Origin of the sequence: Roseburia sp. CLA-AA-H209, from assembly GCF_020687575.1 — a bacterium.
In the GTDB taxonomy this organism is placed as follows: Bacteria; Bacillota; Clostridia; order Lachnospirales; family Lachnospiraceae; genus Roseburia_C; species Roseburia_C amylophila.
This window is the reverse complement of the sequence record NZ_JAJEQU010000016.1, coordinates 1-57266: the sequence shown is the minus strand read 5'-3', so window position 1 is coordinate 57266 and position 57266 is coordinate 1. Positions and strand designations below refer to the sequence as shown.

60 protein-coding genes are annotated in these 57266 nt (G+C 38.9%); 4 read left to right on the top strand and 56 right to left on the bottom strand.

The window, feature by feature from the left end:
* Positions 1 to 317: 317 nt before the first annotated feature.
* From LKD41_RS12960 to LKD41_RS12945, 4 genes are all read right to left on the bottom strand, one after another.
* On the bottom strand, positions 318 to 704 hold the full coding sequence (locus LKD41_RS12960) for a hypothetical protein (protein WP_006859322.1): 387 nt from the start codon (positions 702 to 704) through the stop codon (positions 318 to 320).
* 8 nt (positions 705 to 712) lie between these two features.
* Positions 713 to 1135, bottom strand: coding sequence for a hypothetical protein (locus tag LKD41_RS12955; protein WP_006859323.1), 423 nt, complete (start codon positions 1133 to 1135; stop codon positions 713 to 715).
* Between the two features lie 651 nt (positions 1136 to 1786).
* A complete protein-coding gene (locus tag LKD41_RS12950) occupies positions 1787 to 2110 on the bottom strand; it encodes a helix-turn-helix domain-containing protein (RefSeq protein ID WP_006859334.1) in 324 nt (107 codons plus the stop codon).
* 193 nt (positions 2111 to 2303) lie between these two features.
* A complete protein-coding gene (locus LKD41_RS12945) occupies positions 2304 to 2516 on the bottom strand; it encodes a helix-turn-helix domain-containing protein (protein WP_014081251.1) in 213 nt (70 codons plus the stop codon).
* A gap of 248 nt (positions 2517 to 2764) precedes the next feature.
* Between LKD41_RS12945 and LKD41_RS12940 the strand changes: the two genes are divergently transcribed.
* Positions 2765 to 2998, top strand: a complete 234-nt coding sequence (locus tag LKD41_RS12940; RefSeq protein ID WP_044999568.1) for a hypothetical protein — start codon at positions 2765 to 2767, stop codon at positions 2996 to 2998.
* Positions 2999 to 3022: 24 nt separating this feature from the next.
* Here LKD41_RS12940 and LKD41_RS12935 read toward each other — a convergent pair whose 3' ends face one another.
* The 14 genes from LKD41_RS12935 to LKD41_RS12870 form a co-directional block, all read right to left on the bottom strand.
* Positions 3023 to 3367: a helix-turn-helix domain-containing protein gene (locus tag LKD41_RS12935; RefSeq protein WP_006859583.1), complete on the bottom strand. Its 345-nt coding sequence runs from the start codon at positions 3365 to 3367 to the stop codon at positions 3023 to 3025.
* Positions 3368 to 3471: 104 nt separating this feature from the next.
* On the bottom strand, positions 3472 to 3669 hold the full coding sequence (locus LKD41_RS12930; protein WP_226947687.1) for a hypothetical protein: 198 nt from the start codon (positions 3667 to 3669) through the stop codon (positions 3472 to 3474).
* A gap of 19 nt (positions 3670 to 3688) precedes the next feature.
* A complete protein-coding gene (locus LKD41_RS12925; RefSeq protein ID WP_006859581.1) occupies positions 3689 to 4621 on the bottom strand; it encodes a hypothetical protein in 933 nt (310 codons plus the stop codon).
* Positions 4622 to 4709: 88 nt separating this feature from the next.
* A complete protein-coding gene (locus tag LKD41_RS12920; RefSeq protein WP_006859580.1) occupies positions 4710 to 6155 on the bottom strand; it encodes a hypothetical protein in 1446 nt (481 codons plus the stop codon).
* A gap of 63 nt (positions 6156 to 6218) precedes the next feature.
* Complete coding sequence (locus LKD41_RS12915; RefSeq protein ID WP_006859579.1) at positions 6219 to 6359, bottom strand: cyclic lactone autoinducer peptide; 141 nt, start codon at positions 6357 to 6359, stop codon at positions 6219 to 6221.
* On the bottom strand, positions 6346 to 6939 hold the full coding sequence (locus LKD41_RS12910; RefSeq protein ID WP_117996888.1) for an accessory gene regulator B family protein: 594 nt from the start codon (positions 6937 to 6939) through the stop codon (positions 6346 to 6348). Before LKD41_RS12910 ends, LKD41_RS12915 begins: the two co-directional genes overlap by 14 nt.
* Before the next feature lie 135 nt (positions 6940 to 7074).
* A complete protein-coding gene (locus LKD41_RS12905) occupies positions 7075 to 8379 on the bottom strand; it encodes a sensor histidine kinase (protein ID WP_195288133.1) in 1305 nt (434 codons plus the stop codon).
* Positions 8380 to 9105, bottom strand: a complete 726-nt coding sequence (locus LKD41_RS12900) for a LytTR family DNA-binding domain-containing protein (RefSeq protein ID WP_330419461.1) — start codon at positions 9103 to 9105, stop codon at positions 8380 to 8382. It abuts the gene before it with no gap.
* Positions 9106 to 9294: 189 nt separating this feature from the next.
* A complete protein-coding gene (locus tag LKD41_RS12895; RefSeq protein WP_117686863.1) occupies positions 9295 to 9879 on the bottom strand; it encodes an accessory gene regulator B family protein in 585 nt (194 codons plus the stop codon).
* Positions 9880 to 9893: 14 nt separating this feature from the next.
* Positions 9894 to 10058 (bottom strand): cyclic lactone autoinducer peptide, encoded by a 165-nt coding sequence (locus LKD41_RS12890; protein WP_005602854.1) that lies wholly within the window; start codon positions 10056 to 10058, stop codon positions 9894 to 9896.
* 103 nt (positions 10059 to 10161) lie between these two features.
* Positions 10162 to 11448 (bottom strand): sensor histidine kinase, encoded by a 1287-nt coding sequence (locus tag LKD41_RS12885; protein WP_227701400.1) that lies wholly within the window; start codon positions 11446 to 11448, stop codon positions 10162 to 10164.
* A 2-nt stretch (positions 11449 to 11450) separates the two neighbouring features.
* Complete coding sequence (locus tag LKD41_RS12880) at positions 11451 to 12158, bottom strand: LytR/AlgR family response regulator transcription factor (protein WP_015567858.1); 708 nt, start codon at positions 12156 to 12158, stop codon at positions 11451 to 11453.
* A 44-nt stretch (positions 12159 to 12202) separates the two neighbouring features.
* Positions 12203 to 12535, bottom strand: coding sequence for a helix-turn-helix domain-containing protein (locus tag LKD41_RS12875; RefSeq protein ID WP_227701399.1), 333 nt, complete (start codon positions 12533 to 12535; stop codon positions 12203 to 12205).
* A 307-nt stretch (positions 12536 to 12842) separates the two neighbouring features.
* Entirely contained in the window at positions 12843 to 13145 is a 303-nt protein-coding gene (locus LKD41_RS12870; protein WP_227701398.1) for an MmcQ/YjbR family DNA-binding protein, read from the bottom strand.
* A 165-nt stretch (positions 13146 to 13310) separates the two neighbouring features.
* Between LKD41_RS12870 and LKD41_RS12865 the strand changes: the two genes are divergently transcribed.
* Positions 13311 to 13925, top strand: a complete 615-nt coding sequence (locus tag LKD41_RS12865) for a hypothetical protein (RefSeq protein ID WP_227701397.1) — start codon at positions 13311 to 13313, stop codon at positions 13923 to 13925.
* A 2-nt stretch (positions 13926 to 13927) separates the two neighbouring features.
* Here LKD41_RS12865 and LKD41_RS12860 read toward each other — a convergent pair whose 3' ends face one another.
* The 10 genes from LKD41_RS12860 to LKD41_RS12815 form a co-directional block, all read right to left on the bottom strand.
* Entirely contained in the window at positions 13928 to 14431 is a 504-nt protein-coding gene (locus tag LKD41_RS12860; protein WP_207734401.1) for a hypothetical protein, read from the bottom strand.
* Positions 14432 to 14489: 58 nt separating this feature from the next.
* Positions 14490 to 15077, bottom strand: coding sequence for a hypothetical protein (locus LKD41_RS12855; protein WP_195287306.1), 588 nt, complete (start codon positions 15075 to 15077; stop codon positions 14490 to 14492).
* A gap of 218 nt (positions 15078 to 15295) precedes the next feature.
* Positions 15296 to 15550 (bottom strand): hypothetical protein, encoded by a 255-nt coding sequence (locus LKD41_RS12850; protein ID WP_195287307.1) that lies wholly within the window; start codon positions 15548 to 15550, stop codon positions 15296 to 15298.
* Positions 15551 to 15561: 11 nt separating this feature from the next.
* Positions 15562 to 16662, bottom strand: a complete 1101-nt coding sequence (locus LKD41_RS12845) for a TIGR04066 family peptide maturation system protein (protein ID WP_195287308.1) — start codon at positions 16660 to 16662, stop codon at positions 15562 to 15564.
* The gene (gene ccpM / locus LKD41_RS12840; RefSeq protein ID WP_195287309.1) at positions 16655 to 18061 is read right to left on the bottom strand and encodes a Cys-rich peptide radical SAM maturase CcpM; all 1407 of its coding nucleotides are present in this window, start codon (positions 18059 to 18061) and stop codon (positions 16655 to 16657) included. The genes LKD41_RS12845 and ccpM overlap by 8 nt, the downstream gene beginning before the upstream one ends.
* 79 nt (positions 18062 to 18140) lie before the next feature.
* The gene (locus LKD41_RS12835; protein WP_195287310.1) at positions 18141 to 18335 is read right to left on the bottom strand and encodes a CLI_3235 family bacteriocin precursor; all 195 of its coding nucleotides are present in this window, start codon (positions 18333 to 18335) and stop codon (positions 18141 to 18143) included.
* Positions 18336 to 18402: 67 nt separating this feature from the next.
* Positions 18403 to 18993, bottom strand: coding sequence for a hypothetical protein (locus LKD41_RS12830; RefSeq protein ID WP_195287311.1), 591 nt, complete (start codon positions 18991 to 18993; stop codon positions 18403 to 18405).
* 189 nt (positions 18994 to 19182) lie between these two features.
* Positions 19183 to 20889, bottom strand: coding sequence for an ABC transporter ATP-binding protein (locus LKD41_RS12825; protein WP_195287312.1), 1707 nt, complete (start codon positions 20887 to 20889; stop codon positions 19183 to 19185).
* Positions 20882 to 22315: a S8 family serine peptidase gene (locus tag LKD41_RS12820; protein WP_330616537.1), complete on the bottom strand. Its 1434-nt coding sequence runs from the start codon at positions 22313 to 22315 to the stop codon at positions 20882 to 20884. Before LKD41_RS12820 ends, LKD41_RS12825 begins: the two co-directional genes overlap by 8 nt.
* Positions 22316 to 22758: 443 nt before the next feature.
* Positions 22759 to 24063: an IS30 family transposase gene (locus LKD41_RS12815; RefSeq protein WP_069432380.1), complete on the bottom strand. Its 1305-nt coding sequence runs from the start codon at positions 24061 to 24063 to the stop codon at positions 22759 to 22761.
* Between the two features lie 280 nt (positions 24064 to 24343).
* Between LKD41_RS12815 and LKD41_RS12810 the strand changes: the two genes are divergently transcribed.
* Positions 24344 to 25099, top strand: a complete 756-nt coding sequence (locus tag LKD41_RS12810; RefSeq protein ID WP_022155153.1) for a DNA-directed RNA polymerase subunit alpha C-terminal domain-containing protein — start codon at positions 24344 to 24346, stop codon at positions 25097 to 25099.
* A 75-nt stretch (positions 25100 to 25174) separates the two neighbouring features.
* Here LKD41_RS12810 and LKD41_RS12805 read toward each other — a convergent pair whose 3' ends face one another.
* The 3 genes from LKD41_RS12805 to LKD41_RS12795 form a co-directional block, all read right to left on the bottom strand.
* Positions 25175 to 25408, bottom strand: a complete 234-nt coding sequence (locus LKD41_RS12805) for a helix-turn-helix domain-containing protein (RefSeq protein ID WP_118548248.1) — start codon at positions 25406 to 25408, stop codon at positions 25175 to 25177.
* 219 nt (positions 25409 to 25627) lie between these two features.
* Positions 25628 to 26500, bottom strand: a complete 873-nt coding sequence (locus tag LKD41_RS12800; protein ID WP_118504585.1) for a hypothetical protein — start codon at positions 26498 to 26500, stop codon at positions 25628 to 25630.
* Between the two features lie 19 nt (positions 26501 to 26519).
* Positions 26520 to 27371, bottom strand: coding sequence for a hypothetical protein (locus LKD41_RS12795; RefSeq protein ID WP_022155156.1), 852 nt, complete (start codon positions 27369 to 27371; stop codon positions 26520 to 26522).
* Between the two features lie 362 nt (positions 27372 to 27733).
* Between LKD41_RS12795 and LKD41_RS12790 the strand changes: the two genes are divergently transcribed.
* Positions 27734 to 27988, top strand: a complete 255-nt coding sequence (locus tag LKD41_RS12790) for a tyrosine-type recombinase/integrase (protein ID WP_416386090.1) — start codon at positions 27734 to 27736, stop codon at positions 27986 to 27988.
* Positions 27989 to 28026: 38 nt separating this feature from the next.
* Here LKD41_RS12790 and LKD41_RS12785 read toward each other — a convergent pair whose 3' ends face one another.
* From LKD41_RS12785 to LKD41_RS12660, 25 genes are all read right to left on the bottom strand, one after another.
* On the bottom strand, positions 28027 to 28284 hold the full coding sequence (locus tag LKD41_RS12785) for a site-specific integrase (RefSeq protein ID WP_227701396.1): 258 nt from the start codon (positions 28282 to 28284) through the stop codon (positions 28027 to 28029).
* Positions 28285 to 28439: 155 nt separating this feature from the next.
* The gene (locus tag LKD41_RS12780; protein WP_117690986.1) at positions 28440 to 29363 is read right to left on the bottom strand and encodes a DUF6674 family protein; all 924 of its coding nucleotides are present in this window, start codon (positions 29361 to 29363) and stop codon (positions 28440 to 28442) included.
* 60 nt (positions 29364 to 29423) lie between these two features.
* Positions 29424 to 30113 (bottom strand): SpoVG family protein, encoded by a 690-nt coding sequence (locus LKD41_RS12775; RefSeq protein WP_008395320.1) that lies wholly within the window; start codon positions 30111 to 30113, stop codon positions 29424 to 29426.
* 3 nt (positions 30114 to 30116) lie between these two features.
* Positions 30117 to 30515: a hypothetical protein gene (locus LKD41_RS12770; protein WP_117690985.1), complete on the bottom strand. Its 399-nt coding sequence runs from the start codon at positions 30513 to 30515 to the stop codon at positions 30117 to 30119.
* Complete coding sequence (locus LKD41_RS12765) at positions 30508 to 31125, bottom strand: class D sortase (RefSeq protein ID WP_227701395.1); 618 nt, start codon at positions 31123 to 31125, stop codon at positions 30508 to 30510. Before LKD41_RS12765 ends, LKD41_RS12770 begins: the two co-directional genes overlap by 8 nt.
* Before the next feature lie 13 nt (positions 31126 to 31138).
* Positions 31139 to 38791: a helicase-related protein gene (locus tag LKD41_RS16080; protein ID WP_331470926.1), complete on the bottom strand. Its 7653-nt coding sequence runs from the start codon at positions 38789 to 38791 to the stop codon at positions 31139 to 31141.
* A 14-nt stretch (positions 38792 to 38805) separates the two neighbouring features.
* On the bottom strand, positions 38806 to 39174 hold the full coding sequence (locus LKD41_RS12750) for a hypothetical protein (RefSeq protein ID WP_055062784.1): 369 nt from the start codon (positions 39172 to 39174) through the stop codon (positions 38806 to 38808).
* Positions 39171 to 39389, bottom strand: a complete 219-nt coding sequence (locus LKD41_RS12745) for a DpnD/PcfM family protein (protein ID WP_008120660.1) — start codon at positions 39387 to 39389, stop codon at positions 39171 to 39173. The genes LKD41_RS12750 and LKD41_RS12745 overlap by 4 nt, the downstream gene beginning before the upstream one ends.
* A gap of 27 nt (positions 39390 to 39416) precedes the next feature.
* Complete coding sequence (locus tag LKD41_RS12740) at positions 39417 to 40313, bottom strand: hypothetical protein (RefSeq protein WP_055262773.1); 897 nt, start codon at positions 40311 to 40313, stop codon at positions 39417 to 39419.
* A 50-nt stretch (positions 40314 to 40363) separates the two neighbouring features.
* The gene (locus LKD41_RS12735) at positions 40364 to 42301 is read right to left on the bottom strand and encodes a C40 family peptidase (RefSeq protein ID WP_227701402.1); all 1938 of its coding nucleotides are present in this window, start codon (positions 42299 to 42301) and stop codon (positions 40364 to 40366) included.
* 119 nt (positions 42302 to 42420) lie between these two features.
* Positions 42421 to 42990: a PBECR4 domain-containing protein gene (locus LKD41_RS12730; protein ID WP_006859616.1), complete on the bottom strand. Its 570-nt coding sequence runs from the start codon at positions 42988 to 42990 to the stop codon at positions 42421 to 42423.
* Positions 42991 to 43242: 252 nt separating this feature from the next.
* Positions 43243 to 45615 (bottom strand): VirB4-like conjugal transfer ATPase, CD1110 family, encoded by a 2373-nt coding sequence (locus LKD41_RS12725; protein ID WP_227701394.1) that lies wholly within the window; start codon positions 45613 to 45615, stop codon positions 43243 to 43245.
* 92 nt (positions 45616 to 45707) lie between these two features.
* The gene (locus tag LKD41_RS12720; RefSeq protein WP_008120650.1) at positions 45708 to 46220 is read right to left on the bottom strand and encodes a PrgI family protein; all 513 of its coding nucleotides are present in this window, start codon (positions 46218 to 46220) and stop codon (positions 45708 to 45710) included.
* A 12-nt stretch (positions 46221 to 46232) separates the two neighbouring features.
* Complete coding sequence (locus LKD41_RS12715) at positions 46233 to 46643, bottom strand: DUF4313 domain-containing protein (protein ID WP_117690979.1); 411 nt, start codon at positions 46641 to 46643, stop codon at positions 46233 to 46235.
* Positions 46644 to 46655: 12 nt separating this feature from the next.
* Positions 46656 to 47498 (bottom strand): hypothetical protein, encoded by an 843-nt coding sequence (locus LKD41_RS12710; protein WP_006858870.1) that lies wholly within the window; start codon positions 47496 to 47498, stop codon positions 46656 to 46658.
* 54 nt (positions 47499 to 47552) lie between these two features.
* Positions 47553 to 47930: a hypothetical protein gene (locus LKD41_RS12705; RefSeq protein WP_006858869.1), complete on the bottom strand. Its 378-nt coding sequence runs from the start codon at positions 47928 to 47930 to the stop codon at positions 47553 to 47555.
* 213 nt (positions 47931 to 48143) lie between these two features.
* Positions 48144 to 48683 carry a helix-turn-helix domain-containing protein gene (locus LKD41_RS12700; protein ID WP_227701393.1) on the bottom strand — a complete coding sequence of 180 codons (540 nt, stop codon included), beginning with the start codon at positions 48681 to 48683 and terminating at the stop codon, positions 48144 to 48146.
* A gap of 123 nt (positions 48684 to 48806) precedes the next feature.
* Complete coding sequence (locus LKD41_RS12695; protein WP_227701392.1) at positions 48807 to 51002, bottom strand: VirD4-like conjugal transfer protein, CD1115 family; 2196 nt, start codon at positions 51000 to 51002, stop codon at positions 48807 to 48809.
* Between the two features lie 6 nt (positions 51003 to 51008).
* A complete protein-coding gene (locus LKD41_RS12690; protein ID WP_004611534.1) occupies positions 51009 to 52127 on the bottom strand; it encodes a PcfB family protein in 1119 nt (372 codons plus the stop codon).
* Positions 52127 to 52531: a hypothetical protein gene (locus LKD41_RS12685; protein ID WP_006858865.1), complete on the bottom strand. Its 405-nt coding sequence runs from the start codon at positions 52529 to 52531 to the stop codon at positions 52127 to 52129. Before LKD41_RS12685 ends, LKD41_RS12690 begins: the two co-directional genes overlap by 1 nt.
* A 9-nt stretch (positions 52532 to 52540) precedes the next feature.
* Positions 52541 to 53725 carry a hypothetical protein gene (locus LKD41_RS12680; protein ID WP_155177460.1) on the bottom strand — a complete coding sequence of 395 codons (1185 nt, stop codon included), beginning with the start codon at positions 53723 to 53725 and terminating at the stop codon, positions 52541 to 52543.
* Positions 53726 to 53754: 29 nt separating this feature from the next.
* Positions 53755 to 55197 (bottom strand): relaxase/mobilization nuclease domain-containing protein, encoded by a 1443-nt coding sequence (locus LKD41_RS12675; RefSeq protein WP_331470924.1) that lies wholly within the window; start codon positions 55195 to 55197, stop codon positions 53755 to 53757.
* Complete coding sequence (locus tag LKD41_RS12670; protein ID WP_008395341.1) at positions 55184 to 55516, bottom strand: plasmid mobilization protein; 333 nt, start codon at positions 55514 to 55516, stop codon at positions 55184 to 55186. The genes LKD41_RS12675 and LKD41_RS12670 overlap by 14 nt, the downstream gene beginning before the upstream one ends.
* 4 nt (positions 55517 to 55520) lie before the next feature.
* Complete coding sequence (locus LKD41_RS12665) at positions 55521 to 56042, bottom strand: multidrug transporter (protein ID WP_227250063.1); 522 nt, start codon at positions 56040 to 56042, stop codon at positions 55521 to 55523.
* 393 nt (positions 56043 to 56435) lie between these two features.
* A partial coding sequence (locus LKD41_RS12660) for a DUF3991 and TOPRIM domain-containing protein (protein WP_227701391.1) occupies positions 56436 to 57266 on the bottom strand: 831 nt, incomplete at its 5' end.

Sequence of the window (57266 nt, the reverse complement as noted above, 5' to 3'; positions counted from 1 at the left end):
ATTGTTCGCCCCTTCGCTCCATCCCCATTACAGAGACTTCTTCACTACTATGGGCTCGGCTGACTTCTCACAGTTCGTTGTTACTAGGCTAATGAAACCTCTGTGAGACCTCCACGCTTAAGGTGCACGCTCTTTCTCTCCATATATCCGCCGCATTTACTCTGCTTCTACAAACGTGGTAGTTATTAGACTTCACTGTTCTTTGCCAGCTTATCACTCGAAGCCTAGCCTTATATGCGATTTCTGTCCGTCGGACCAGAGATTCGCTTACAGCTTCCTTCAGATTCCACCTCACAGTAGACACCCTTGCTGTTCGGCTATACATTTCCCACTACCTGGGCATGTTCGGGACTTACACCCGTTAGAGCGCGCCCATGGCGCGCAAACAAAGAAATGAGAGCAGGTTCATAGCCCCTGCTCTCTGCATTAATACTGATTCCATGTTCCGCTGCAAGTGTCATTACAGCTTTAATCTCATTAAGTTCCATTGAAATGTCTACCACATCTCTTACTAGCACACATATAATGGCATCTCTTTCAATATAATATCTTAATCGTTCAACCGCTTTTTTATCTGTATTGAAAATTGTCTCAACAACTTCCATGCCGGACTTTTTTGCATATGCCTCGATACGGTCAGCTGTATCATTTGCATTATTCCTTGCAAATATCAGACACCGCTTTTTTTCTCTGGAATCCTGCATATTGCCTCCTATCTGCCGTTCCTGATGTTATGATAGAACTTTGATACCGTATCAAGCACCAGCCCTCTTATATCACTTTCCTGAACAGGCTCTTTGTACATCATCTCATAACACTCTTCAAGTTCTCCATTAATATCCTCCACATAGATATCATATTCGCTGAGTTTTCCAAGTGTATCAATAACGTTCTCATCTGTTGCACCAATCATATCCTTTGAAAGTGTTATGATTGTATTAACATCTTCTTCCATATTTAAACCGATAATGGCATATTTCATCGGAAATGAAACTCCTTCTGTAGAAGCAGGCTCTGAAAGCATAGCTACAATTTCATAGCCATTATCCTGACAATACTTTTCAAGCAACTTCGGCACAAAATGATCTGTAGCCTCTAATCCTGTTTTTGCATAATATATAATTGCTCTTTCCATCTTAAAATCTCCTTATAAATAATATTGATTTGATACTGTGCGCACTTTATCTCCTCACATAAGCTGACTTATCTGTACTCTCCACACCATCACACCTAAACATTTCTTTTCTGTCGGTGACCATAAATCAGTTTGTGTGGGAAGATAAAATACTATCTTCCCGGTTTCTTAACCATCCCCGTATCGGGTAACATATCCTTTGCCAGCCACAATCACTTCGTAGTTTCCTGCCCATCTGGACTTACGAAAGTAGCCACTCTCTGAAAATGCGTTTTGCTGAAATTCAGGTGCACTTATTATCTCATTACCTCCGGCTGCTAACCCGGTAGGCACAACCCTCTGCTCTTATCCTTAAAGGCTCCTGCTGTTACGTTTCTCATAATCGGCTACAGCTCTGAGGATAGTCATCGCACGAAATGGGATTCTGCCACCCTGTCATAGACAAGGCGATATAAGCTCGTGGGATATGCGTGTCCTATTCTGTTTTCAATATTCAACGGTTCTTTTCTCAGAACCTGAACAGAGTATAACTGACACCACGCATCTTCTACAGTAACCGACACTCTTTTGAACTAAGAGTAACACTCCCACCTGTTCCAAATCCTTATAAAAAAAGCCGGACTGCATCATCAAAAATGCAATCCGACTTTTTTATTCTGTCAGAAGTTTCATATTGTCAACGGCATTTAATACCATATTCCGGATAAACTGTACTTCCTTCTCCTTCAGACCAACCAGCAGATCATCGACTTCTGCCTTTCTTTCACACCCACACACAAGATAATCCAACGATATATGAAACAATTCAGCAATACTAATCAAAGTATCTATTTTTGCTCCATTTACACCAGCTTCAATTTTCCGCAGAGCATCCACTGACAATCCAATCTGCTCGGCAAGCTGCTGTCTTGTCATTCTTCTTGCCGCACGCAACTCTTTTATTCTTTCTCCACTATTAACAATATCGTAGTACACCTTCCACTCTTTTCCGGCACCTTATATATTTGCTTAAGCTGTATTCATTGTACCGTAAGCGAATCTTTTGTCAGAGTGACTAAACCAGCTATTTCAAGTGGAATATTGTACACCTTAATACCAAGAATATAAATATTCGCAGATTAAAAAAAGAGATATTTCCAAACTCTCATTACATTTTGGAAATATCTCTTTACTTAATATCCTCATCCGGCACAAACTCCATGATGTCCTCTATCTTACAATCAAGTATGGAACATAATCTGTTAAGGATTACCGTTTTTACGACCATATTCTTTCGCAATCGCTGTAACTGTGCTTTATCTATTCCATAATCTTTAATTAGTGCATACTGGCTAATATTTTTCTTCTTGAGTGTAATCCATAACCTGTCATATACTATCATTACAAAGACCTCCTCCTTGTATTCTACGCAAGAGTGTCCTATAATGATATGGTGCGTGTATGCACCATGCTGTATGTATATGATAGAATAGAAAATAGCCATAATCTGCATAGAAAACAGCTCTCAAGGTTATTATGTAATATAGAACGGATTATCTGTTTTACTTTTATGGTATTCAACCGGGACAATTCGAGCACCTGACAATTTGCTCGCAGATACCCTTTTCAGAAAGGATTCACAACAACACTATGAATGATAAAAACACATACTCTGTTGATAAATATTTGGAAATCATTGCCGAAAAAGAAGGAATCACAAAAGAAGAAGTCCAACAGGAAATTGGGCGGGCAGTTTCCATTGCTTTAAAAAGCCCTGATCCACAAATGCAACGCTTCTGGACAGACTTTCCATGTGATAATGAAACTCCCACCATTGAAGAAATCATATACCATCTCGCTGAAAAATTTGCAAAAGAGTCATAGACAAAGGACAGGATAACTACCCGTCTATTCACTCAGATAATCTTCCTGTCCTCTTAATATTTGTTCAATCATATGTAATGCAAATTCTATTTCTCTTTCGTCACACCGATTCATCATAAATGCAAAACGCTCAATGTGTTTTTCTGGGTGCTGCTGGCTCATCAGAACCGTAGGCGATGACTCCAATGCATGAACAATATTCAAATATGTATCAAGACTCATTGCCCTTCTGCCATTTTCAACACTTTTGATAGTATCCAATGATACATCCGCCCGTTCTGCAAGCTCTGCCTGCGTAATTCCAAGCCTTCTGCGTTCTTTTCTGATATTCTCTGCAATAATTTCGTATATGTGCTCTCTTTTCCCCATAGCCCCATCATCCTTTCTGACTTATCGCATTATATCAGAAACTATTATGGGTTTTGGTAAACTGTAATCCTTTGACATTTTCGTGTAATACTTTGCATATTCTGTCAAAATCCCTTTAATTTTATGCTATCAGGATGTTTATTATTTATCGCCAACGGAATACCTTTTTGCCAACAGTCCATTTCATACCCTTGCTGTTTTAATTTTTCCAAACACTCTCCCTTAACAATAATATATTCTGGTTTCGCTCTTCCAAAAAATCCTTGATCATACCTGTCAAAATCTTCCGGAACATACTTCATCTCATATTTATCCTCACCCTTAGGCGATAATACCATATGCCCAATACTTTCTTGACAATTCCTTATTAACGATATTGGATAAGAAATTAGGATTCTGTGCTTGAAATGCTTTCAAACTTTCAATAAAAGCAGACTTACTTTCTGTTTTCAAATCCGAAAAAATTGAATCTACTTTTTGATTTTTTACATTTTTTTCAATATACTCATCCGATTTAGCTTCATATTTCTCTACCATATGCGGATTTTTCGTTACAGCATTAGAATACCAATTTGTCAAGTATTTTAAAGTGTTAAGCTGTCTATCAGAATTACTACTTTCTCTACTGATCCTTTGATATTCATCATATGCACCTGAATCCATTGACCTCATCATATCAAGACCATCTGTAGTGTAAACAAGATTACTACCATGTCCTAAATAATTTCCTTTTTTTACCCCGTAATCCATATTTCCATCTGCATTCATCTTTCCGGCACTTGCCAGCTTTGCTATAGATTCCATTGCATCCAAAAAGGAACTTTTTTTATCTTCTGATATAAAATTATTTGCAGCATATTCCGCTTTTTTCATTCCTAATGATATATTAGCCTGACGCTCCTCCTCACTCACAGAGCTGCCATTTCCAATAAGAAAATTTTCGCGGATAATATCATATACAAATCCCTGTTCCTCTTTGCTACAATTTTCAAGAGAAGACGATATCGTCTTGTCAACATCATACATTCCTGAATATGCTGGTAAATCATCTGCACTTTTATCCACTTGAACAATATTCTGCTCAAATTCGTTTTTCTCTTTTAGCTGTATTGCTCTTTTACCTTTTGCACTTATTTCCAGAATAACCGCATCATCTTTTTCCTTAGAAATATCAATTTTCTCTTTTCCATTCCAGTGATTATTACCATACGGAGTGATCACGCTGTCCTGATAATGTTGGGTAGCTATCTTCATTTTAACCCTCCTGTATTTTGCATAATAGGTTGACACACCAAATCGTGTGACAACCTATTTTTATATTTTCTTAGTTACAATTTACACATTAAAACGGATGATACATAGTATATGCCAAATGGAAAATAGTCTCTGAAGCACTTATGCTACTATCATCACTTGGCGATACAGAAACTCCACATATATCAAAATAATGAGTGGATGTTGAACCATAATACGAATATACACCAATTCCAGGTGGTAAAGAAATATCAATTTCAAATTTACCACTTGAGTCTGTAGTACCTGTACCTCGCCTTATTGCATTCGCAGAGGTATTATTAGCCTCCCATGCCGGACTATAATATAATCCGTTAATCTGCTCTCCCCCAACTGCATACGTTACACCCGTCGAACTGTCTGTTGCTGTCAGCACTCCATAAACAGTTAATGTTCCAGATCCCTGCGTTCTGAAATGTGCTCCATATCCAGGATAATTAACAACCTTATTTAACCCTTCTGAACCTTTAAGATCAGTTATAACAATACCTGTAGCCTTCAAAATAGGAGTAATAGACAATTTATAATTCTGAATGTCCAAATCATCAAAATTCTCCATAGTTTTTGCATTGGAAACTCTAATATAATATTTTCCTGACGAAACAGAAATAGTGTTTCCGCTGCCTACTCGTTTCATTTGATACCCTTCTGATGCAACATTCTGATATACTTCTACAGAACAGGTATTTGTTGAAGCTGTAGTAGCAGAAATTTTTAATTTGTCATAAATTCTACTGCTTGGCACTGTAATTACATACCAATCATTATCAATCGGAGAACTTAAATTTCTTGATTCAATATAAGCCCCTCCTGCTCCATATGTAAATGCTAATGCCTGTCTTACAGACTCGTCAATCTCATAAGAATCACACGCTGTACTTACTGAATAATCCAATGTGAATGATTCACTTACACTTCCGCCCTCAGATGCTAATACATACAAATAATATGTTGCTGTATCACCTGATGTTATATAGCCTAACGCTTCCGGCAATGTACCTGCGGTGCCATTAATATAAGTATAATAATCTGAGCCCGTTAAAATATTGCCTTCTGCATCCAATAAATACAAATCGTAATCCAAATCTGCATTAGCAGGCGTTGTTAACTGTGCTTGCAAATATACCCCTGCTGGCAAATTAATATTATAAAGTTTTGCATCGCCCTTTGCTGTCAAATAGTCACTAACCGTACCGACTACAACCGCAGTATCAGCTTGTGTAGCCAAAATATCCTCTGCAATACTTTCATCTACTGTAATACTTTCTGACGATTTCGATAAGTCATTATTTTCGGTTGTTTCCAATTCTGAAATTTCTACAGGTTCCTGTTGCTGGATATCCACCGATTCATTTCCAACATTAGTATCTTCTGCTGCGACTAAAGAATCCTCTGTGATTTCTGCTGCTTTAACATCCATTCCATTAGCCAATGAAAATGTCATTGTTAATGCCAATGCTGTCGCAACCACTGTTGTTATAAATTTATTTTTCATATCAATTCCCTCCTTTCTAAGCTTATTTTGTACAACAATTTGAACATTATTTTCAATAACCTTTTACCTTTTTTTTATGTTCGGACGTTTCGGCTGATGCCATATTCCTAAACACGCAGGTGGAAATCCATCTATCCCATATACAGCTTCTTTTCTCATGACACGTTCTACAACCTTCAACACTTTCTTATTAACCTGCTTCATTCTCTCTCACCTCCTGTTTAAAAATTTTTGCTATACACAGCAAAGCTGCACATAATATAACAGCTATTGCCATATAACTAATGTAAACCATATCCGCATCTAACAGAACACATCCCAATATTATACACCCCTCAAGTAAAACAATAGTCCTTGCGGATTTTTTCGATTCCATCAATTCCTCTGATGTCATGTGCATATTAGGATGATTCACTGTACCAATCAATCCTATCCCCGTTATAGCAATTACCAATATTGCAAATAACCATTGCGGATGTTCTGACAGTCTTGCACTGATAATTACAATAACTAAATAAGAAACAACGGTTGCCAAATAACATTTATAAAACTTGTCCAAATGATATCCGCCAGTTCGCTTTCTTAATTCTAAGAAAAACACAAGAAAAAATATAGTTGGAAACAGTTTATGGAACGCCAAACTGATTACGATAATACTGCCAACCGTAATAAATTTCTCAATCCAACAGATAAAGACATAAATATATCTTTCTTCCATGTCTTTATCAATTAACCTTGCTTCTGTCATCTGACCAATTAAATCATCCGCTATTTTTTCAATCATAGTTATGCCTCCTGCCAAATTAAGTATAACTTTATCTGTTTACAAAACAATATCCATTGCAGAAAGTGACCTTTTTTTGCAGAAAATGACAAAAAAGTGATTTGCTGACAGCAAATCACTTTTTTAAGGTTCATCTTAGTTTGGCAATATAACTGAGAAGTAGAACTCATTATTATCATTTCGTATAGCATAAGAGCCTTGATATTTTGTTATAACCTCAATTATATTTTTTATTCCAATCCCATGCTCATCCATTTCATATTTCTTTGAGGTCTGTATTTCTCCATCTTTAATATTAAGTTTACCATCATATGTATTCTTTACAGATATAATAATGTTGTCTTTCTCTTTAACCAGTTTCATTTTCATAACTTTTTTGCCTGAGCACTTTTCACAAGCCTCTATTGCATTATTCAAAAGATTCGATAATATAACAACAATATCCTCATCACGCATTTTAATTCCTGATAGATCATTGATTTGAAAGATAAATACAATTCCTTTATCCAATGTTTCCTTATATTTGCTATTTAATATAGCATCAATAATCACATTATTTGTTTTAATATAATCTAATTCTGTACTTAAATTTCCGCTTATGCTTCTCACATAATCCTTTAGTTCATCATAATTTTCCATCTCTATCAAAGACTCAATGCACATAATCTGGTTCTTATATTCATGTGTTTTTTTCCGTTGTTTAACAAAATTTTCTGAAATAGAGCGGTACATGTCTGTCTGATTTCGTGCTTTCAGTTGAAATACTTCATTTTCACGAATCTTAATTTCACGCTTTAATATGTCATTTATCATACAGAACACAACTATATTCATTCCTGCCAAACACAATGCTATAACCAAGAATACATTTTCCTGCTTTTGATTCTCAATGCTTCCAGATGTTATGAACAATGCAATAACTGTGAAAATTGTAAAAAGTGGAAAAAAGATAAATCGAAGCCAATCTGTACTTCTTAAAACATCCGAGGACTCCCCTCCTATTTTCTTCCTGATAAGCAGAACAACTAGAAAAAGAATTATTTTTGCCAAAACTGTTATTAAACTTCCACCTACAAAATGTGACTCATTAATTTCTGCTACACTATGAAAGAGAGAGACATTTAGCCAAAGTGTAAAATAGTCTACAGAAAGCAGCAATGCTTGAAATAATAATGATACGATTATTGCTTTTTTTAAATGGATTTTAAAATAAAAGCTCATAAACAGCGCAATGACAACAATAGCTAACATCTGCTTTAGAACAAACTGATCATAAAATAACAAAGCTATTATATATCCACATATTACCGTTCCTAAAATAATACTACAGTTTCTCCAATTATTTTCGGATCTCTTTTCAGCAAAACTTTCAAAAAATATTTTACAACATATTATTTCCAATACCGTCAGCATTATACTTTGAATGTAATTAACCAACATCTATATTTCTCCTTTATACGAAACAAATGTTTCTTCAACAAATTTATACCGTGCTTTTGGAATTTCTAATTTAATACCATTGTTCAATAACGCCTCATACCGGCTGACTTTCTCAATATGTTTCATATTAACCAGATAACTTTGATGTATCCGGATAAAATCATTACCTTGCAACTCTTTTTCCAGCTCATCTAGTTTGCCATATATTGAATATTTTTTTAACTTGTCCTCCATAATGTAAAATTCAAGTTTATGCAATCTGCTCTCTATGTATAACAAACGCTCTAATGCTACAATCTTTGTACCCTCATTAAAGTTAAATTTCTTCTTTGGGGCTACATAATTCATATTCAAGCTGATTGCATCCATACACTCAAATATTAATTCTGGAAAATTTACATTATTTTTCAAAATATATCTTATAGCTCCTACGCTGTATCCTTGAGGGGCACATGTAATAAATGCTGTAACAAAAACTATAAAAACATCATTGCTGACTTTTCTTATTTTCTGCGCAGTTTCCATTCCATCCAGTTCATCCATATTTACATCCAGAAAAACAATATCATACTTTGCTAGATTGATACCTAAACTTATAAAATCCTTTCCTGATTCAAATTCATCAATTTCGTACAATATATCATTTTCATTCATATATTCTATTAAAATATCATGAATGCGTTTTCTAAATTGTCTTTCATCATCACATATAGCAATTCTGAACATATGCTCATCCCCTTCCACACACAAATTTGACATACTTCTTTCATTTGGTTGGATTATTTTTTGTATATTTTCCTATTTTTTATTATATTTCGGCATCTTTATCCAAAATTTTAACCACTACTCTATATTTGTAATATTGCATGTTCGTCTACAAAATTATATATCAATACCTATTTTTAATACATTTTGCTATTGCACATATCGTTTCACTGCAATCTTTCCCATAACCATAAATACTGCTACCAGGACTATACTTACATACCCGGCATAAAAATAATCTTGCAGATCCAGACAAAACAAAATGATAAGAACACATACCTGTAATGCCGTTATGCAATGTGTTACCCTTGCATAATACCTTCTTTCTTCCTCATCAAGCGGTTTATTGATACTTTCCACTGGGGCAAGGACAATAATAATTACCACTGCAAGAACTCCGATCAATAAAATCACGGCATTAGGAACATTTTTCATTACAGGCTCATATGTATAAACCGGAATAAATAAAATTGCCATTGATATCAAAAAACAGCCGATTCTACTCTTACAGTGGCTGCCCCCACTATAGCTTCTCAACGAGGCATAAAATAACAGGAAGACCAGAACAAGTCCCGGTCTCCCCGTCACAATGCCAAATATTCCAGAAGCCAAAAGGTTTCCTGCAACAACAATGCCATTTTCTATCCCATATCGGTACAGTTCTGCATCCTCTTTTTGCACAATCCCCTTTTGTATCAATATTTCATTTATCTTCTTTGCAAATTTAGCAATCATACCCTGTTACCACCTTAAAATTTTCTAAGTTTTTTCGCATTATCCGGTAACTTGTCCTGTCCGAAAATAAACCAGCAGCAACGGTTCATATTTGTTGCAGTTACCGTAAGGGCAAGTGCTGCCACGCTTGTTAATGCTCCATGACTGAGTCGGTTCATCAATCTTCTTAATTTTGACATATGTATATGTCCTCCTTTACATTTGATGAATGCACTATATCATACTTTATGGGAAAATCCGGCAAAGTGTAACAGATTGACATTTAAGTGTAACGCTTTGCATTTATTCCTTCACTTCAATTCCATAGAGCATTGCTGAAACCTCAAATATATCCCCTTTATCTGTAAAACTGACCGTTCCATTGTATTTTTCTACCACTTTACGAACACTCTGAACACCATGCCCATGTCGGATATTATCTTTCTTGGTTGTTTTCAGGCTTTTATTTTTCTTTCCTGTTTTGCTGTTTGTTATTACAAGAAGCAAAATCCCCGACTGGTACTTATTTTCAATCTTTACAAAACGCTGTCCCTCCGGCACCTTGCTACAGGCTTCTACCGCATTATCCACAAGATTTCCATACAATACACCTATATCCCCGTGATCAAGCTGCATCTGCTTTGGAATACGAATAGATGTTTCTACTTTTATTCCCCTTGCCTTTGCCCTGCCAAATTTAATACGGAGCACAGAATCTACGATTGGATTATCAGAATACTGCTTTTCATCTATCTGCTCAAATTCCTTGCACATTGCACCGATTTTCTCTGAAAGTTCCTGCCCATCACTATTTTCCACCAGATTATACAGTTCATGCAATTTATGTTTCATATCGTGCTTTAACTTCTGCACTTCCTTATTCTGTTTTTCTGCTTCTTCATAATAGATGTCTTTATAGTGCATTTCTTCCCTGTACATTGCATCCTCATACTGTTTTTGCACAAGATAATTAAAACGCTCCATCATATACAGCATAAAATAATCCGTCAGGACAAGGGAAATTACAATACTGGCACACATAAGCAGGCTTTTTTCACTGCCCGCCTCCAATGACAAAAGAATAATAAAGCAACAGTTCAACACCGTAAAGGTAAATACCATAACCAGCACACCCAAAATTTCTTTCGGAAAGGCAGCAATTTGCATCCCTTTCTTTGAAATCAATTTTGACAGAATATACATCACATTTCCACGAACAAAGCTGCATATTACCATTACAAAATAATATTTATAACTTTCTCCCATATGAAAATTCATCGCATGGAGTAACAGCAAAGCTACAGGTTCAAACAGCATTCCAATACCCATGAATGTCACAATATTTATAATTCTCGTCCACATTCCTGATTCATAATAAAATGATAACAGTATAAGCACAATCAAAAGAGTCGCAAGATTCAGATACGGATTTTTTATGTTGCTGACAAATGTCCATATAATTGCAGCAATGGTAAATCCAGCCAATATCCATACCTTTGATACTGGTTTCATTTTCTTATTGGAATGAAAATAATACATAAACACTGCCAGATCAAACAGGCTGATGGCAAAGCGTATCACATATTCCATCCTTAAACCATCCTCCTTACAAACTCCATATGTTTTTCTTTTAAATTCTGCTTATGGGAACGGGCAATCAGAAGTCTTTCTTCATTGTCCATCACTACTTCATCTCCCTCAATCGCCCTGATATGCCCAAGATTGATGATATATGATACATGAATATGGGCAAAGACCTTATCATCAAGCTGTTTCCATATTTCTTCAGTTGTCATATTTGCCTTGAAATTTTCTGAGATCGTATGTATCACTGCCTGACGACCTTTCTTCTCAAAATACACAATATCATCGCAGCTAATACGAAACTGATTTTTTCGGAACTGAAAGACAAAGTCACGCTTTATCATATGAAGATACTGCATGGCTTTTAAAAGGACGGACTCCAGCTTTTCCACTGTAATCGGTTTAGAAATATAGTCAAAGGTAATAACCTCAAAAACATCCATAACATACTGCGTATATCCAGTCAGGAATACAAACAATGCTTTGGCATCTATTTTCCGGATTTCTTTTGCAAGCTGCAAACCATTCATCTCCGGCATTTCAATGTCAAATATATACAGATGATACATTTCCCCATCATCTATAACATGCTTCAGCAACTCCTTCGCTGTAAAATACACTTCATAAGAAAACTGGTACTGCGCTAACTTATCAAAAGCACTTTCCAGCATTTCTACATCTGTTCTGCTGTCATCACAGACCGCAATATTAAGCATAACACTTCCTCCTTTTCGGGCTTGGAAGTAGGAAGCACTTCAATTTATCTAATCAACTTAGATAAATAAGCCAGCACACGGTCAAAGAACTCATTTCTCTGCTCCTTTGTGCTGTTTGCAACATAGTAATCCAGATTAAAATCTTTCATACTGCTCTCACCTGTTATCAGATATGTAGGATCAATTCCATATTTATGATAGAGTGTCAGCACTTTATCTACAGATATTCCCGTTATACCCGCCTCAAGCTTTCGATAATGTTCCACCGTAACACCCAATACATCCGCAATTTCTGACTTTTCGAGGTTCATATTCAGTCTTGCCTCTCTTAATCTCTTTCCTATCTGTATATTGGCATCTTTTCTTCCTGTATCCAAGATTTTGCACCTCTTTTCCATGTTAATCATATCAATGGGACTTTGATTCTCATAGTCCAGAAAACAACCCAACGCACATCATTTTATGCTCGTAAGTAGGTTAATTTGTGCTTTTATTAAAAAAACGAATGGCACATCTGATACCATTCGTCTTTATCTGCTTTATATTCTGTTGTAAATTCTATTTGCGGACGTTTTTTGGCTATTTATCATATCCATCACTGCATTTCTTTTACTCTGACATCCACAGTGTTTTTAAAATTTTCAATCTGATGTGAATACTGTTCATTCATAAGCGTGGAATGAATCATAAAATCCGCTGTTGCAGAAGAATTGTCATCCAATTGCTTTTATCCATGTAATATCCCGGCAGAAAGCCTTTCATGTGTGTCATAACACTTATCATATCCGGCTTACATTTTACAACCATAATATCAACCCTATCTTTTGTATCCAATCCGATTTTAAAGCCTTCCAAATTCATAAATACTGCGTACCATTTTCCATTGTCATTACGAAGTATTGCACTATCTGGTAAATCATTCCACAGATATTCTGGAATTGTTCCATATTGTTTTTTTACATATTGAAATATAGTGTCTCTGTACATACTGTGTATATCTCTGATCTTGTACTTTCATATTTATAAGTTTTGTACCAATAAAATTTCTGATAGTATATTCAATTTATAGAAAAAAGCGAAAATATTTAGTATAATGCTTCTTATAAAGAACTATATTTCATTTTGAATTATATATTTTCAAGGAGTATTTATATGAAAATAATAAAAATTTTGAATTATATATTTCCATTGATAATAGGCGCCTTATGCTCATATATGGGATCATTGACACATATTGGAAAAAATAATATATTGCAGATTATTATGATTTTTACATTAAGTGTCATTTTTTCTATTTTATTATTTTATGATGCAAAAACAGAACTTGATAAGTTGCAGAAATCTTATCACAATAATTATTCGAATATTATAACCAAGTTCCTAATTCTCAAAAATATTGTTATACAATTGTTTGCAATAATTATTGGAGCAGTTTGTTCATCTTTAGGAAATTGGGATAAAAATCAATCTGGTTTTTCTATTAAATCTAATATCCTTATCATTTTGGGAATTATTTATATATTGTTTGTTATATACAGTATATATAATGATGAAAAAATAGATAGCAATATTAAGAAATATGTTTCTAATATTGAAATGTTGAATGAGATATATGAGAATGTTCAAACAAGCATAGTCTGTATTAATCATGCAATTATAAAAGAAGCAGATAAAAGCCGAATAAAAAATCAGCCCCGAACTGTCATAGTTCAAAGACTGATTTTATTTAATGTTATTCATGCAAATGTGTATGTAGGGAATATTTAATTCTACTCTTCTAAAATATAAGTTATCGTCATTTTAGGTCGTGAATATTTTGTACCCCCGATAAATGCAGAACCAAGACTCGGAGATGCAATATTGGTTCCTGTCATATACACAGACCATGTTCCGGCAGCTTTTTCCGCAATAAATAAATTGGTAGTAGTCACATTACCTCTGCCCCAACCAACAGTATGAGTTTCTCCACTTGGGCTGGTAATGGTAAGGCTCTGCGCCAATATTGCTCCTTTTCCACCAATCACAGATGCATTGGAACAATCAATCTTAACTTCTTTTACAATCGCATTATCTGGCAGACCGTTATAATTAAAAGTGACCGTATTGGAATCCCCTGTAACTCCCGGCATCAATGCAATCGACATATCTTTATTTGCTGATTGCATTGCATCTTTTGTACCTGCTGCAAACACTGTTACCTGTGAAGCAAACAACATTGTGAATACCAAAGCAACCGCTATTATTCTCTTTACTTTCTTCATTGACTTTACCATAATCGTATTCCTCCTGTCTGTCAAATTCCCCTTATATACATTTGTTGAATTACATGTTTTATGCTTTCATATCGAAATTACTTTGCACCACAACACTTTCATTTGTGATTTCTACATTTGTTCCAGTGTTCAGCGCTTTTCTTGCATCATGATATGCCTCATAATATACTGATTTTAACGTTGAATGCACATCTGTCTCTGCTTTTGTCTCTTTCTCATGCCACCCTACTCCTTGTGTGTATGTAAGAACTTCTTCCCCTCCTTCATTATATATATGAATCGCAGAACCAGTTCCCTCTCCCTGATATTCAGCCTCATATGGTATCCCAAATAAAATACACATCCATCTTTTGTCTGCCTCCTGTATCTCTTTCATATCCCCCATATTTTCAGAACTCATTGATTGGTTGAACTTACCTATCAGTGCCGCCCGATTTGGTGCCACTTTAGTAACCTCTGCTTTCCGCAAGTTCATAAACTCATTTCCCATATATACATTGTTTTTCGCGTCCTTCTTAGCCAGTTCAACAATTTTCTCTTTCAACGAATCCGTTAATTGCCACTTGCTCTTTTCAGAAATTTTTTTAACACTACTGCCAGAACTGCCCGACACTTTTACCGTATTGATAGTATTTAATATATCCATCTCTATTACCTCGTATTATGTTTAAATTCATATCCTACACTCTGAGTTTGCATTACTGTATTATGTATAACAGCCATTTAATTTCTTCTTTCGTTATTCGATATAAATATGTTAAAATATGTCCATATCTACAAATATAAGTAAAATATTTAATATTTCAATTACCCTTGCAGAAAGTGAATTATTTTTTGGAGAAAGCAGCAAAATTTTCTTAACAGCTACATATGTTCTGTAACCAATTCTAATATTATCTTAGAAATATCATTATACGAATTAAACTTCCCATCTGCTATGTACTCATCAGGAATCCTTATACCAAATTCTTTCTCAATTCTTGTAAAAAAAACAAGCATTTGGTATGGCATCACATCAAATCTTTTAGACAACAGAGGATAGTCTTTCTCCTCTTCTGTCATATTGTCTATATTCACATTAAGCGTTGCCTTGATCATTTCTTTAATCTTTTTTTCCATTTTACCTCCAATTACAATGATTGAAACTCATCATACTCGCCTAATTTTTCAATCATGTTCTGGTATAGTTGTGACACAGTGCTGCAAGTATAAACGGGAATTTCGGTGTAATTTACATCCTTTACCCTTTTGTCTACTGTTAATTGTCCTAAATGTATATATTCTATTGGTGCCAATTTATCCAATGAATACGCATCTTGTTCCATATCACCTACATAAAAACTATCTACTTCTACATTAAACTTATACTTCATTACGTTACGTAATTCATCTAAGTAATTTTTACCTAAAGTATTGCCATAGAGTGACATAATAAAATAATCAGGATTTATTGCATTTAAAACCTCAAAGGAAGTTATTCCAAAATATCCTACCTGTTTTTTGCTATCTGGCATTATCCCCCCTGGAATACCTATTAAAATTACATCCGGCTTTTCCGACTGTTCTATCCATTTTAGATAATGATTATACATTAGAATTTTTTTCTTTTCTGATACTCCCTCATCATACATAAACGTCGGAAATTTCTGCCCATTATACAACAATGCCTCATTTCTACTGGATACCCATACAACCTTATACTTGTCTTTTTGTAGTGAAATAACTAAATCCATTTGCAATTCCATTTTATTAGTCTTTTCTCCCATACCAGCAACTGTTATTATAGGCGTACTAATATCATACAAAATTTCTTCTCCATCAAAAACAACATTTTCTATATCCTTAGAAAAAAATTGAACTTCAACTTTATTCTTTTCACATATAGTATCTATTTTGGTAATTATCTCATCAGATAGACTTTTAAAGATCCAAATTGTTTTATTCATCTGAGCCATTCTGTCTATAATTTGAACTATGTAATTTTCATCTATATTATGCTCTGGTTCAGCCAGTAGAAAAATATCAAATTCCTCTTCATTCAATTTCTCCGATATATCTTCTACGTGTATATTTCTTGAAGTCGTATCCGAAACATCAAATATATTTCTTCCCACATACCCCCACCCACGAATGCTAAATACCTTGCTTATTTCAAAGCCAACCATACTTTCTGAATTTTTTAACAAAGGATAAAAATTCTCATCATATGGAAATACTGCAATTCTATTCAAAACTACACCCCATTTCTCTCAATGTACAATATTCAATCATTCTTAACTCACAACCCTTTTTAATATCATTACATCGTGCCAGCCGTTTTTCTGGACATAATTTATCTCCATCATCTATACCAGATGCACACGAATTACAATATTCTATCGCCCAACAATTCTTACATTGTTCTGCTGTTAATGCCCCTACGTTTAATAAACTTTTAATTTTTTCTATATCAAATCCATCCTGTAAATTACCTATAACATAAGCGTTACAGGTTTCGCTTACTCTTTCACAAGGATAAAAAACTCCTTCAACTGTCACAAATAATCTTACTGCTCCAGCTATACATGGTCCTGATGGATGGCATGTCTTTCCTCTGCTATATGGTGCTTTTATTTTCTCATGTATTTCTTGTTTCAATGATCCCACTTGATTATCCACTATTTTAGATGTAAACTTTTTATCCAGTCTTCCAATATATTTTAAATAACATTTAAACAATTCATACCGATAATTTATGTCAAACATCTCACTATATTGAATTTCATGTTTATTGCCATTTTCATTTAGCGTTGTTGCGCCAACAACAGTATTTTTCATAAAATCATATGTAAAAAAATTACTACTGCATTTAAAATCATTTGTTGAATCTAAAACGGCATTAAAACTTATATTAGAAATATAATCCGGATATCGACCTATCATTTTCTCCAAATTTTTTATAATACACTGAAAAGTACCCGTCTTACTATCCGCAAATACTCTGCTTTGGTTATGTACTTCTTCCGGACCATCCAAACTAATTGTAAGATTAAAATTGTGCTCATACAAAAAATCTGCTATTTCATCCGTTAATAAAGTAGCATTTGAAGTCATATTAAACCTCAATTCTTTTCCCTCATATAGCTTTTCACTATATACAACAATTTTCTTAATAAGTTCCATCTCCAGCAATGGTTCTCCACCGTAAAAGCTAATTACACCTGCATCTTTATTGGTATTATGGGCAAAGTAAAAATCCACTGCCTGCTTTGCGATTTCAAAACTCATTCTTTTTTTCGTATGAGTTCGATTAACATATGAACCGGAATAAACACAATACTTACACCTTAAATTACAATTCTGTGTAACTTGTAAAATAAGTTGTCTTAAATTACCGTTCATATATTCGCCAACTGTATTTAATGCTGAATGTTCTACTATAATATTCTCATTATTAGCTTTCAAATACCCACGCTTTTTTAATCTCGCAATATCCATATCCTGATTCAGAATATCGTTTCCTGCAATTAAATCCTCTATTTTATGAGATACAGCCTCATTAATACGCACTATCGAATTACTATTTACGTCAAAAAAATAAAAATTATCTAATGTCCTGAACAATTTTATAAACGGAATTTTATCATTCATCTCAATCCAACTTTCTTTATAATATTAGGTGGACAATACATAGTACTGCCCACCCTCATATGCTGCGTTGACCTAGCCATTAGTATGCCCATGTGCCTGAGATTGCCTTTGACAACAATTTGGAATAATTCTGCAATCTTAAAGTATTGCTTGCCGTATCGCCTGTACTGCAATCGCATCCCAAAATGCTGCACATTGAATCACAACTGCAACTAGCAAAAGCCACCAGTGTGCCATCCTGTACACAGTTTTTCTTTCCTAATGTTCTTTTCATGCCCATTCCCTCCTTTCCAAATGTATTTATATAATTTACCTAAACACGGTAATTACATATCTTCCAATTACTTTTTGACTGTTTTTTCTTCGTATAATTTTGCAACATCTTCTTTGTGTTGAAATATCTCTTTCAGACGTAAGCTTTCCATATACTCATCGTCAGCCTTTTCCTGATATTGGCGTTTTTTCAATCTCTCTTTCTCCCAAAGTTCATTTAATTCATCTTTTTTACACTTTTTTGAATAAAAACTGTCTTTATCTTTGGAATGCGCCTCAAACGCTCTCCCTGCCTCTTTTGTATGACTCTGCATATAGGAATAACCTTTATATCCATTTTCATCAATGTTTATTAAAGTTCCACCACACATCATATTTGAGCCACGGGCATCCTCTCTGATGATGTTCATCATTTTGTTTTTAAACTCTTTGTCCACCATCATTTTTTCAAATGCACTATCCGTTATTTGTACCGAAATATTCGATCCCCACGACATAGAATCTATTTCTTTCCAAATCTCTTTTTTAAAATTTTCTAATTTTTCTGACTCTGATAGCCCCTGTGTTTGATTAGCACCTGTTGCACCTAATGTAATTCTTTTTGTAAAATTCTTTGTTTGAACAGATAAATTATATCCTAATATAGAATCAACACCCATGCAATTACCTCCCTTTTTCAGATTTATTTATCTATTTCAGATAACTATTGAACTCTCGCTTTTGTGTATATTATCGTGTAAATTATTGCATATATCAAGATGTGTTGCAGAAAGTGACCACTTATTGCAGAAAACGGCACAAAAAAACTTTTCAGACAATCCCTACTATTCTGAAAAGTTTTCTCATACTTAACCCACTTTTTCCATCATAATATTTAATTCTTCATTTTTGCCCACTAACTCGTCATATGTCCCGTTGTCAATAACCACGCCCTCCTTCAGCACGACAATCTGATCCACTTTATTCAATATCTCTTTCTTATGTGTTATCACTATTACCGTTTTTTCTTTTAGTTTTGTATCCAACAGCCCGTTAATCTGCTGCTCCGAATAAGCATCCGTATTTGAAGTGGCTTCATCAAATATAACAATTGGCTTATCATGTATCAAAGCTCTCGCAAGAGCTATTTTCTGTTTCTGTCCACCAGAAAGCATTGCCCCGTTCTGCCCTACCACATAATCAAGTGAAACCTCTTTTATGAAATCTTCCAGTCCGCTGTCCTTGCAGGCTTCTTCCACTATAACATCGTCCACCCGCTTATACAGGCAGATATTATTTCTTATTGTATCATTAAAAAGATAAATCTGCTGGCTCACTACAGACACCATGTTACGGTACTCTGGCAGCGGCAATTCTGAAATATCCTCTGTCCCAAGCATTATCTTACCACTTGTTGGCTCATACATTCTGGTAAGAAGATTGATAATCGTTGTCTTTCCCGAACCATTGCGCCCGATTATAGCTGTCTTACTGCCTTTTGCAAACAAAATATCCACATCTTTTAAAACATATTTTTCTTTTTCATATGCAAAAGAAACCTGTTGCAATTTCAGGTCATCCGGACACAAAGCAGCAGTTTCCCCATTATCTGTTTCTTCCTCCAAGTCCATAAACGCATAATACCTTTTTGTTGACGGGATAATCCCTGATAAGAGATAACCTATGTTAAGGATTGCAGAAATCGGTCCCGTAACATATGAACTGTATGTAATGAAAGCAAACACGCTACCGACTGAAAGCTGTAGGTCAAACACCAAGTTTGCCCCCAATATATATAACAGTGTGGAAAGGAACTGCACCATAAGGCTATCTGTAATCGTATTCCACTGTCCCAGCATATTCATCTGCTTCTGCTTCTCAATAATATCCTTCTGGTTCTGATCAAACTCTTCATGTTTCCTGTCTAAAATATTAAACAGCTTAACTTCCCGTACCCCTCCGACGGTATCCCCAAACCATTTCGCATATTTTTGGTTTTTCTTTATGAACTCGTCCATAATCTGCTTTTGTTTTTTAGCGAAGTATTTCATCACAACACACTTGATCGGTATGAACAGAAGAACCAGTATCGTCATTCTGAAATCTATGATAAATAACCCGATAATGCCGCCTGTCATGCTAAACGCCTGTGTTATTACAAAGAAAACACTGCTGTCGGCAACAGATGTCATCTGGTTAATATCCATGTTAATATTGTTTAACGTCTCCGCATAATTGGTATTGTTAAAATAGTTCACCCGCAGCTTCATAAGATGTGAAAAAGACTGTTCTGAAAGGAAATACTGTATCTTTGCCGAAATGTCAACACGTTTTTTTTCTTTGATTAAATCTATAAGGGAATTTATAGTGTAAATTACCATAGACACCAAAACCAGCTCTATCAGCAATTTCTTGTTTCCACCAATAAAACCATCATCCATGATCCGCCTGCTGATCAGCGGCACACAAAGATTTAATCCGGTAGAAACAAGCAGACAGCCAACAATCACAACTATTGTTTTTTTATATTTGCCTAATAGCAGAAGTAATCTTCTTACAGCCTCTTTGTTACTCATCTTCTTCCTCCGTCAGTTTCGATTCTATAACATGATATATCTCCCCAACATCTTTCCTGTCAATCAGTCCCGGTATTTTTTTCTCAATCTTTTCTCCCTCAAAAGAGAACCATACAGTATTATTATCTCTCTCATTGTAAATATTGATTTGCACATCACAATCAGGATAAACATGTAAAAATTTATCCTTCTCTTCCAATGGAACACACCATATGACCAAATCCCCTTGTTTATAAAAAACCTGGCTTTCTACAAAATTTTTCCAAGCATTAATATCCGATACAGGCTCCGGCATATATTCCAGTGCATATAATACACACTCCGGTTCCATTCCTATCGTATACGCATTATAACCGCCACTTGCAAACGCCCTCTTTAATTCTGTTAGTACATAGAACTTATCTATTGTATCTTCGATTGCCAGTATCACCACTGGAACCTCAAGACCATTTCCTTGATAATGATTATACAAAATCTGTCGCTGTCTGGTTTCTTTGCTCCAAAAAAAGCCCTGCACATCTATATTATGAATATCCTCTTTCCCAAGATAAATTGCACTCTTATTTTTTATCTCCAGCTTTTCCAAATCAGCCATAGAAAAAGCTATTATAGTATCTACTTTCTCCCGTATTTCGTTCAAATCTCCCGAAATCGTTTCAAAGTAATAACTTGCCCTGCTCGTTTTCTTTCCGCCTATTACATAAGCCTTATAAACCCAATCCGGTTCATATACTCCTTCAACCATTTCAATATGGCTTTGCTCTTTTGCATATTCCTTTAATTTTTTTATGCTAAGTGTTTTATCTATATTTAACCTATTTGCAATTAAAGCACATGCATATGGAGCTGCATAACTATTACTCAATGATGTTCTAATCTCTTCATCAAACATTTTAATTATATGTTCAGATGGCACAACAGTATCAATCCCCATTTGCATATAATCTTCGGAATAACTTAAAGGACTTCCTGTTGTTGCCACACCGATTACATTCGTAAAACTAGCTGGATATGATACGAAACCTGAATTTGCCGTTGCCGCCACAATAATCATACCATTATATACATACTTATTAATCAATTTTTTTAGCTTTTCACACTCATTAAAATTCGTAGTTCCAAAACTCAAATTAACAATCTTTATGTTATTCTGATAACACCATTCAAGGGCAGGTTCTATCTTTTCGACCCCACCCTTTCCATTTTTATCTAAAATTCGCACACTATTTAATATGCAATCAGAATTATATTTTTCAAAAATCAATGCACAAAATGTTCCATGCTGAAAATCTGTAATCTGAATTTCCTCTTTATCTTCTATACACCTATTATTATCATATATAACCATTTGTGATTGTATTTTTTCTTTACACATTAAATTACTATTTATTCCATTATCAATAATTGCTACTCTATCTTCTCTCAAATATCTCATTCCAATCTGCACATTATTTGACATTCTTCACAAAACGCTTCTAATATCTTTCAGATAAAAATTACCCAATGATTATTTTATATTAAATTTTATAAAATACAATTAGTCTTGCAGAAAATAGCTACTTATTGCAGAAAATGACCAAAAACCATATTCGTCCCACCCCCACACAGTTCAATAGTCATCCGAGATTCCCGTTTTGTAAACGAGTTTCACATTTTGAAAGCGACCTGCAAATTTTGTACCCGACTTTCCACTTTTGTAATGACTTTCCCGTTTTTCCCTTGCTTTTATGATATAATCACCTTATGGCAGAGTATTTTTTTGCACAAAAACCGGACGTCAGTTTTGGCTTACAAATTTTGCAAGCCATAATTCACGTCTTCTGCTGTTCCTATTTCAGCCGGCGGTCTGTGCTTTATTCTGTCTTCTGGTTACTTTTTGAGAAGTCTTGCGGTGAGGTTGATGTCTTTGGCTGCAACCTCGTGGCATCTAAGCCTCTCCGCCAGGTCTTCTCCATAATAAAAGCTGAACGCTTCATACGGACTTTTTCCGTTCAGTTTCTTTCTCCGGTAGGAATTGATATGGTTCATCATCAGCTCTACGTCTGCCTGCGTCAGTTCATCAAAGCTTCTTCCTTTCGGCAGGATCCTGCGTATAAATTCATGTCCCACCTCGATCTCTGCTTTCTGGTACGGCGCACTTGGATTGCAGTAATAGATCCTCGTCCTTTGAAATCCTTTTCCATCCGGTCCGTTCTCTATACACTTGGGATTGGAAAACTCACTTCCGTTATCCGTCAGGATGACCGGAAACAGCTTCCTAAAATCCTGCCCTCCCAGCCGGTGGTACAGTTCATCATAAATATCTATCACTGACTTTGAGGTGTTCGCTTCCCGCAGGAACCCCAGCATCAGTGACACATTTACAAAATATATCGTCAGCAGGACTTTCCCTCCCTTGCTGCCGATCACGGAATCCATCTGCACCACTGCTGTGTCCGGATGCTGTTCCATATATACTTCGTAATCATGATAATTCCTTCCCACACGGCATCCACGGTCTACTTTCAGCTCCGGTTTTTTATATCTCGGACGGTACTTTACCTTTCTTGGCAGGTCTATGTTCCTGATATCAAACAGGCATCCATCCACGTAGTTGTAGAGGGTCTTTTCACTGCACATCAGTTCATCCTTATGTGTCAGGTAGATCTGATGGATAGACTGCCCCTGTTTTACCAACGGCACCAGGATTTCATTGAGTCTGGCGATTTCCCCTTCCGTAGCAAGGATCCCGCTTCGGGATTCCGATATCTTATCCGTTGCCCGCCTCTGGGCTCCCAGAGCATCGTAAACAGTTTTTGTCAGCGTACACTTCTTTACTTCACTGCATCCGTTGCATACATATGGCGGTTTAAAGCGATGGGTACATATTTCTTCTTCATAATGCTCGCAGTAACGGTTGCATATGAGTTCACACTGTTTACAGACAGCTACCAGTGGATGCCTGCAGTCATTTGTCCCACATACTTTTTTCCTCTTACATGCTTTTCTGTACTTGCAGGTATTATGCGGGTAACTTCCATAACCGGTGTCCTGTTCGATGGAATAGTTCCTGATCTCCTTTGTGATGGTAGTCCTGTCCCTTCCCAGTTTCTCTCCAAGCTCTGTGAAAGTCATATGCTCCTTTAGTCCGCTTTCTATCTCCAGCCGGTCCTCATAATTTAAGAACTTTGCCATACTGTCTCCTTTCCCCGCCAGCTGCTGAAGTTCTGTTAAAAAACAGGAAGAACATTTCTGCTCTTCCTGCATTTGTATCGTCACTTTCACTGCTGTAATTTATTCTGTTTGTAATCAACTTTCCCCCTCACACGGGAATTTCAAAAAACTATTGAGGGCAACATTTTTCTATATAGATACAATAATACAAGGACTAATTTTAGTCCACATTCTTCCTTTTATCCAAAATCAATGATATAATGCTAATAGTTTTATTTATACAGATAAAGGAGTCAAAACAATGGATACCCAAATTGAGCAGCTTAATCTTTCTTCTATTACCAAATTTGCATTAGCATATGCCGGAATTACTACTGTTTCCGAACTTAAGGAATATAATTATATCTCTTTAGCAAATGTTCTTCCTCGTAATTGTTCTCTCAATCCCATTATGAAAGAGCTAAACACATACGGTTACATATTTCCTCCTGAAAATGAAATTCCTATTAGCAGCATTCCTATGTCTAAACGCCTTTATAATATTCTTGATCGTAATAACATACTGTATATCTCCCAGCTAACACATTATGCACGGGAGGAAATCATGCAGTTCCGCAATCTCGGAAGTACTACATTAATTGAACTTGACGCTCTGTGCCAAAAATATCACGTAAAAATAAATTCTCTTTCCATTGTAAAGGAAAGTCTCCAACAATTTAATTTTCCTTCTAAATTATATATTTATCTCTTTAGGAACAATATCCACCACATCAATGACTTTAACGACAAAACCGTATATGACCTCTATTGTATATGTAATAAGGACTACCTCCTTACCATGAAAACATACCGTATATTAAGAAAGCATGGGAACACACCTAAAAGCTGGCATGACAAATTTCTATTTGAAATTACGTCTGAGCCAAAATCTATTACTCTTTTTAAAAAGAATAAACTTACTACCTTGTCTCAGTTTTCAAATTTAACTGAAGCGGATAAAAAAAGAATAACTCCTGCCTTGCTCAAAGATATTTTAAATTATCAGCACAAGAGCTAATTTGATTATCCTAATTTCTACATAAAAAGACAGTCAATTCCACATTATATGAAACTTGACTGTCTTTTTCATTCTCTATTTTAATAACTCATCATAAGTAGTCTCTAATACATTTTTTATTGCCCGGAGCTGCGTTGCCTGAATATGCTGGATTCCACGTTCTATCTTTACCAGAGCTTCTCTTGTAATCATTACATTCTCCAACTGCAACAATGCAACCATTTCCGTCTGCCTGATTCCTTTTTCTTTCCTTATACGCCGGATATTCTTACCAATAAATATCTCATCTTGCTTTATTTTCTGTTCCATCCATTTTCACCATGCCCATGAACCCATTTTGGTTCTTTTTGCATTATTTTATGCAATACGCATGGTGAAAAGGGACTTGTTTTAGTCCATGTCACGAAATAAGTGAAAACTTCCGCAATAAAAACTCTATTAATGTATAATGCTCTTACTTATATAAGAATATATAAAATTCCCTTGAGCTGAACCACACTTTCTAGTCCACCTCAAGGGAATCCCTTATTATTCTTCAACTTTTTTACCAAACTTATAATTACTCGGATACTCTATATTATAAATATCCTCTCCGTATGGTATGTCCAATGTATGAGATTCACTTAAAACATATTCCTTATTACCAATCTTAAAAATATCTCCAGCTTCATATTCGTCAAGCAAAATACCACCCGAAGTCAAATTCTTATATCTTGCATCATATCGTTCCTTAGACTGAATTGGACTTGTTGTTTTAGTGGCAGAATAAAATTGTGTTGCTTCCCTATCTCCCATTTTTACTGTGAAAAAGCCATTTTTTATCCCTGCATTTTCCATATATCCTCTTATTTCTTCATCTGAATAAGACAACTGAACATATACAGGGTCTTTTGTCATCATATAATTCCAAAAGCTCGCATACCTTTCCAACACCGGATCATAAGGCTCGCCACGCATAATCTCGGAAACAATAGCGCCTATCCCCTTATTATCTGTGTATAAACAATGCTCCTGTCCGTCACGGGAGACATATTTAAAATACTTATTCTTCCCAAAGTCAATGATATTATCTTCCGCTTTAATTTCATTCAAAGAAGTTCCACTGATTTTAGGTATCTGCTCCGCTGTAAAAAATGTTCCTTCGCATTCGTATATATCGCCTTGTTTTCGTACCTTAGAAATATCATTATTCATAGCAGATAATATACTGTTTGAAATCATTTTATTTCTTTTTCCTGCTGAAGCTGTATAAATTCCTGTATCATACATTGTATTTCTAACAAATAAATCTTTTTTCCTACTTTGAGTAACACTTTGCTGATTGCACATAATATTTGCCAAACTCTGTCTACGACCTAGAATTTGAAGTGAATTACTAAAAGGAAAAAAATTAACATTCATAGCATCACTCTTTCTAAAATTATTGTATAATCACAACATCATCCTCAACATATGTTGATGTAACCGGATATGCATAATACAAAGAAATAGTAGGAGTGAAAGATATATCCTTACTATAGCCATACGTTATTGACCATCTGCCTTTTAATGGCATGTTTAAAGATACTAACCCCGATTTATCCCACGTATATGTAGATAAGTTAACTGTATTATTGCTACTAAGATTTCTAACTGAAATACTATCTACCGCAGTAGTTCTTATTCCACTCATTGAAAGCATATATACTACAGCATCTTCTGGCAGAGCATCCTCAAATCGTAAATCTATAGATGATGAACTATCGCTGCCATTTGCCATGTTTACAGTAGGCATTTCCACTTTACAACTTGCAACAGAATAGGTTGGACCACCTACTAGCAATATATAGTCTGAAGATGATGATGTAATTCCTTTAATTTTTACATAATAAAATCCATCTGTTGATGCCACAAACGGATATGCTGTTGAACCAAATCCTATCTTTGTATATATTTCATCTAAAACAAGACTGCCGTTTGGATCATAAACCTCAAATTCAAAAGGATCATCGTTACAAGTAACATACTGCGTTCCGGCTGACAAATATACCTTAAACCAATCCTCGTCAGTATTACTTGTACTTCCTGTAACTACATGCTGGCTAGGACGACTACCACTGACTGCCTGTGCAGCGGTTTCATGATTTGCCATAATCGTTTCAGCGGTTTCCATAGTATTATTAGGCTCTGTTTCTCTCACACTTTCTGCATGTACAGTCATGCTTGCAGTACCAATAATAAATACAGACATTAAACAGGTTGTCAACATTTTTGCTAATTTTTTTTTGATCATAAAACCATACCTCCTAAGATTTTTGTTTTTCTCAATAATTGAGTACCTAAACTACACTTCTAACATAAACCCGATTCAAACATTTTTACAACTACCTGTGCAGAAAGTGACCTTTTATTGCAGAAAATGACACTCAAAATATAAAAATCCCCTTGAATCAAACCTTAATTCAATTCAAGAGGACTTTTCTCTATCGGCTTTTTCCGCTCTTTGCAGGCTCATTCTTTGTTGCATTATCCTTAATCATTGTTTTCTCTGCTTGCTGAAAATACAAATGTCAAAAAAATATTGCTTGAATATAAAAACATATATTCATCAGAAATCAATCTAATCATTTTTTTGTAAACCCGTCAGGCACTCCTTTGTCAGATCAAACAGTACGGAGAATGATTAACAAATACACTTCTCTTGCTGCTATTGAACAGCATATTACACCTCATATGTTCCGTCGTACATTTGCAAGCTCACTGTTAGATGCAGATGTTGACATTCGATATATTCAGGAAATGCTTGGTCATAGTTCTATCAATACAACTCAGATTTACACTCATGTCACTATGGCAAAGCAAAAAAACATATTAACAACAAAACATTCACGAAATAAGTTTAATTTTTAACCTCTGGTCTACCTTAGCTGACTGATAATACCTGATTATCAGTCAGTTGTCTTTAACATAAATTCTAATATCAAAAAATAACAATTGATGGAAATAAGTATCAGGTTAATCGTGGAATACGCAGAGCCTTCACGCTCCAATAGCTCCCTGTACTGTATAACCAGCTCCTTTGTTATCTCATTTCCATCCACATATTTCAAAAATTTTTTGACATATCTGGTATAGCTTTCAATCGTTGATTTCGATTTTTCTTTATCTGTCAGGTATCCCACAAATGCTGCTAGGTGCTCATTCATTTTTATCTACTCCCCTCGCACAATTATATTATTACGCAATTACGTGTGTCATTTATTATAAAATGCCACATGTATATAACCAATCTGCCGTAGCGATGACAATAGTGTAGAATCAATAAAATAGGGACGCAGGATATTCTCCCACGCCCCAATTACTATCTGGCTTTATCTTCTCTTACCTTCGATACTTTCTCTGCTGTCCCCACTTTCACATCGGCACCACCTCTAGCCTCAAATGCATCGGCATTATACTGATACTCATGTGCTTCAGCCACCATTGGAGTATACACAATCTCAGCATTGACTCTCTCCGGCTCTGCTTCTGCCCTGTCAGGTACATTCTGCTTCTCACTCTTCGTATTCTCCACACGCTTTTCCTTATCTATCTGCACATTCATCGCCAGATTATCCAGCTTATCAATCGAAGCGTCCAGATGCAGCTCCATTGATACAAGCAGTTTTCTCACTGCTTTCATAGGGGTAAGTACCGCCTTTGTGAGAGGGTGTTTCTGTTCCTTCTGCGAATAATCCACCTCCGGCTTATCTGCAAAAGTACGGAATGCATTAGCTGCTGTCTGACCAGCTTCACGAAATCCTTTTGCAAGAAGTGCTGTCTTTGCTATATCCGTATCCGTGGTCTTTATTGCACCTCTTACATTCTCTCGGATATCAAGAAGCCTTTTCTTAATTCCTAAGAACTCCGACACTCTGTATAATGCAGCTCTTCCCTTTACCTTTGCCTCATCAACTATGCTCTTTGCTGTAGATTTGACCTGTGCTTTCACTTCCAATACCTGCGACTTTATCTGCTCACATCTGGCATTAAGTCGCTCCTTTGCTTCCGACAATGCCTTTTTAGCATTATTGACAAGTGTATCTTCCTGCATTTCCTTAATCTGGTTCTGCATATTGGTGAGTTCTTCCGTCATGGAATCAATCTTTTTCTCCAGTCCATCCACATAGCTGCATATCTCAAATACATCATTTGCCTGCTCTTTCATGGCATTCTTCTTTAATAATTCGAGAAGTTCTCTTATGACCTCCTCGTTGGTAAGTGTTTTTCCTGCTTCTATATCCATTCTGTTTCCTCCATTCTGTAAATGGGGCAGCCTTGGCCGCCCCTGTAACATGATTACTAATTATCGAAAGGGCGTTGCCTCTTTGTCCTTCTCTTTATCGGGATTGCCATGATGTTTCTCGGCACTCTCCCTCGCCTTTTCGTTGCTCTTATCCTTTGCTTTCTCATATTCAGAGATAATCTCATTATAGAGTTTTTCCCTGAAATCCTTTGTGACCGGATAGCAGACATCCTGGTAGATAGGCTTGCCCTGCTCGTCCACCTGCTTTGTCTTATAAGAAGGCATTGATACAAAGATTTTCTCTTTGCCCTGCACGATATTGATGTTATTTACGATGAAACTGTTTTCAAAGTAAATACGGGCAAGTCCTTTGATGTTACTGCCTTCCCTCTCATAAGGTGTCACAGTTACGGAAAACTCAGGCATTTCACGTGTTCTGTCCTGCTTCTGTGTCTCCTCTTTCTCCGGTTCCCTGATTCTTGCATAGGCATCAAGGATATTGGTATAGAGTTCCTCACGAAACTCTGCTGTGATAGGATTGCACACATCCTTATAGATCACACCATTGCTTTCATCACGCTCATTGGAGCGGTATCTAGGCATTGAAACAAAAAGCTCTCCCTTGTCCTTATTCTCAAGGATTGCAATATTGGTGATCTTAAATGAATCACCAAATACTACTGTTGCAAATCCCTTGATGTTGCTGCCCTCTTTTGCCCTTACTTCGTTTACTTTAATTGAATACTTCATATGCTATTCCTCGCTTTCTTTTTGTTCTTTGTTTTGCTCCGGTATGATAAGCTCACACCAAAGCTGTTCTATCTGTTCACAAGACAATCTGCCATTAAGCCAGTTGCCAAGTGTAACGACCATTCCGTCCTGCTCGTAGTAGAGCCACTCCTGTGTTTCAATGTTCCCCTCATACACGATAGTCACATCAAAATCAGGCATAAATAATCCTTCCTCTGCATCCCATACACAGGCTATTCCCTGTCTGAGTGTCAGATTCAGACTTTCGACATACACAGACCAGCCGCTTACAACTATCTGAAAGTCATCATTAATCTCTGCAATATCATCCTCGATGTCAATTAACTCTTCCATTTCCGATACTGCCTCTTCTATCTCAGCTAACCGGTATCTCTTATTCATCCATAACCGCCTCCTTATAAATGCACCTGACCACAAAACGCATGGTTCCTTTCTGGGAACAGGTAAAAAGAGTTAATTCTTTTTCATCTCCCTGTGTCTTGATGCTGTTATCATACGGATTTACTACCTCTGTCTCTGTTACCTCATAGATATGCTCCTGTCCCTTTTTGTCGGTTATCATCACTTCATCACCTATGGATATCTGACTTAGTGGTGTAAAAAATGTGCCATATCTGCTGCCATTGTGACCGCACAATACACAGTTGCCACTTTCTCCGATTCCTGCAGTCTCTTCTATATGACCAATCCCGGCATTAAGCACTTTACTTGTGGTCCCTTCCATTACCGGATACCTGATATCTAAGCCCGGTATCTCAATGATGCCGATAACACCGCCTTCTTTAAGAATGGTTTCATCCTCTTTACTAATGGAGGTTTGCTCTTCCTCCACATCTGTTTCTTCATCGTAATCATCCTCCAATGTCTGCTCAAATTCACTTATGAGCTGTTCTGTCTGTTTTTCTCCGGTTGCCCGCCAGAAAAAAGGGACTGCCATAATGGCAATCCCTGCTGTAATCAGTAGTCCTGCGACCACTTTTCTTATGCTCATATTATTCACTCTCCTATCGTGTTCTGCCCTCTCTGTCCGCTTGATAAGCACCTTTATCCTCTGCTACAATTGCTGCAGATTCCATTCTGTCATCTGCTTCTCTTTCTTCCTCCGGTCCGCTCAGGTCTGCATCCACAGCCTTTGCATTTTCAAGGTCAAGCTGGGCATTCAGTTCACACTGCCTTGCCAGCTTTTCTTCCAGTTCCTTGCTGTACGCAAATGGCTTGTCATACTCAGTCTTTGATGCTTCAAGGTCATTCTGATACTGCTCAATCTTCTTTTCCAGAAAATCAATGTTCTCATGAAGTCCGTTGAACAGGTTTTCCAGCTTTACCATACTGCCGACCGGACTTGTGGAAAGCTCTGCCTTGTACTCAGTCTTTCCACGAAGCACCATATAATTGATACCAAGGAAGTTCTTTTCCACAAGCAGCTCAAATCCGTGGAATTTACCGATTGCAGTTGTCTCTCCGGTCTTGCATTTGCTGATTGCTTCAAGCATCATCGTTCCGCCATCCACACGCTCAGTGTAAGTTGCTTTGCCTATAGTAATGGCAAATTCCGGATTATCAATCAGCTCTTTATCCCTTGCCTTTACATCCTCACGGACATTGGCAAGCTTTTCCGCTGCTGTCTTAATCAGCTTTGGGTACTTAATCATAAAGTTATCCTGCAAGCCATATCTCTGATTGTCATAGGATGCCTTTAAGAGCTTTAATCTCTGGACATCATTGTCAATCTCCATCTTTTCCTTGATCAGAGGATTACCTGTAGCAACCGCCTTGATCTCTGCATAGGAAAGTGTAGCCTCGTCGATATCCTCGCAGCTTCGGCTTACAGCCTTGCTTGTCATAACCTGACTGATAAAACGCTGCTTATTCTCGACAAGTGACCAGTTGTATGCATCAAAGGTTCCTTTTGTGACATATCTGTAGATAGCCACCTCTTCATTTTCGTTGCCCTGCCTGATGCCTCGTCCTTCCCTCTGTTCAATGGAGCTTGGCTTCCAAGGACAGTCCACATGATGCATTGCTACAAGGTGTGTCTGCACATTGACACCTGTTCCACACTTGTCCGTTGAACCGATAAGAACTTTCTTTTTACCTGTCCTCATCTCCTTAAAAAGTGCGTCCCTCTGTGCATCCGTTTTGGCATCATGAATAAATGCTATCTCATCTGCCGGAATACCATACTGGATAAGTGTTTCCTTCAGATAATCGTAGATGGTAAAGTCCTTATCCGGTCCCGGTGTGCCGATATCCGAAAAAATAAGCTGGCAGCCTATATGACCGTTGGCATTTCCTTTCTCATATTCTTTCCAGACATTTTCTGCTACCTTATTGAGCTTTCCATCCGGATTATTTGGTGCATCCTTATCAATCAGTCTGGCATCCGTTCCAAGAAGTCTTGCCTCATGGGTAATCTTTAGGAAGTTATCCACGCTTGGATCAACTCCACCGCCTCTGATACGCTCTGCCCTCACAACAAAATCCTCCATGACCTGCCTTACATACCAGTCAGGCTCCGACTCCACTATGATAGGCTTGCCGCCACGGAGAGCTGGCACATCAAGGTCAAGCATGTCTGCTGTCTGCACATCTGCTACCTCACGGAATATATTCATAAGTTCCGGCAGGTTTGTAAACTTATTGAATCTGCTCTTAAAACGGAAACCGCTTCCCTCTACAGTAAGCTCCAGTGCTGTTGTCACTTCACCGAAGTTCGCTGCCCATGAATCAAAGTGATAAATCCCCATCTCTTCAAGTGCCGCTTTCTGTAAGTAAAGCTGCATGACATACATCTCACACATGGTATTGGATATCGGTGTACCTGTCGCAAATACAATGCCTCTGCCATCATTTATCTCAGACAAATACTGGCATTTAAGCTGCATATCCGTTGACTTCTTCGCTCCACTGCTGCTGATACCTGACACATTATTCATCTTGGAAAAAATCGCAAGGTTCTTAAAATTGTGCGCTTCGTCAACCATGATAGAGTCCACACCAAGTTCCTCAAAGGTTATAAGGTCATCCTTCCTACTCTCATCTGATAAGGATTTCAGCTGCTCCTCCAGCTTTTTCTTCTGGCTTTCCATCTGCTTTACAGTCCATCTCTCTCCGTTACGCTCCTTCATCTCATCAATCGCATAGCTGATTTCATCAATCTGCTCGTTAAGCATTCTTTCCTTTCTCTCTTCGGAGATTGGGATTTTCTCAAACTGCGAGTGAGACATGATAATGCAGTCATAGTCACCTGTCGCAATCCTTGATACGAACTGTTTCCTGCGGCTCTTCTCAAAATCACGCTCTGTAGCAACTAAGACATTTGCCGACGGATACAGCCTTAAAAACTCTGATGCAGTCTGCCCGATAAGCGGCTTTGGAACAACCATGATCGTCTTATTGGCAAGTCCGAGTCTCTTCTGCTCCATGCAGGCAGCCATCATCTCAAAGGACTTTCCGGCACCGACACAGTGTGCCAGCAGGGTATTCCCTCCAAGAAGGATTCTTGCCACTGCATTCTTCTGGTGTGGCTTTAGCTCAATCGCCGGATTCATTCCCGGAAACTGCAGATGGCTTCCGTCATACTCACGCAGGCGGATGTTATTGAATGTCTCGTTGTAATACTCCACATATTTCTGTCTTCGCTCCGGTTCTGCAAACAGCCACTCCTTGAACTTCTCCTTGATCATGTTCTGCTTTTCCCTTGCAAGCATTGTCTCATTCTTATTGACTTCGTAATGATATTTTCCATCTCCGTCATCAATCCTGTCCCTGACTGTTACAGTTTTAAGATTCAGCGTATCCTCAAAAATAGAATAAGCATCCATGCGGCTTGTACCATAAGTCTTAGTAGCTGCCACTGAATGCTTATCCATACTTTTATTCTCGATGAACCATTCCATGCTCATCTTATTTAGGTGTACCTGAATTCCTGTATTGTAATACTGGCTTCTGACTGCTCTTGCACGCCTTGGCGTATTGAGAAGTTCATAGATAAACTGCTCATAATCAAGCGGTTCAATCCATGTCGTACCAATCTTTACATCAATATCCGAGGCTTCAATCCATTCCGGCTGCACCTTTTCAAGTGCTGCCACATTTCCTGCAAATCTTTCTGCCTGCGGATTGTCTGTATCAGCCGCCATAGCCTTTGCTACACGAAGTTTGTCTCTCACATTTCCCGAAAGATACTCGTCTGCTGTCTCCCAGCCGATGTCGGGATTGTTCTCGTTGTAGCGGTCTGGATTTAAGAAAACCAGTCCATCCAGTTCTTCCACAAGAACTGCCCTTCTAAGCTCTGCCAAAGCATCGTCACTTAGAGTTATCTCATCCACTGTCTGTCCGGACTTTTCTGCAAGTTCTTCCTTTGCATTTGTAATATCCGGCTCATAGATAGAAAGCATATAGGCAAGATTTACATATCCAAATTCATTGACGGATACATTTAATGCTTCCACAGCAGTCTCAACCCTGTCTATGACAGTCTTTGCCTTAATCGTCTGCTTATAAAACATATCCGCTTTTTTCACCTCCCCGTCTTCATTTACTTCCTCAAGACTGCAAAGAAGTGGGTAATCGCTGTCATCCCTGAAAGCTATTCTGTTTGCTTTTGAAGTAATGGCGCCATACTGCTTTACAAATGCATCATATTTTACATTAAGAAGTCTCTGCTTATCAGAAAGCTCCTCCTCGCTGCAGCCATCCATCTGGATATCAATCAGCTCTCTTGTTATCTGTCTGATTTCATCAAGGCTTCGGATTCGCTCCTCGGCAGTCTGTGATACTTCTTTTTTTACCATCTCGGAATTTTCCCTGTAATAGAGTTTTCCTTCAAAAAATGTGTAAGTGTAGTTTCTCACATCCGGATCAGCCGGAATAACTTCCTCCGTCTGCTCCGCCTCATCTGCCACTCTCTCAAAATCTGTCATCTGTGCTTTGATATTACCGATAGCTTTGTTTAATGCTTCATAAATATTGAAGTTCTCATCATCATTCACGCAGACTGTGTATCTGCTGTCCTGTCCGTAAATCCTTGTATCATATTTCATAGAACCAAGCATCATTTCCGGATGCTCTGCAAAATAAGAGTTGACTGCAATGCCATTCTCAGTTACACCAAGGTGTACCCAGTCCGGCTCAATATCAATCTTTCTCTCCCTTTTCTGCAAAAACAGGATATCTGCTGTCACTTCGGTTCCTGCATTATCTTTAAATGCAGTATTCGGAAGTCTTATCGCTCCCACAAGCTCTGCTCTTTCAGCCAGATACTTTCGGATAGTAGGATTTGCCTTATCAAGTGTTCCCTTTGTGGTAATCACCGCAACCATGCCTCCCGGTCTTACCTGATCAAGTGCTTTTGCCAGAAAATAATCGTGGATACGGAAGTTATACTTGTTGTACTTCGGATCAAAAACCTTATAATCACCAAATGGCACATTTCCGACAACTACATCAAAGAAGTTATCCGGATATGTGGTATTCTCAAATCCTGTGATACTGATATTGGCATTCTGATAAAGCTGCTTTGCAATTCTTCCCGAAATGCTGTCAAGCTCCACCCCATACAGCTTACTTCTCTGCATAGGTGCCGGCATACTCCCAAAGAAGTTACCGATACCCATAGATGGTTCTAATACATTGCCGCCTCTGAAACCAAACTGGACAAGTGCCGAGTTCATGCACATGGCAATCTCCGGTGAAGTATAAAAGGCATTGTTTACTGTTGCCCTAGCTGCAGCATACTCTTCATCCGATAACATCTCTTTGAGTTCTTTGTACTCTTTGCTCCAGCCTGCGTTTTCCTCGTCAAATGCCTGTGACAGTCCGCCCCATCCGACAAACTTCGACAAGGTTTTCTGTTTCTCCGGTGTTGCAAGCCTGTTTTCTGATTCAATCTGCTTTAAAGTACGAATTGCATCCATATTCCACTGATATCTGGTCTTGGCACCGCCTTTTTCCATTTCCCAGAGATTGTAATGGAAGTTGTGCTTCGTCTGCCCGGCAACATTCTTCTCATTTTCAAGACTTTCTACTTGCTGTACTGGTTCCTGCTTTGGTGTAAAATCTACAGTTTCCTGTGATTCTGTATCAGCCTGAATATCATCCACAGATACTGATACTGCATCATCTGAAACCACATGTCCATTCTCATCAATCTTGGTTTCCCAGCCATTCGCTATTGCTCTTTCCCTGGTTTCAAGACGATTGGCTTTTACACTATCCTCGATATCAAAGAATCTCTTATAGACCGGATTCATCTTATCCCTGTCAGCCTTCTGCTTTGTCTCCTGATAATACTTCTTCTGGTCTTCTCCGCAGTAAAATGGCTGTTTTACCATATAAGATAAGATTTCATATAACTCACGCCAATCGAGAGCACCTTCCTTACGCACACCATTCCTGTTCTTATAGCTGATCTTCACATATCCGCTTCTGATTGAGTACTCCACAAGACCATACTTATTGTTGGAATATGCCTTTCTTTCTGCATTATCTGTCCCTAATGCAATATCCCTGATAAGGTCAAGTTTATTGGGCATAAATGCAAAATCAGACTGCACCACATCCATAAGGAATGCCCTAAACGGAGTGTAGCAGCTGCAATCTGTTACAAGAATCTCCGCCGCATCACGCAGGTCTTCATCAAGCTCTGCAATACGCTTGGCATAATCAATCGGTGTAATATACTGAAGCTCTGATGGATCTTTTTCAGTTGTTTCAGCTTCTATCTCTGCACCATATTCTGCCTGTGTTACCATGCGGTCTTCATCGGGAGTTTCCTGTGGTGTCATGCCTTTTGCACTTACATAATCTCTGTTAGAAGCATAGCTCTCCGGCTCATCCGGTATTGCATAATCATCAATCTCTGATTCTGCCTCCTCCGGTTCCACTTCCCGGTATTCGGCATCAATGACCTCATCATCCTCACGGAGTCCGTCCATCGCAAGCTCATCAATACGAGGTGTCTCAGACTGGTATTCCCCTGTAAGAATAAGGACACCAAGCTCTTTTTCGATATCTTTCCACGAAACATATCCTTCAACCTCTCCATCCTCATCTCGCCACTGAAAACGCAGTCCATTCCCATGAAATGTGTCATATCCGTGCAGCCCCAGTCCGTCAACCGGCCAGACTGCACCTCCCTGACCATACTCTGCTTTGATACGCTTTGCCCTGGTTCCTGCATCAATCTCTGTTTCAAAAATCTTGCATACCCTGCCCTTGCCACCGACAAAGCCTGTACCTCTCATAAGCACCTGTTTGATATACTCACCTGGTACTGTTGCAGACTTTTTGGGATTCAGATAATTGTATTTACCTGCTAATGCAGCTTTTCTGTCCTGCTCGAACTGGCGCATAAACTGATTATTGTTTTCGTCCTCAGTATGAATGGTGCCAATGCTTGCCTGCCCGTTCTGGTCGAAAAAAAAGGAAGCCTGTGTATATTCGGCTTCCTTACTGACACCCAATGAATTGATTTCATCAAGTTCCCTATTCAGTTCTGTATCATCTGATTCTAGTGGAATCGCATCACTATCTGATTCAGTACCACTTCCTCTGCCTGCATCTTCGCCTGCTCTCTTATCTTCCACATCTCCATTGTCGATGACGGATTCTGTGGCTTGTGCTTCGCCAGATACTGCATCTCCAGCTGGTCGTACAGCTGATTCGCTTCCTCCTCTACCGCTGACATCTTCTCGTACATCTTCCCGAATCTCATCAGCGTCTTGTATCTTGCCGGCTCGTTCTCCTTTAGATAGTTCATCGCCATCCTTCCGTATTTGCCCAGCTTCGTGAGATCCTCCGTCTCGTCCGGCATCTCTATCTGCGGATAAAGCAGTCCGTCCACTTCCTTGTAAGTCATTTCTTCTAACATATCCAATTCTCCTTTCGCTCTCGATTGCCTTTAAGTTACGACTAAATTCTCTAAGAACACTACAGGAGACATCGCATACAATGGAACCAAGACGGTAAATGATCTCTTCGTCTTTGATATTTACGATCTGACTAAAATCCTGTTCTTGCACAGATAAGTCAAATCCGCATCTCGTCCCTACAGCATACATGACACTTGCATATACAAGCTGCTCCATGTCCATTACCTGCTGTAAGCCATTGCGTTTCTTACTTTCTTCCTTTATCACACTACCTGATAGCTGCATAAGCTCGGTCATTCGGTTTCCGAACTCTTCTTTTATTATAAACCAAACATCTGTTCCTGTAAACTGTTTTAATATATTTTTTAGAGACTCCCTGTCGCTGTTATCGTACTGCTCAATCTGACCTTCTGACACAAGAAAATCCAGATAATCCTTAAGATTTTCTCCCTCAAGGTCCCATGTCAGTTTGACATTCTTCCCTCCGGTATCACTGATATCAAAGATATACCTCATGCGTGGATTCAGCGCCCTCGACGGGAAGATAGCGCAGCCTTTCGCACCACGCTTTACATATCTTCCCACCTTTTTCCAGGTATCATAATCTGCCATGAGTGTGCTTTTTTCCGGAGGTCTCTGCGCTGTTACCATAACGATATTGTCAAATTCATAGCGGTATAACTGACCTGCGACCTTTAACACATCCTTCCAGTTCTTTTCTGATCTGGTGATGTTACCAATTTCAGAATCGTATATCGCTTTGACCTTCATATCAACGCCCATACCTTTGTCCTCCTCTACTTAAACATCTCTGCAAACAATCCCTTAAAGAGCTTTAACTCATCCTTATCCAGCTCGATTGCAAATTCATTGTCGATTGCCTGTTTTTCGCATTTATCCTTTTTCTTTGCAATCTTACGCACCACACGAAGAAGCACATAGCACTCCTTGGACTTTGCAATGCTCTGTTTAAAGGTCAGCTCATCCTCATCGACTGACTTCTGCGTCTGATAGATAATCTCTTTTAACTTATCATTGATACCATCTACTTCCTCAAGGGAAATAATAACGGATGCCTTAGAAGCACCCGATCTGTCCCACTCCTTATGAAGTTCCTTTACTAAAAACTCCATGTTCTTAATTACTGTTGTTGAATCACTTTTCATCTTGCTCTTCCTCCGTTTTCTTTTAATGAAGAAGGGAGCTGACCTTCGCTGATAGGCGTAAAATCAACTCCCTTCATGTCCTCTGCTCCAAGGACTATCTGCTCTGCATAATACATATCCATTGCCTTATTGATGGCATCGTCAAGCGACTCTGCCTTTACTCTCTGTACTCTTGAGAGCACTTCTTTTATCTCAACATCAAATTCCTGTTCCATATGATATCGCCTCCTGTAAAAATCTCATCACCGGCACTTTTCTTCCTTTACCTGTCTTTCCTTAAAGCCCTCATCGTACTTTCCATCTTCCAGCCTGTCGTAAAAACAGTCCTCTTCAATCGTTCCGAAATCCTCATACATCTGGTGAAGGAAATCATTCTGCAGTTTCTTTGGCACATCATCATCCTTTGACATATCCTGATAAAAATAGAACTTCTGCTTTAGCTTTGCCCTGTAATCATAGATATCCTCTATCTTTTCCGGTGTGCCATACTCCCTCTTGTATGCCTTGAAATTCGTGGTTGAGAGTGTGGAACCGAGATAAATTCCATGCTCCCACGATACTCCGATTGTGGTATTGTCCTTTGTAGGCTTCTCATCCTTCGGATAACGCTTATACTCTGTCGCACCAAGGGCGATTGTAAGGGAACCTGACTTCATATCCATCACCACGAGATTCCTTGGTGATAATGCTTCAAGCACCATGTAATCATGGTCATTGAAGTTATGGAATGTCTGTCCCCTTTCAAATAATCTGTCCACACTTTCATAATGCAGGTTAAAATCATCCACCCAGCCCTTATCGGTCATTCCAATCTCCTTGAGCTTTGCAACACATTCAGAAGAACTGGCTTCTTTATCAAACCGAAATTCTTTGGAATCGTTATAAAATCCCTGAAGAAATTGTCCCAGCTGAATATCATCCAGGCAGAATCTCGCAGATACCGTTACATTTGCTGCCCTGTAATACTCTGTGAAGTTATCTGCTTTACCAAGCGTCCTTCCAAGCTGCAACAAATTGTCTGCAAGCTCTGACATGTCATCAACTGCTATAAAACTCTTATAATCATCCAGAGTCATCAGCATATTTGTCTCTGTTCCCCTGTCGTTTTCTGTTACCAGTATCATATCTTTTAAATCCATTCTTACCTCCAGTCTCAGAGAGGGACTATGCCCTCTCTGCAAATTTCCTGTTATGGTCTTCCTATCACAACAATCTTTCCTGTGCTTGCCACATCCCGGTAAACAACACCAAGACTTTCATTAAGCGCCTCTACCACCTTGCCATTTCCGACGTATACTGCCACATGGCTGATGTTCTTATATCTTCCGTTGCTTGTAAAACTGTAGAAAATAAGGTCTCCCGGCTGTAACTCATCAAAGGCGACTGTCTTTCCGGCTTCATCCAGTCCCTGTGCCTCCGCTGCCGCTGTGGTTGCACCGCCGTAACTAATATCCACGCCTGCATCTTTCCATGAATAATAGGCTAAGGAACTACAGTCATAATAGTTACCGCTGTCTCTTAAATCCTGACTATAAGGAAAGCCAACTCTGTGAAGTGCATAGGAGCAGACTGTTTTCTGCCTGCTGTCTGTAATTTCGTTTAGGATGGCATTGATTTCATCCTCAGTCATGGAGCTTACTCCCGGACTTCCGCCTCCGCCGCCACTTCCGCTTCCGGCATATCCAAGCTGTCCCATAAACTCCGGACTCATGATCTGCTCAAGCATTTCCACATGATCAGAATTAAATCCATAGACCGAAATCATATCCCTGTACGATTTCAGTGTGACATTCACATACAGAACAGACTTCGTGACAGTCGTTACATTACCGTCTGCATCTGTTTCTTCCACATCCTTTGTTCCTGTGCTTGTGGTGTACGAACACATATCATTTACAACTGCCTGCAGCCAGCCTTTTGAAGTGTCATTCATGACTGTTGCAGTATCTCCGACACCATGCTTGACCATATAGACTGCCATGATGTCATAGTAATTGCTTGGGTTTTCTTCCATACCTTCATAATCCACATATACAAGCTCTCCAAGGTCATATCCGGTATGCTCATTCACTTTCGTGTTCACATCCCGGTTAAACTCCTGCACATAAGCACTCGTTACTGTCTGCACGGTATCTCCTGATTCAAGTGGTGGCAGGAATAAAGCAAATGGAGAATTGTAAAGGATTGCTATCGCCGCAATAACCGGAACAGCAATCATGGCAACTACAAGAACAAGTAACAAAAGCACCAGTCCGACAACCGGTGCCGCTGCCTTTACCCATGTAATCGCTTTTCGCACAATCAGATCCTTTACCAGCTTTGCCACGCTGTCCGTCTGATTCTCCTGTGCTTTCATCTTATCCAGAAAGAATTTTATCTTCCTGCTCCGGTTGGTCATTTTTTCATCCTTGACCTCTATGGACACACCTGCAGCATATCCGGCTGCCATGCCGATTGCAGTACCAACTCCCGGTGCAACCGCTGTTCCTGCCGCTGTAGCAGCTGCCTTTGTGGCAGTTTTCGCTGCAACCTTGGCAGTAGTCTTGGCTGTTTCTTTTGCCGTCTCTTTAGCTACAGTCTTGGCAGTATCTTTGGCAGCTTTCTTTGCTGTCCTTTTTGCCAGCTTCTTTCCTGCCTCTACCTTCTTGATACGCTTCTTTGCCTCGACTGCCGCCTTTTTCCTGAAAAGTGCTGCACCCTTGGAAGCAGTTCCGGTAACAGGTCGGCTTGATTCATATGCAAGATATGCTGCCTGCGATACCTCCTGCCCGCCCTCCACCTGCTCCGTTACTGCCCCAGCTGCAAGTGCTCCTGTTCTTCCTGCAATGTGAAGATTGGTATTCTTGGTCTTGATTGAAGTTCCTGACTCTCTGATGTTACGCTTAAACTTAGAAAGACATTTATCCTTAGCCTCCGACTGATGAATGGTACTCTTTCTATAAGTACTCTTTCCACCAGCACTTTTCTGAAGCATTAATTTTGCAGATGCTTTTTTATCCATTTCATTGGCTTTAGCATCATGCACTTTCGGACCTCTCTCTACTGTATAGATGTTGCTGCCTTTAATCTTGGCACCCTTTGGCTCGTGGGCATGAATCTTGGCTTTCTCCTTGGTGTGAATGACCATAGGTTTGTCATCAACCTTTTTTATCTTCAATGTTCTCACCTTCTTTCTACATCCATTACCCAAAAATGGGTAAAAAAATAGCCATCTGGATGATTAGTCCAAATGGCTTATGTAAAAATCTATTTAATTCTATTGTAAAGAACTGTCTCTATTCTGGTTGATAAATCAATCTTTTTCTTATAAAGAAGTGTCCACGATGCTTGATTTTTTGAATAATCCATCTTTTCCTCTGGAAAAAATGAACGACAGAAATAATTATCTCCTTCATCATTAGATAAAAACAAAAATAGATTCCTGCTCTCCACGTTGTTTTCCATAAGATAATCAGCCTCAATCATTGAATACATATTTGCTTTCTTATTATACTTAAACACAGTATCATTACTATCAATCATTTGTTCAAGCAATGGCAGGAAATGAACTCTTTGCTCTATCTTATTATAAAAATCTGATGACTCTATTTTTTCAATTGTAATTGTTCCATCTGCTATCTCATCAAATACTCTGCCTCTGTCTCGGCTCAATTCAGGTCTGTCTACCAGATATTGTAATCCCATAAGATGAAAACAATCTTTTTTATCAAATGAAATTCTTAATGTAACTGAAACACCTTTTCTCCCTAGTACAAGCTCATATTCGGTTGATAATAGCGGAATAAATGCATTTATGCAATCTAAAACATTCCTCATTACAGTTCTCCACTACATCCTTAGATTAAGAAAGGCTCTGCATAAGCAGAGCCCTTCTAACATTTTCTTTCGAGGATTAACCTCTAGCCAGATTGTGGTAAATGTCAAACCCTTATAAAGCTCATAAGGCACTGCTCTCTGGCACAACACCTTACTTTGCCGCTTGGCAGACACTCAAGTTGCCTGTCTTTAATATTATATTACCTGTCATATGAAAATATGTCAATCCAAAATTCATGACTTCATAAAGAATTAACATTTTTCATTTGCATGCTTTTTCATCTCAATTATCTCGTGAATGTTGGTATTGTACAGCCTGTACAAATCTGTATCCTTACTAATCTGATTATCAAACGGAATCACCACCGAGCCACACTTGATAAGTCCCATTCCCGATGCAGTATTGGTTACGAATCTTAGCTGTGCCTCTGATACCCCGATAACTTCCGCCATCTTGGAACTGTCTGTATTCGCCTGTTTTAAGAGTGCCACAAACTCAGAGTTTGCAAGCATTGTGGTTGCTGTATAGTTCTGCAACAGATCGACGACATTCTGCGTGATACCGGTACAAAGTCCTCCCTGCTTTCTTACTTTCTTCCAGAGCTGCTGCAGATATTTTGCAGAATACTCGGAATTAAGCAGGACGTGAAACTCATCAATATAGAGCCATGTTGCCTTGCCTCTCTTGCCATTCTCAACAATCCTGTTCTGAATAGACTCCATCATGACAAGCATTGTGATAGGACTAAGCTCCGTACCTAAGTCCCTGATGCCATATACTGTGAATCTGTTATCCACATCCACATTTGTCTGATGATTGAAGATATTAAGTGAACCATTTACGAAAAGCTCCAAAGACAATGCAATGTCCTTTGCCTCATCCTCCGGCTGTGCCATAAGGATATCGTAAAAATCACTCATCACCGGGATATACTTCTCTTTGCTCCTTGCAATGTCGATATACAGCTTTCTCACACAACGATCAATGATTGACTTCTGCCTTGAATTTAAGCTGTCCCCGATACACTGCTCACAAAGTCCAAGCATAAACTCGCCCTTTTCTCTTACCATTCCCTTGGAATCATTCGGATCAAGGCTCCATACATCCATCTCCAGCGGATTCACATAGTTATCCGTGTAGGTGGACATATTTACCACTGTTCCACCATAAGTCTCATCAATATCAAAGTATTCGTTCATTGGATCTATAACGATTATTTCATCATCTCCCGACAAGAATACGCTGCCCATTTCCATCTTGCAGAAGAAGGATTTACCGGAACCCGGCACACCAAATACAAAGCCATTTCCATTGATGAGCTTCTTTCTGTTACCGATATTCACATTCTTGCTGATCTGGTTGATGCCATAATAGTTTCCTGTGCTGTCATTTAATTCCTGCACATTAAATGGCATAAGCACCGCAAGTGACTGGGTAAGAAGTGTACGCATTGTCTCCACCTGTCTTACACCAATCGGAAGTGCTGTGTTGAGTGCCTCCCTCTGCTTTAAGTAGTGTGTGTCAATCGTGCAGCTGTTACGCTTTCCGATAGTCTCTACTGTCTCACATACACTCTCAAGCTCCTTCTTGCTTTCTGCCATAAGAATAATGGTTACTCCCACAAAGAAAAGGCACTGGTCATTCTCACGGACATCATCCATGATTTCCTCAATCTCCTTTTTCTCCGTCCTTTTGGCATATGAGATTTCCGTAGAAAAATCGTTATTCTTATTACGGACTCTCTGCTGCTTAATGATATCCGACTCAATACCAAGGTATTTCTTCTGAAGCACCTTTGTTGTCAGATCCTTGGGAACAGGCACCACATCAATGCTCGTGATGGAATGAACCGGAAGGGAAGTAATCTCATTGATGAATCTGTCTGACAAACTGCTCGGATACTTTTTGATAAAAAGTGCCTTGCAGAATTTACTCTCATCCTCAAAATGGTCTGGGAAATATTTCACCATCCCATTGCACAGATCATTTCTAAAATCTGCCCCGACCTTCTTTGCCTTTTTGATATCAAAATCAAAGCTGCCCTCATCTCCAAGATGATAATAGTCATAGAGCACTTTCAGTCTCTCATTGCCATTAAGTGGTACAATCTCCGCACCAAGCTCAATGAAAGCCTTGTGTATCGTTGCCTCAAGGGTTGCAAACTGTGCCTTTGCCTCCTCGAAGTTCTTTCTCTCAATCGTGATTGTCAGGTATCTCTCCTGCTCAATCCCCTGTCTGCCCTCAATAATCTTCTCCTCAATGATGTCATTGTAGATTCTTCTATAATTGTTGAAGCCATCGTTTTTCTCAGCAATCAGAACCTTGTCACGGAGTTCATCCATGTTTTTGTTCTTATTGTTGATCGTAATCTTATAATTACAGTCCAGCGAATTTAAGAACTTGCAGTATCTCTCAAATATGCCGATCTGCTCATCCTCCGTTGCTGTTGTGTAATTGATGTCCTGAAAGCGGTAGCATTTGGAATACTTATTTTTGCTTACTTCAAAAATGCCGTTTTCAGCCACCGCCATAATCTCTATGGTTTCCTGAATGGATTTAGGTGTCTTATACAAAGGCTCACTCGCCTTCTTTAATAACTTAAATCCGTCTGTAAATAAACCCATGTCTCTAACCTCGCTTTCTTATAATGAAAGCCCGCCGGGAACTTCACCCTGCGGGCTGTGTTCCCGACCTTGCGGTCAGATACTATTCGTTTCTAATGCATTGCCTTATATGCTGCAATGCCTGCTACTGCCGCCACAATGACTGCGACAAGTCCAAGCAGCATATTTCTCGTCTTTTTCTTCATCGCTTCAAACTCCTCCTGCTTCTTTACAGCCGAATCAGCTGTTACAGTCTCCGGTTCAGCCTTTCTGCCTTTCTTCTTTACCTGTTCATTCTGTTCTGCTTCTAACTGCTTTATTGCAGGCTCTCCTTCTGTTGATACATAGGTAAGCGCCCTGTTGCCAAACATAAAATGCAGTTTCTTTCCCATATACTCGTAGAAATTCATCCCATTAAAGGAATAGAAACCACCAAGTGCAATCGGTGCCACACAGGGAATTGCCACATAAGCAGAACCCGTAAGACCGATATACTTGTAAAGAAGAAGGACGATACCGCCACCAACCACTACGCTTGCAATGGAAAATATAAGCTGCCTTGCAGTAAGTCCCATTGCAACCGATTCCTGATAGCGGTCAATATCCTTGTTTACTTCGATTACCATTGTCCCTGCCTCCTATCTTGATAAATCCTTTATCTCTGGCTTTCTTGTCATTCCGATATTTGCCTCATACTTATCCATTCCATCCGGACACAGTTCTCTAAGCTTATCTACATTGAACAGATAAAGCGGATATTCACAGAAACCGCTCCTTTGCGTGAATCCTGTAAACTCTCCAATGTCATTGTCTGTAATAAACTTTTCAATATCCGGCATGTCATTCACATTCAGATATCCGCAGTAATTTGGTGCTGCAACCGACAAATTCACAGTCACATCCCCAAAAGGCTCCTCATATCCATCTTCATTACACATAAGACCGATAAACATTGCCCTGTTATTCATATACTGCTGGATATCAAATGTCACCTGCGTTTCTCCGGTTATACTTGAATTATAAGTAACCTGTTTCTTTTCATTATCCATTTCTGCCTCCTTCTATAATCCAAATGCCTTGCTTGTAAGTGTCTGTGCACCCTTCACGCTTCCGACAGTCATTGCAATCGTAAATGTCATTTCACACAGACATATAAGCGTCTGTGCCCAGTCAGCATAACTTCCTGTAAATGCCGGAAGTCCTGCATTGATAAATGCATTACATACCACAATCGCAAGTGCCATCGTTACTGCCTCAAATACACACGAAAGAAAATATTTGCAGTAGGTAGCCATTGTATGACTGACCATTCTGTTTCCTGCCATTGTGGAGCATGCAATCGCACCGAGCGGCACAATAATCAGGATTTTTAAGAACCTGAAATACACTGTGTAGATGATAAAGAATCCACAGATAATAATGATGATTGCAAGCAAAGCTGTGAGTATCAGCATTACCAGACTCTCACCAAATCCGAGTCCCTTAATGATGTCTGCCTGTGTCCTGTCAATGGCAAGCTGCGTCGTTGTCCCGGCAGATATAAGTCCCACCAGATTTCCTATGGAAGTAAAAAACGCTTTCATAATCGTGACATTATTTGCAACAAACCATTCTGCAAGTCCCAGTCGGATAAGCATACGCAGGATTGATTCAAACCTCATCTCATCTTTTACATCTATGCTTTCCGAGCAGAAACCGATAACAAAGAACAGCACAACGAGGGATGAACCGACCGCTACAAAGACCGGCTCAATACCCTCAATGACTGCCCAGGGACCTCCGCCCTTGAAACTGACCGGTGACTGTCCAAGCATTGCAAAGACCAGGGATATCTGATTGTTCCAAAACCCAAACACTGCCTCAAGAAGTGCAAGGATCTTGTCTCCAAGCTTAAAAATATCCATACTTGTTGTTCACCTCTTTCCTTTTACTAAAAGGGAAATTGCATTTCCCCAATCTTAGAAGCCTAAGAATGTCAGAACTGTTGAAATACCAGCCATCATGACACCTGCTACAATTCCTTTCAGAGCGGAGTTCATGGTAGATGAATCCTGCTGCTGGTAGGCTTGTGCGAACTCCATAACATTCTTTGCAAGAATAATGACACCAACAGCACCAATGACTGCAATGATAAGTGTCTTTAAGTTCTCAAGCGGCTGTGTTACTGCGGAAGTACCTGTACCTGCTGCAAAACAAGTAGTGCTCATAAGCATTACTCCCATAAGTGCCCCGGATAATGCCGGAACGAATCTCTTTTTAAAGTGAATGAATCTGTTCTTCATGCCTTTCTCCTCCATCTGTTTGTTATTTGTCGTAATAATCTGTTCTTTTCTCATGTCGTTTATCTCCTTTTCGATAAAAAAATAAGCCAGCAGGGATATAATCCCTAACTGGCTGTTAAAAGTTACTCTATATGATCAGGCAATGCCTGTTGTAATGATTAAATCGGGCTTTCCCCGATGTGTTTAGCTGTAACCACCTCCTTTCAAGGTGCAAAAAAAGCACCTTAACCATATTGGCTAAAGTGCTAATTTACTCTCAAATTTGCTTTATTCTAAAAGCATTCCATCAATTATTGCAAACTTTGTCTTAAATATAGATCTATTCTGGCAATATCGTAATATGACATCCTGTACATAAGGTCTTGTACAATAACTGTCTACCACAATCTGTTTATCTTCCTCTTTCTCTATCCTCTTAAATATGCCTTTTGCATTCCAATCCGTCTTTACAGCATCTACTAAATCATTACTCATCTCAAGATGTGATAAAATCGTGGAATTCAACTCGGTTTCTTTAATTTCAGATATTTGTCCATAGTCATTAAGTTGCTTCAATTCTCTCTTAATTGCCTCCGTGTAACTTGTCATATTATTATCTCCTATCAATAAGTATTCAGGTGTTACATCTAGTGCCTTTGCTAGTTGTAAAAGATTATACGCACTTGGCTCTTCATTGAGTCTACCTTGTTCATAACGTCGTATACTCTGAACAGATATATTTGTTATCTTACCCAGCTCTTCCTGTGTATAGTTTCGTATATTACGCAACTCTTTTAATCTATCTGCAAAAGTCTTTTCCGTATTCATCCTGTACCTCCAATATAAAATAATTTCTGTCTTTTGTAACTGCTCACATGTTAGTAGTCCAATAAGCTGAAGCATACCATGTGAGCAAATTATATCATATACTCTGTAATATATCTAAAAACATTACTGCTTCTTTCGATATGAACTCATCTTCTCCACAGTAACCTCCGGATAGAAATACGTCAGAATCGTTGACTTTGGAACACCTGCAGCAAGAGCTTTCTTCACTTCCTCTTTCTGCTCTGGTGTATATGACCAGTGCAGCATTCGGTTTGTGATGGTATCCTCCCATTTAGGCTTTTCCCTCTCAGGATTCCTCACAGGTTTAGCACCAGCACTTCCACTAGAAGCATTGGCACTTTCTGTTTCTTCCGACTTCTGCGATTCATCAACATACTCAAGCTCATTTGCCTGCTCTCTGTCAATCTTTGCTTTCTGCTCTGCTTCATCCTGCATGGAGAATCTTCTGCTTAATTCCGCATCACCAAGCATCATAAACTGCTCATAGGTAAGAGAGTCTATATACACATTCTCGCCCTTATCCTTCAGTTTTTCATAATACTTAACTGCTTTGTCTGAAAGAATCTCAAATGGCGGACCGATAAGATTATCTGCTCCCCTTATCTGATGAACATAAGGCTCTCCCTTGCCATCTGCTGTCTGGTTAAACATCGGATGATTGAACGGTATGAACTTATTGTCCATGATAGGATCAAAACCACGGATAAAGATAATACATTTCTTATTATCCAGCTTTCTGACTTCATCGGGTGTAAACAATTCTCTGCCTAATACATCATAGTTTCTTGAAGAGCTTCCCTGTCTGCCCTTTGTCTCTCCACTTGACTTCTTATCAATCGTACCTTTTCCAAGCAGCTCTGACACATACTTATGCGTACTCTGCTCGTTTCCACCGAGATAGATGAACGTATCGCAGTTGCCGGGAATTGTCTCCCAGGTATCTTTAAAAAGTGCTTTTAACTGGGCAAAGTTCTGAATAATGATAATACTTGAAATCTCACGGCTTCGCATTGTCGATAACAGCGAACAGAAGTCATCTGGCAATGCGACATTCGCAAATTCATCTAACATAAATGTCACATGGATTGGCAGCCTTCCACCACAATTAAAGTCTGCCTGATAGTACAATTCCTGAAATATCTGCGTGTATAACATACCGATAATAAAGTTATAGGATTTGTCACTATCCGGGATTACACAAAAGAGTGCTGTCTTTGTCTCCCCATCTCCGTTTACACCAATACCGATATCGGACAGATTAAGCTCATCTTTGGAGAGTAATCGTAAAACCTGCTTATTTTCAAGAAATGCAAGTCTTGAGTTGGCACTGATGATAATGGAACGGACGGTATCTCCTGCACCTCGCATACATTTGTTGTACTGCTTTACTGCCGGATGATTAGCTCCGAGTGGGGAACTCTCCTCTAAGAACTTCATTCGCACATCCAGTTTCGACGCCTTTCCCTGCTCTGTCACTTCTGCTTCTCCAAGAAGCTTCAGTACTGTCTCAAAGTTTCTCTTTGCCGGCTGTACTTCAAGCCACACATAATAAAAGATTGACTGTAAAAATAATCCTTCTGCTTTCTCCCAGAATGGATCACTTGGAGTGGAACCCTTTGGTGTGGTATTACTGATAAGATTGGTAATCAGCTTTACAACATCTGTTTCCTCTCTGATATAGGAAAACGGATTATAGCAGTCCGACTTATCCATCTCAAGCAGATTGATGACCTTCACATTGTATCCGTTATTCTTTAACATCTGCCCGCAACTTCTAAGAATCTCACCTTTTGGATCAGTACAGATAAAAGAACAGTTATGTGGCATCTGCATCAGATTCGGCTTTACTTCATAAAATGTTTTTCCTGCTCCGGAACCACCACAGATAAGTATATTTCCATTGAGCTTGAGTCTCCTAAAATCCAGCGACATCTTCACATTTTGGCTGAGTATCCGGTTGAAATTCTCATCCTTATCTGCAAGTATCTTGTTGACCTGCTTCGGATTTTCAAATCTTGCCGTACCAAATTCCTTACCGGGCATATAGTTTCTCTGACTGGTGTAATACATGACAATAGCCATCGCATAGATACCTAATGCAATGGCTACTGCTTTTACTGTATTGGAATTGTAATAGTTGGCAAAGGGAACAGCACATACTTCATTGAATCTGTCCATAAATTCATTAAAGGCAATCCCTTCTGCCCACGCACCATTTATCAGATAACCAAGATACCCGGCTAACACTGCACCCACAAGGATGAATATCAGTGACGGCTTTTTCTTTGTTGTCTGCATAGGCTGCTACCTCGCTTTCTTCGTGGTAACAGTTTTCTTCTGTGTGGTCTTTTTCTGCTGCTTCTGTACTTTCTCGTAACGCTCCCTGACAGATGACTCCACCTTGTCGTAGTGAGTATAAAGCTCGGTTCCTTTCTGGGTTGTCACCACACGATTCTGCTCATCGTAAAGCTTATAATCCTTGGTGGAATCAAGGAAAGTAAGCATTGTCTTTCCACCATGAATCTCCATGATGTTTTCCTTACGGAGCCATACATATCTTGCCTCTTCTCCCCATGTGCCGGGAACTCTGGTCTTAACAGCATGGTCATTCTCTTCGATAATCAGCTTCTTGCTGATAGTCACATCTGATAAGTTCGCATTCTTTGATGCTGCAACTGCCCTCATTCTCTCAGCAAGGTCCTGATAGCCTCTGACACGATTGATAAATGCATCCTTGTCCATCATGACTGTATGGGTGCCATCCTCATTTTTCTTTCCAAGCACACCGATTGTCTCTAGCTGTTTGATAACACTTTCAGCCTGCTCACCATTGATACTGAAATTCTCCTTGACCTGATCCACACTGATAGCTTTCTTTTCCATTGCAAACATTCCGACCTTTTCGATCAGTCCGTCAATAGCGGTATTAACCCTATCCCCTTCTATCGTGTGGCTTTTCTCGTTTCCCTGCTGTTTCTTCAAAAAATCCATCAGCTTGCCAAGGGATTTTTCATCTCCATTCTTCAGATAATCGTCAAATGTGGCAATCTTACCAAACTTGAGCTTCTGTATCATCATATTCACACGGGGAACTGCCTCTGTATGAAAGATTACCTCACTCAGTCCATCTTTCCTGTTACAGTCTGGAAGTACCGAATACAGGATTCCATACTTCTTTGCCATCTTTTCAACCTTTTTCATATCTTCGGTATTAAACTGTAACACCTGTAAATCGCCACCTTTTAAGATCAGCTTTCTCATGGATGTCTTGCCAAGTGACTTTTCATAATCAAGCATCCCTTTTAAGAAATCTATTGCCTTCTGCATGGCAGCAATGCCGCCGCTTCCTACCTTCATGGCAATCTCAATGCCATCATAAGCTACACGGATGATCTGCACCGCTTCCTGAATCTCTTCTGCCATTATCGCACCTCCACTTTCTCTCTGACTGTTGTTTTAAGCGTTTCTGTCTCTGTAGTACGGATTTCCTCGGCTGATACATCAATACCATAAGCAGTCAAAATATCTGCCAGATGATTGATTGCTTTCTCCTCCTCGATACGATACATTTCAAGTGCCACAAGCAGGTTTTCCACCTGTTCCACCCATGCAGGCTTCATATCATATTTAGACCTGTATGTGACCATAATCTCGTCCGACTCAGCCTTATCCGCTGAATGTGCCAAAGCTTCAATAAGAGAAATCGTGTCTTCCTTGCTGCCGCTTCTGAATGCGAACTGGACAACAAAGTTTTTCTCTTCCTCTGTAAATTGATGCTCCACACCATTCATCTCTGTTACTGCTTCATTTACTACTGCTAAATTCATAAGTTCCTCCTAATCTGCCATGCTGTTTTCAAGCACAGCAATCTCAATGATCTCCTTCATCTTTTCCGCTGAAATGTTGTTGTTTATAAGCTCTACAAGCTGTGACTCAGTAAGTCCCTTTTCTATTGCACTCTTAATCTGCACAAGCTGCGCCGGAACAAGGTCTCCCGATGCAACCAGCTTTACAATGTCTGCCCTTGACTTTTTCTTAAATGACAGTCTTGCAAAAAGGCTCACCACTCCGCTGTTGCTGCTCTTTCTCACACTTCTCTCAATCGGAAGTCTCTGCACCACATTTCCAGTACCATCAACTACCGGAATCTGATAATAGACCGGAATCCCGTTTGCCACAGCCTGCATATTCTGAGGAACTGCAACTGTATCAACCATCTTTTTATCTGCCTGTGATACGGACTGGCTTTCCTGCGGCTCTGCCTTACTTTCTGCTTCTTTTTTATTCTCTGTGGCAACACTTATGATCTTATCTTCCAATGACTCTATTCTGTCTCCCATACGCTTCATCTCCTTATCCTTTTTCTCAATATCATCCCTGAGTCTTGCAATCGTACTGCTTGCCTTATTCAGTTCATTCTGCTGACTGTTGATAAGAACATCCTTATCCTGGTTCTCCTTGACCAGACGCTCCCTGACTTCCTCATCATCTTTGGAAGTTTCTATTTCAGAAAGCTTCTTATTCAAGGCATCATACCTTTCATTCTGGTGATTGATCTTTTCAACCACTTCATCCATCTGAGCTACAAGACTTTTCACATACTCTAAATCCTGTGGCATCTGCTCTTTGGCTTTATTAAGCTTTTCTAATACCACATCAAACATCCTGCGCATATTTACTGCTGTATCATCTTTTTGGACTACCTCTCTGATTGCATCAATCGGCACACCTTTTTCATAGTAATCCAATGCTGTCTGCATCTTAGGTGCTGCCATCCTGCTATCTTTCAGCAGCGTTAACAACTCTTCTGATACACCCTTATGCAGACATTTTGATAACACCTTCATCTGCTCAATGTCATAACTTTTGTTAAGATACAGACCGATTTCATCATCAGTCAGTCCATATTCATAATCGCTTTTGACAAGAGCAATAACCTCACTGTCCATATGCTTATTACGAAGAATCTGTATCTTTCTCTCAATCGCCATTTCACTTAATGGCTCTCTTTTTTCTTCCATATATGCCTCCTAACCACTAAAAAAACAGCCTAACGTACCGGCTGTTCTTTTCTGTCTCTTATTGTTTCTTTGTCATACTGCTTCTCTTCTGCCGAAGCTGATACAGTAAGTTCCTTCCATATTGATCTTCCAAGGCTAAGTTCCTTTGATACCGCCCGTTCTGCCTTACAGTCCTGTGCATACTTGCTCTCATATTTCTTTCTAAGACTCTCGACCTCTTCCACACTGTATCCCTGTGCTAAAAGTTCAGTGTTAAGCCTTTCCCATGCATTGTGCTCATCTTCAAAGAAGGTATCCCCACTCTGATAACACGATTCCGCATCATCAAGCTCCCGGATCTGTTCAGCCTTGTCAAAAATATCTTTGAATCTTTCCTTAGCCTTATAGGTCTTACTCTTTTCCTTTGATGCTTCTTTCTTCTTATCCGTCAGATTATCAAGTACCGACACAAGTTCTTCCGCACTCTCAATCTTATGCCTTACCAGAAATAGATACTGCTCCTGCAGCTTATGCATCTTTCGGATATCATCCTTATACTTCCATACCTGACTGTATGGCTTCTTTTTCAGCTTTCCAATCCGGTAAAGCTTTGCATAATATCTTTTCTGCAAGCCTGACATCTTCGCCCTGCGGTATCTTTTGACATAGCACTTTACTATCGCTGCCTGCTTTTCCTCATTCTGTGACTGGTAAAAAGATAAATCTTCCTTAGCAATACGCTCCACAATAGCTTCCTGTGAATAATTCTCGCCAAGAGTCTTACATCTTCTGAATCTTGTCATCCCCTGTGGTCTGACTGCCAGATACTTTCCCTGCTTGACCTCATATCCTTTTTCCGACAGCAGCTCCAGAAATCCACTGAAATCATTTGCCTGTAAAATGCAGGCATCAAGATCTCTTTTTATCATATCTGCCCACACAAAGCTGCCTTCACGATATTCGCTCCAATCCTTATAATTCTCGTGCTGTTTCTCTTTGCTGCCATCCTCCACATCTATAATGGAAAGACCATACTCCTGACACAGCTTATTGGTAATCGGCTGGATATACTTTGCCCAGTCACCTTTCTCGTAGCGATACTTTTTCCCATCCACAAAGCTTACACTGTTAAATACAATGTGTGAATGAACATGGTCTGTATTATCATGAACCACAAATACTGCTTCATAGGCATCGCCAAGATATTCTGCTACAAACTTCTGTGTTATCTCAAAAGCCCTGTCTGGTTCCACCTCATCCTCTTTGAAAGAAAGAATGATATGATACCCCTGTCGCTTGTCTGTTTTTCCAAACTGCTTCTTTGTATCCATCATCTGTTCAAAAGCCATATCTGCCTGGCAGTTTATGGCTCCCACAAGTCTTCCTCCCTGCGTTTTCTCAGGATTCATTACATAATCCAGTGCCCGCTTTAAATGCCTTGCATGAAAAGAATTCCCGCTGTCCTTCATGTGAAGTATCTTACTGATTGCCAATCTTTACCACCGCCTCGCTGACAGACTGATTCAGCTTTTTCATATATGCCACAAGCTGTTCCTTATCTTTCTTGGAATATATCTGAGCATTACTGTTAAATACAATCTGATTGATGTTAATGCCGATTCGGTTTATCTCATTGATAAGCTCTTTAAGAAGTTTCCTTACTTCCGGATAATCATTTGGTTTCTGACTGATTAGAAGCCTGATATATTCGGCTTCATTCATTCCATTTGCCTTTGCCTTATCAGAAAGTACCTTCGCTTCCTGTGGCATAAGTCTTAGTGTTTTCCTTATACAATGAACTTTATCAGCCATAGAATCACCTTCCTCTCTTACCCGTACTGTATTCTCTTACTCCTTCTGCTACTGTTACAGCAACTTTTTCCAGTTCTTTATTACCCAGCTGGGCAATAACCCTGTCTGCAAGCTCTGTAGCAACTTCTATAAGTTCCTTACCATAACTGGTTTTATCAAACAATCTGTCCAGTCTCTTTTCATCTGCTTTCAGACTTTCATACTTGCTCTGATACTCGTTATAATCGTTAAAATCCTTTGGATCACTCCTGTGTGCTTCCGCATCAAGTATCAGTTCATAGTTCCATTCACAGACAATATCTATAACATCATCAATCAAATATGGTTCTATCTCGCCATTCTCTTCAGCAATATCCTGCCTGTACATCTTCCCATCTGAATCTATGCCAATGGCATAATCATGTCCTTCCATATAGTTAAGCAGAATTGCAGCATCTTCTATCGAAGGGTTTAGTAAGATATCAAATGTGTCTGCCCAGGCAATAAGTTCCTCTGGTTCTGCGATTATTGTAAGTTCTTTATCCATTGCTTTCCTGCACCTCCCTTATCCGTGTTTTGTATATCTCTTCCACCCACACGCCTGTCTGAATCTCTTAGGTTTACGGCTAGATACGCATTAGAGACATCTCTGTCCTAATGCCATCTAGTTAGGGAGAAAATCTCCCTAAAACCCTCTGTTTATGGAAGTGGGGGCGCTTTTTGCCCCCACTTTGCTACTTTGGGGGCGCTTTCTGCCCCCATTTTGTTATTTTGGGGGCGCTTTCTGCCCCCACTTTTATTTTTGCTTTCGTCCGGATTTTGTCGTGTCCGAATTGCGGGGGCGCTTTTCGCCCCCACTTTGACATTTTGGGGGCGCTTTCTGCCCCCACTTTGCTGTTTTGGGGGCGCTTTCTGCCCCCACACATCAAAATCCGATTTCTCATGCCCTGACTGGTTCATCTGCTCTCTGATTCATCTGGTTCAGATTAAGCTTTGCAGCCACAAGCCACTCGTTGTAATCCTTATATCCGGCTGGAGGCGGACAGTCTTCTACCTCATATCCAAGCTCATAATATTTTCTCATAAGTTCAGCTGCTGCTTTTCTCCCCGGCTCATCTCCATCAAGGCAGAACCGGATGGAAGTTATCTGCGGATGTTCCCGAAGAAATGTTTCAAGTGGTGCATCTGCAAGCATCCCAAGTGCCAGCTTATTTGATTCATAATCCGTGAAGATATCCACATAACTCATAAGGTCAATTGCAGCCTCAAATACTACAAGCTCTGTACTGTTAACATTTACCACATTAAATCCATAGTTCTTATCATTGCCTGTGACATCACACTTGAATGGCTTGCCCTGCTTATCAAACACTCCACGCATACTTGCAAATCTTGTCACTCCATTTTTATCATTTCCTTTGAAAACAACATTGTGGTAATGCCTGCTCTCATAAATCAGTCCATCTTTTAAAAACAGATCTATGACAGTCCTGCTGATTCCTCTCTCCTGATTCAGATATGAAATAAGATAGGAATTATCTCCCGCCGGTTCCGGTAGGACAAATGGCTTTCTCTCCTCTGCCTGCTTCTGCGATACCTGATGAACAAGTGGCTGCTTTACAGGATTCTCGATCCTTCTATATCCTGCAAAATCTAAAAGCCAGAACACAGCCTCTTTTACACTCATTCCACAAAATACCCGTAAGAAATCTATCTGTGAGCCGCCATTGTTGCCTTTGTCAAACTGCCTTGACCATCTGTACCAATGGCT

Bases quoted from the DNA above. Each gene is read 5' to 3' on its own strand.
- LKD41_RS12960 (WP_006859322.1), bottom strand. From the start codon at position 704: ATGCAGGATTCCAGAGAAAAAAAGCGGTGTCTGATATTTGCAAGGAAT.
- LKD41_RS12955 (WP_006859323.1), bottom strand. From the start codon at position 1,135: ATGGAAAGAGCAATTATATATTATGCAAAAACAGGATTAGAGGCTACA.
- LKD41_RS12945 (WP_014081251.1), bottom strand. From the start codon at position 2,516: ATGATAGTATATGACAGGTTATGGATTACACTCAAGAAGAAAAATATT.
- LKD41_RS12940 (WP_044999568.1), top strand. From the start codon at position 2,765: ATGAATGATAAAAACACATACTCTGTTGATAAATATTTGGAAATCATT.
- LKD41_RS12935 (WP_006859583.1), bottom strand. From the start codon at position 3,367: ATGGGGAAAAGAGAGCACATATACGAAATTATTGCAGAGAATATCAGA.
- LKD41_RS12930 (WP_226947687.1), bottom strand. From the start codon at position 3,669: ATGAAGTATGTTCCGGAAGATTTTGACAGGTATGATCAAGGATTTTTT.
- LKD41_RS12925 (WP_006859581.1), bottom strand. From the start codon at position 4,621: ATGAAGATAGCTACCCAACATTATCAGGACAGCGTGATCACTCCGTAT.
- LKD41_RS12920 (WP_006859580.1), bottom strand. From the start codon at position 6,155: ATGAAAAATAAATTTATAACAACAGTGGTTGCGACAGCATTGGCATTA.
- LKD41_RS12915 (WP_006859579.1), bottom strand. From the start codon at position 6,359: ATGAAGCAGGTTAATAAGAAAGTGTTGAAGGTTGTAGAACGTGTCATG.
- LKD41_RS12910 (WP_117996888.1), bottom strand. From the start codon at position 6,939: ATGATTGAAAAAATAGCGGATGATTTAATTGGTCAGATGACAGAAGCA.
- LKD41_RS12905 (WP_195288133.1), bottom strand. From the start codon at position 8,379: ATGTTGGTTAATTACATTCAAAGTATAATGCTGACGGTATTGGAAATA.
- LKD41_RS12900 (WP_330419461.1), bottom strand. From the start codon at position 9,105: ATGTTCAGAATTGCTATATGTGATGATGAAAGACAATTTAGAAAACGC.
- LKD41_RS12895 (WP_117686863.1), bottom strand. From the start codon at position 9,879: ATGATTGCTAAATTTGCAAAGAAGATAAATGAAATATTGATACAAAAG.
- LKD41_RS12890 (WP_005602854.1), bottom strand. From the start codon at position 10,058: ATGTCAAAATTAAGAAGATTGATGAACCGACTCAGTCATGGAGCATTA.
- LKD41_RS12885 (WP_227701400.1), bottom strand. From the start codon at position 11,448: ATGGAATATGTGATACGCTTTGCCATCAGCCTGTTTGATCTGGCAGTG.
- LKD41_RS12880 (WP_015567858.1), bottom strand. From the start codon at position 12,158: ATGCTTAATATTGCGGTCTGTGATGACAGCAGAACAGATGTAGAAATG.
- LKD41_RS12870 (WP_227701398.1), bottom strand. From the start codon at position 13,145: ATGTACAGAGACACTATATTTCAATATGTAAAAAAACAATATGGAACA.
- LKD41_RS12865 (WP_227701397.1), top strand. From the start codon at position 13,311: ATGAAAATAATAAAAATTTTGAATTATATATTTCCATTGATAATAGGC.
- LKD41_RS12860 (WP_207734401.1), bottom strand. From the start codon at position 14,431: ATGGTAAAGTCAATGAAGAAAGTAAAGAGAATAATAGCGGTTGCTTTG.
- LKD41_RS12855 (WP_195287306.1), bottom strand. From the start codon at position 15,077: ATGGATATATTAAATACTATCAATACGGTAAAAGTGTCGGGCAGTTCT.
- LKD41_RS12850 (WP_195287307.1), bottom strand. From the start codon at position 15,550: ATGGAAAAAAAGATTAAAGAAATGATCAAGGCAACGCTTAATGTGAAT.
- ccpM (WP_195287309.1), bottom strand. From the start codon at position 18,061: ATGAATGATAAAATTCCGTTTATAAAATTGTTCAGGACATTAGATAAT.
- LKD41_RS12835 (WP_195287310.1), bottom strand. From the start codon at position 18,335: ATGAAAAGAACATTAGGAAAGAAAAACTGTGTACAGGATGGCACACTG.
- LKD41_RS12830 (WP_195287311.1), bottom strand. From the start codon at position 18,993: ATGGGTGTTGATTCTATATTAGGATATAATTTATCTGTTCAAACAAAG.
- LKD41_RS12825 (WP_195287312.1), bottom strand. From the start codon at position 20,889: ATGAGTAACAAAGAGGCTGTAAGAAGATTACTTCTGCTATTAGGCAAA.
- LKD41_RS12815 (WP_069432380.1), bottom strand. From the start codon at position 24,063: ATGGCAAAGTTCTTAAATTATGAGGACCGGCTGGAGATAGAAAGCGGA.
- LKD41_RS12810 (WP_022155153.1), top strand. From the start codon at position 24,344: ATGGATACCCAAATTGAGCAGCTTAATCTTTCTTCTATTACCAAATTT.
- LKD41_RS12805 (WP_118548248.1), bottom strand. From the start codon at position 25,408: ATGGAACAGAAAATAAAGCAAGATGAGATATTTATTGGTAAGAATATC.
- LKD41_RS12800 (WP_118504585.1), bottom strand. From the start codon at position 26,500: ATGAATGTTAATTTTTTTCCTTTTAGTAATTCACTTCAAATTCTAGGT.
- LKD41_RS12795 (WP_022155156.1), bottom strand. From the start codon at position 27,371: ATGATCAAAAAAAAATTAGCAAAAATGTTGACAACCTGTTTAATGTCT.
- LKD41_RS12785 (WP_227701396.1), bottom strand. From the start codon at position 28,284: ATGAATGAGCACCTAGCAGCATTTGTGGGATACCTGACAGATAAAGAA.
- LKD41_RS12780 (WP_117690986.1), bottom strand. From the start codon at position 29,363: ATGGATATAGAAGCAGGAAAAACACTTACCAACGAGGAGGTCATAAGA.
- LKD41_RS12775 (WP_008395320.1), bottom strand. From the start codon at position 30,113: ATGAAGTATTCAATTAAAGTAAACGAAGTAAGGGCAAAAGAGGGCAGC.
- LKD41_RS12770 (WP_117690985.1), bottom strand. From the start codon at position 30,515: ATGAATAAGAGATACCGGTTAGCTGAGATAGAAGAGGCAGTATCGGAA.
- LKD41_RS12765 (WP_227701395.1), bottom strand. From the start codon at position 31,125: ATGAGCATAAGAAAAGTGGTCGCAGGACTACTGATTACAGCAGGGATT.
- LKD41_RS16080 (WP_331470926.1), bottom strand. From the start codon at position 38,791: ATGGGCGTTGATATGAAGGTCAAAGCGATATACGATTCTGAAATTGGT.
- LKD41_RS12750 (WP_055062784.1), bottom strand. From the start codon at position 39,174: ATGAAAAGTGATTCAACAACAGTAATTAAGAACATGGAGTTTTTAGTA.
- LKD41_RS12745 (WP_008120660.1), bottom strand. From the start codon at position 39,389: ATGGAACAGGAATTTGATGTTGAGATAAAAGAAGTGCTCTCAAGAGTA.
- LKD41_RS12740 (WP_055262773.1), bottom strand. From the start codon at position 40,313: ATGGATTTAAAAGATATGATACTGGTAACAGAAAACGACAGGGGAACA.
- LKD41_RS12735 (WP_227701402.1), bottom strand. From the start codon at position 42,301: ATGGTCATTCACACCAAGGAGAAAGCCAAGATTCATGCCCACGAGCCA.
- LKD41_RS12730 (WP_006859616.1), bottom strand. From the start codon at position 42,990: ATGAGGAATGTTTTAGATTGCATAAATGCATTTATTCCGCTATTATCA.
- LKD41_RS12725 (WP_227701394.1), bottom strand. From the start codon at position 45,615: ATGGGTTTATTTACAGACGGATTTAAGTTATTAAAGAAGGCGAGTGAG.
- LKD41_RS12720 (WP_008120650.1), bottom strand. From the start codon at position 46,220: ATGGTAATCGAAGTAAACAAGGATATTGACCGCTATCAGGAATCGGTT.
- LKD41_RS12715 (WP_117690979.1), bottom strand. From the start codon at position 46,643: ATGGATAATGAAAAGAAACAGGTTACTTATAATTCAAGTATAACCGGA.
- LKD41_RS12710 (WP_006858870.1), bottom strand. From the start codon at position 47,498: ATGGATATTTTTAAGCTTGGAGACAAGATCCTTGCACTTCTTGAGGCA.
- LKD41_RS12705 (WP_006858869.1), bottom strand. From the start codon at position 47,930: ATGAGAAAAGAACAGATTATTACGACAAATAACAAACAGATGGAGGAG.
- LKD41_RS12700 (WP_227701393.1), bottom strand. From the start codon at position 48,683: ATGAATACGGAAAAGACTTTTGCAGATAGATTAAAAGAGTTGCGTAAT.
- LKD41_RS12695 (WP_227701392.1), bottom strand. From the start codon at position 51,002: ATGCAGACAACAAAGAAAAAGCCGTCACTGATATTCATCCTTGTGGGT.
- LKD41_RS12690 (WP_004611534.1), bottom strand. From the start codon at position 52,127: ATGGCAGAAGAGATTCAGGAAGCGGTGCAGATCATCCGTGTAGCTTAT.
- LKD41_RS12685 (WP_006858865.1), bottom strand. From the start codon at position 52,531: ATGAATTTAGCAGTAGTAAATGAAGCAGTAACAGAGATGAATGGTGTG.
- LKD41_RS12680 (WP_155177460.1), bottom strand. From the start codon at position 53,725: ATGGAAGAAAAAAGAGAGCCATTAAGTGAAATGGCGATTGAGAGAAAG.
- LKD41_RS12670 (WP_008395341.1), bottom strand. From the start codon at position 55,516: ATGGCTGATAAAGTTCATTGTATAAGGAAAACACTAAGACTTATGCCA.
- LKD41_RS12665 (WP_227250063.1), bottom strand. From the start codon at position 56,042: ATGGATAAAGAACTTACAATAATCGCAGAACCAGAGGAACTTATTGCC.